51 protein-coding genes, 1 tRNA gene, 2 pseudogenes and 2 riboswitches (1 of these 56 only partly in view) are annotated in these 56,976 nt (G+C 59.3%); of the genes and pseudogenes, 26 read left to right on the plus strand and 28 right to left on the minus strand.

All coding sequences use genetic code 11. The features are described from left to right. Positions 1 to 98 precede the first annotated feature (98 nt). On the minus strand, positions 99 to 299 hold the full coding sequence (locus tag AC1RPZ_RS09785; protein ID WP_493136846.1) for a hypothetical protein: 201 nt from the start codon (positions 297 to 299) through the stop codon (positions 99 to 101). Between the two features lie 128 nt (positions 300 to 427). Next, complete coding sequence (locus AC1RPZ_RS09790; RefSeq protein WP_493136847.1) at positions 428 to 1,141, minus strand: SOS response-associated peptidase family protein; 714 nt, start codon at positions 1,139 to 1,141, stop codon at positions 428 to 430. A gap of 762 nt (positions 1,142 to 1,903) precedes the next feature. Here AC1RPZ_RS09790 and AC1RPZ_RS09795 point away from each other — a divergent pair. From AC1RPZ_RS09795 to AC1RPZ_RS09825, 7 genes and pseudogenes are all read left to right on the plus strand, one after another. Then, a complete protein-coding gene (locus tag AC1RPZ_RS09795) occupies positions 1,904 to 3,313 on the plus strand; it encodes a circularly permuted type 2 ATP-grasp protein (RefSeq protein WP_493136848.1) in 1,410 nt (469 codons plus the stop codon). Between the two features lie 3 nt (positions 3,314 to 3,316). After that, positions 3,317 to 4,267 carry an alpha-E domain-containing protein gene (locus tag AC1RPZ_RS09800; RefSeq protein WP_493136849.1) on the plus strand — a complete coding sequence of 317 codons (951 nt, stop codon included), beginning with the start codon at positions 3,317 to 3,319 and terminating at the stop codon, positions 4,265 to 4,267. After that, positions 4,264 to 5,061: a transglutaminase family protein gene (locus tag AC1RPZ_RS09805; protein WP_493136850.1), complete on the plus strand. Its 798-nt coding sequence runs from the start codon at positions 4,264 to 4,266 to the stop codon at positions 5,059 to 5,061. Before AC1RPZ_RS09800 ends, AC1RPZ_RS09805 begins: the two co-directional genes overlap by 4 nt. 88 nt (positions 5,062 to 5,149) lie before the next feature. Beyond that, positions 5,150 to 5,899, plus strand: coding sequence for a proteasome-type protease (locus AC1RPZ_RS09810; protein WP_493136851.1), 750 nt, complete (start codon positions 5,150 to 5,152; stop codon positions 5,897 to 5,899). Between the two features lie 278 nt (positions 5,900 to 6,177). After that, positions 6,178 to 7,071 (plus strand): ABC transporter substrate-binding protein, encoded by an 894-nt coding sequence (locus tag AC1RPZ_RS09815; RefSeq protein ID WP_493136852.1) that lies wholly within the window; start codon positions 6,178 to 6,180, stop codon positions 7,069 to 7,071. Between the two features lie 103 nt (positions 7,072 to 7,174). After that, the gene (locus AC1RPZ_RS09820) at positions 7,175 to 7,405 is read left to right on the plus strand and encodes an ATP-binding cassette domain-containing protein (protein ID WP_493137153.1); all 231 of its coding nucleotides are present in this window, start codon (positions 7,175 to 7,177) and stop codon (positions 7,403 to 7,405) included. Next, positions 7,362 to 7,484 (plus strand): annotated as a pseudogene (locus AC1RPZ_RS09825) (transposase domain-containing protein); the annotation flags it as partial. The gene AC1RPZ_RS09820 and the pseudogene AC1RPZ_RS09825, both read left to right, overlap by 44 nt. Before the next feature lie 451 nt (positions 7,485 to 7,935). Here the strand turns inward: AC1RPZ_RS09825 and AC1RPZ_RS09830 are convergent. The 4 genes from AC1RPZ_RS09830 to AC1RPZ_RS09845 form a co-directional block, all read right to left on the minus strand. Further along, entirely contained in the window at positions 7,936 to 8,280 is a 345-nt protein-coding gene (locus tag AC1RPZ_RS09830) for a hypothetical protein (protein ID WP_493136853.1), read from the minus strand. Beyond that, a complete protein-coding gene (locus tag AC1RPZ_RS09835) occupies positions 8,277 to 8,900 on the minus strand; it encodes a lysozyme family protein (protein ID WP_493136854.1) in 624 nt (207 codons plus the stop codon). Before AC1RPZ_RS09835 ends, AC1RPZ_RS09830 begins: the two co-directional genes overlap by 4 nt. 133 nt (positions 8,901 to 9,033) lie before the next feature. Next, complete coding sequence (locus AC1RPZ_RS09840; RefSeq protein WP_493136855.1) at positions 9,034 to 9,531, minus strand: PAAR domain-containing protein; 498 nt, start codon at positions 9,529 to 9,531, stop codon at positions 9,034 to 9,036. Between the two features lie 21 nt (positions 9,532 to 9,552). Further along, the gene (locus AC1RPZ_RS09845) at positions 9,553 to 10,008 is read right to left on the minus strand and encodes a hypothetical protein (protein ID WP_493136856.1); all 456 of its coding nucleotides are present in this window, start codon (positions 10,006 to 10,008) and stop codon (positions 9,553 to 9,555) included. Between the two features lie 468 nt (positions 10,009 to 10,476). On the opposite strand from AC1RPZ_RS09845, the gene AC1RPZ_RS09850 reads away from it, so the two are divergent. After that, positions 10,477 to 10,737 (plus strand): hypothetical protein, encoded by a 261-nt coding sequence (locus AC1RPZ_RS09850; protein ID WP_493136857.1) that lies wholly within the window; start codon positions 10,477 to 10,479, stop codon positions 10,735 to 10,737. 4 nt (positions 10,738 to 10,741) lie between these two features. Here the strand turns inward: AC1RPZ_RS09850 and AC1RPZ_RS09855 are convergent, their stop codons facing one another. The 3 genes from AC1RPZ_RS09855 to AC1RPZ_RS09865 form a co-directional block, all read right to left on the minus strand. After that, on the minus strand, positions 10,742 to 11,419 hold the full coding sequence (locus AC1RPZ_RS09855) for an SOS response-associated peptidase family protein (protein ID WP_493136858.1): 678 nt from the start codon (positions 11,417 to 11,419) through the stop codon (positions 10,742 to 10,744). A 28-nt stretch (positions 11,420 to 11,447) separates the two neighbouring features. Beyond that, positions 11,448 to 11,792 (minus strand): hypothetical protein, encoded by a 345-nt coding sequence (locus AC1RPZ_RS09860; RefSeq protein WP_493136859.1) that lies wholly within the window; start codon positions 11,790 to 11,792, stop codon positions 11,448 to 11,450. Between the two features lie 280 nt (positions 11,793 to 12,072). After that, a tRNA-Ser gene (locus tag AC1RPZ_RS09865) sits at positions 12,073 to 12,160 on the minus strand. Positions 12,161 to 12,284: 124 nt separating this feature from the next. On the opposite strand from AC1RPZ_RS09865, the gene AC1RPZ_RS09870 reads away from it, so the two are divergent. Then, entirely contained in the window at positions 12,285 to 12,956 is a 672-nt protein-coding gene (locus tag AC1RPZ_RS09870; protein WP_123425923.1) for a Bax inhibitor-1/YccA family protein, read from the plus strand. A 64-nt stretch (positions 12,957 to 13,020) separates the two neighbouring features. Here AC1RPZ_RS09870 and AC1RPZ_RS09875 read toward each other — a convergent pair whose 3' ends face one another. Together AC1RPZ_RS09875 and AC1RPZ_RS09880 are read right to left on the minus strand one after the other, a co-directional pair. After that, positions 13,021 to 13,350 (minus strand): YceK/YidQ family lipoprotein, encoded by a 330-nt coding sequence (locus tag AC1RPZ_RS09875; RefSeq protein WP_493136860.1) that lies wholly within the window; start codon positions 13,348 to 13,350, stop codon positions 13,021 to 13,023. 57 nt (positions 13,351 to 13,407) lie between these two features. Beyond that, the gene (locus tag AC1RPZ_RS09880) at positions 13,408 to 13,845 is read right to left on the minus strand and encodes an Lrp/AsnC family transcriptional regulator (RefSeq protein WP_019690796.1); all 438 of its coding nucleotides are present in this window, start codon (positions 13,843 to 13,845) and stop codon (positions 13,408 to 13,410) included. Positions 13,846 to 13,978: 133 nt separating this feature from the next. Here AC1RPZ_RS09880 and AC1RPZ_RS09885 point away from each other — a divergent pair, with 133 nt between their 5' ends. Then, positions 13,979 to 14,872, plus strand: coding sequence for a DMT family transporter (locus AC1RPZ_RS09885; RefSeq protein WP_493136861.1), 894 nt, complete (start codon positions 13,979 to 13,981; stop codon positions 14,870 to 14,872). Positions 14,873 to 14,909: 37 nt separating this feature from the next. Here AC1RPZ_RS09885 and AC1RPZ_RS09890 read toward each other — a convergent pair. Beyond that, positions 14,910 to 15,038: pseudogene (locus AC1RPZ_RS09890) on the minus strand (FUSC family protein); the annotation flags it as partial. 30 nt (positions 15,039 to 15,068) lie between these two features. After that, on the minus strand, positions 15,069 to 16,694 hold the full coding sequence (locus tag AC1RPZ_RS09895; RefSeq protein WP_493136862.1) for an NADP-dependent glyceraldehyde-3-phosphate dehydrogenase: 1,626 nt from the start codon (positions 16,692 to 16,694) through the stop codon (positions 15,069 to 15,071). A 307-nt stretch (positions 16,695 to 17,001) separates the two neighbouring features. Between AC1RPZ_RS09895 and AC1RPZ_RS09900 the strand changes: the two genes are divergently transcribed. The 9 genes from AC1RPZ_RS09900 (at position 17,002) to AC1RPZ_RS09940 (ending at position 26,130) form a co-directional block, all read left to right on the plus strand. Next, the gene (locus AC1RPZ_RS09900; RefSeq protein WP_493136863.1) at positions 17,002 to 17,889 is read left to right on the plus strand and encodes a Dyp-type peroxidase; all 888 of its coding nucleotides are present in this window, start codon (positions 17,002 to 17,004) and stop codon (positions 17,887 to 17,889) included. Positions 17,890 to 17,989: 100 nt separating this feature from the next. Then, a complete protein-coding gene (gene lexA / locus AC1RPZ_RS09905) occupies positions 17,990 to 18,607 on the plus strand; it encodes a transcriptional repressor LexA (protein ID WP_493136864.1) in 618 nt (205 codons plus the stop codon). Then, entirely contained in the window at positions 18,607 to 19,224 is a 618-nt protein-coding gene (gene imuA / locus AC1RPZ_RS09910) for a translesion DNA synthesis-associated protein ImuA (RefSeq protein ID WP_493136865.1), read from the plus strand. Before lexA ends, imuA begins: the two co-directional genes overlap by 1 nt. A gap of 7 nt (positions 19,225 to 19,231) precedes the next feature. Further along, a complete protein-coding gene (locus tag AC1RPZ_RS09915; protein WP_493136866.1) occupies positions 19,232 to 20,647 on the plus strand; it encodes a Y-family DNA polymerase in 1,416 nt (471 codons plus the stop codon). Next, positions 20,623 to 23,721 carry an error-prone DNA polymerase gene (locus AC1RPZ_RS09920; protein WP_493136867.1) on the plus strand — a complete coding sequence of 1,033 codons (3,099 nt, stop codon included), beginning with the start codon at positions 20,623 to 20,625 and terminating at the stop codon, positions 23,719 to 23,721. Before AC1RPZ_RS09915 ends, AC1RPZ_RS09920 begins: the two co-directional genes overlap by 25 nt. A gap of 198 nt (positions 23,722 to 23,919) precedes the next feature. Further along, on the plus strand, positions 23,920 to 24,600 hold the full coding sequence (locus AC1RPZ_RS09925; RefSeq protein ID WP_493136868.1) for a CsgG/HfaB family protein: 681 nt from the start codon (positions 23,920 to 23,922) through the stop codon (positions 24,598 to 24,600). Between the two features lie 30 nt (positions 24,601 to 24,630). Further along, positions 24,631 to 25,002 carry a DUF4810 domain-containing protein gene (locus AC1RPZ_RS09930; protein ID WP_493136869.1) on the plus strand — a complete coding sequence of 124 codons (372 nt, stop codon included), beginning with the start codon at positions 24,631 to 24,633 and terminating at the stop codon, positions 25,000 to 25,002. Then, positions 24,999 to 25,658: a DUF799 domain-containing protein gene (locus AC1RPZ_RS09935; protein ID WP_493136870.1), complete on the plus strand. Its 660-nt coding sequence runs from the start codon at positions 24,999 to 25,001 to the stop codon at positions 25,656 to 25,658. The genes AC1RPZ_RS09930 and AC1RPZ_RS09935 overlap by 4 nt, the downstream gene beginning before the upstream one ends. 232 nt (positions 25,659 to 25,890) lie before the next feature. Continuing rightward, positions 25,891 to 26,130, plus strand: coding sequence for an HP1242/YdcH family protein (locus AC1RPZ_RS09940; RefSeq protein WP_071555372.1), 240 nt, complete (start codon positions 25,891 to 25,893; stop codon positions 26,128 to 26,130). 78 nt (positions 26,131 to 26,208) lie between these two features. Here AC1RPZ_RS09940 and AC1RPZ_RS09945 read toward each other — a convergent pair whose 3' ends face one another. The 7 genes from AC1RPZ_RS09945 to AC1RPZ_RS09975 all read right to left on the minus strand — a co-directional run bounded on the left by AC1RPZ_RS09945 (position 26,209) and on the right by AC1RPZ_RS09975 (position 33,653). Continuing rightward, positions 26,209 to 27,363 carry a sterol desaturase/SRPBCC family protein gene (locus AC1RPZ_RS09945; protein WP_493136871.1) on the minus strand — a complete coding sequence of 385 codons (1,155 nt, stop codon included), beginning with the start codon at positions 27,361 to 27,363 and terminating at the stop codon, positions 26,209 to 26,211. Positions 27,364 to 27,475: 112 nt separating this feature from the next. Beyond that, entirely contained in the window at positions 27,476 to 28,339 is an 864-nt protein-coding gene (locus tag AC1RPZ_RS09950; protein WP_493136872.1) for a LysR family transcriptional regulator, read from the minus strand. A 459-nt stretch (positions 28,340 to 28,798) separates the two neighbouring features. After that, positions 28,799 to 29,257, minus strand: coding sequence for an REP-associated tyrosine transposase (locus AC1RPZ_RS09955; protein ID WP_493136873.1), 459 nt, complete (start codon positions 29,255 to 29,257; stop codon positions 28,799 to 28,801). A gap of 215 nt (positions 29,258 to 29,472) precedes the next feature. Beyond that, positions 29,473 to 29,844, minus strand: coding sequence for a DUF6124 family protein (locus AC1RPZ_RS09960; protein ID WP_493136874.1), 372 nt, complete (start codon positions 29,842 to 29,844; stop codon positions 29,473 to 29,475). A gap of 572 nt (positions 29,845 to 30,416) precedes the next feature. Then, on the minus strand, positions 30,417 to 32,264 hold the full coding sequence (locus tag AC1RPZ_RS09965; protein WP_493137154.1) for an amidohydrolase: 1,848 nt from the start codon (positions 32,262 to 32,264) through the stop codon (positions 30,417 to 30,419). Positions 32,265 to 32,577: 313 nt separating this feature from the next. Then, positions 32,578 to 32,892 carry an SCP2 sterol-binding domain-containing protein gene (locus AC1RPZ_RS09970; protein WP_019690779.1) on the minus strand — a complete coding sequence of 105 codons (315 nt, stop codon included), beginning with the start codon at positions 32,890 to 32,892 and terminating at the stop codon, positions 32,578 to 32,580. 50 nt (positions 32,893 to 32,942) lie between these two features. After that, the gene (locus AC1RPZ_RS09975) at positions 32,943 to 33,653 is read right to left on the minus strand and encodes a histidine phosphatase family protein (protein WP_493136875.1); all 711 of its coding nucleotides are present in this window, start codon (positions 33,651 to 33,653) and stop codon (positions 32,943 to 32,945) included. A 205-nt stretch (positions 33,654 to 33,858) separates the two neighbouring features. Here AC1RPZ_RS09975 and sohB point away from each other — a divergent pair, with 205 nt between their 5' ends. Next, a complete protein-coding gene (gene sohB, locus AC1RPZ_RS09980) occupies positions 33,859 to 34,881 on the plus strand; it encodes a protease SohB (RefSeq protein ID WP_493136876.1) in 1,023 nt (340 codons plus the stop codon). 212 nt (positions 34,882 to 35,093) lie between these two features. Next, positions 35,094 to 38,549, plus strand: coding sequence for a dermonecrotic toxin domain-containing protein (locus AC1RPZ_RS09985; protein ID WP_493136877.1), 3,456 nt, complete (start codon positions 35,094 to 35,096; stop codon positions 38,547 to 38,549). Between the two features lie 225 nt (positions 38,550 to 38,774). On the opposite strand, the gene AC1RPZ_RS09990 is transcribed toward AC1RPZ_RS09985, so the two are convergent. Beyond that, positions 38,775 to 39,269: a DUF934 domain-containing protein gene (locus AC1RPZ_RS09990; protein ID WP_493136878.1), complete on the minus strand. Its 495-nt coding sequence runs from the start codon at positions 39,267 to 39,269 to the stop codon at positions 38,775 to 38,777. Then, positions 39,253 to 40,911 (minus strand): nitrite/sulfite reductase, encoded by a 1,659-nt coding sequence (locus tag AC1RPZ_RS09995; RefSeq protein ID WP_493136879.1) that lies wholly within the window; start codon positions 40,909 to 40,911, stop codon positions 39,253 to 39,255. The genes AC1RPZ_RS09990 and AC1RPZ_RS09995 overlap by 17 nt, the downstream gene beginning before the upstream one ends. A gap of 520 nt (positions 40,912 to 41,431) precedes the next feature. On the opposite strand from AC1RPZ_RS09995, the gene AC1RPZ_RS10000 reads away from it, so the two are divergent. After that, positions 41,432 to 42,517, plus strand: coding sequence for an ABC transporter substrate-binding protein (locus tag AC1RPZ_RS10000; protein WP_493136880.1), 1,086 nt, complete (start codon positions 41,432 to 41,434; stop codon positions 42,515 to 42,517). 23 nt (positions 42,518 to 42,540) lie between these two features. On the opposite strand, the gene AC1RPZ_RS10005 is transcribed toward AC1RPZ_RS10000, so the two are convergent. Then, entirely contained in the window at positions 42,541 to 42,759 is a 219-nt protein-coding gene (locus AC1RPZ_RS10005; protein ID WP_493136881.1) for a DUF2970 domain-containing protein, read from the minus strand. A gap of 131 nt (positions 42,760 to 42,890) precedes the next feature. Continuing rightward, positions 42,891 to 46,601, minus strand: a complete 3,711-nt coding sequence (gene metH / locus AC1RPZ_RS10010) for a methionine synthase (RefSeq protein ID WP_493136882.1) — start codon at positions 46,599 to 46,601, stop codon at positions 42,891 to 42,893. A gap of 155 nt (positions 46,602 to 46,756) precedes the next feature. Between metH and AC1RPZ_RS10015 the strand changes: the two genes are divergently transcribed. Continuing rightward, positions 46,757 to 49,048: a fatty acid cis/trans isomerase gene (locus tag AC1RPZ_RS10015; protein ID WP_493136883.1), complete on the plus strand. Its 2,292-nt coding sequence runs from the start codon at positions 46,757 to 46,759 to the stop codon at positions 49,046 to 49,048. Between the two features lie 111 nt (positions 49,049 to 49,159). Further along, entirely contained in the window at positions 49,160 to 49,744 is a 585-nt protein-coding gene (gene nfuA / locus AC1RPZ_RS10020; RefSeq protein ID WP_007946504.1) for a Fe-S biogenesis protein NfuA, read from the plus strand. A 183-nt stretch (positions 49,745 to 49,927) separates the two neighbouring features. On the opposite strand, the gene cobM is transcribed toward nfuA, so the two are convergent. The 4 genes from cobM to AC1RPZ_RS10040 all read right to left on the minus strand — a co-directional run bounded on the left by cobM (position 49,928) and on the right by AC1RPZ_RS10040 (position 52,073). Further along, a complete protein-coding gene (cobM, locus tag AC1RPZ_RS10025; protein ID WP_493136884.1) occupies positions 49,928 to 50,674 on the minus strand; it encodes a precorrin-4 C(11)-methyltransferase in 747 nt (248 codons plus the stop codon). Between the two features lie 81 nt (positions 50,675 to 50,755). Further along, positions 50,756 to 51,169: a cobalamin biosynthesis protein gene (locus tag AC1RPZ_RS10030; protein WP_493136885.1), complete on the minus strand. Its 414-nt coding sequence runs from the start codon at positions 51,167 to 51,169 to the stop codon at positions 50,756 to 50,758. After that, positions 51,166 to 51,867 carry a CbtA family protein gene (locus AC1RPZ_RS10035; protein ID WP_493136886.1) on the minus strand — a complete coding sequence of 234 codons (702 nt, stop codon included), beginning with the start codon at positions 51,865 to 51,867 and terminating at the stop codon, positions 51,166 to 51,168. The genes AC1RPZ_RS10030 and AC1RPZ_RS10035 overlap by 4 nt, the downstream gene beginning before the upstream one ends. Before the next feature lie 11 nt (positions 51,868 to 51,878). Continuing rightward, a complete protein-coding gene (locus tag AC1RPZ_RS10040) occupies positions 51,879 to 52,073 on the minus strand; it encodes a CbtB domain-containing protein (protein ID WP_493136887.1) in 195 nt (64 codons plus the stop codon). A 99-nt stretch (positions 52,074 to 52,172) separates the two neighbouring features. Then, positions 52,173 to 52,398: riboswitch (cobalamin riboswitch) on the minus strand. Between the two features lie 187 nt (positions 52,399 to 52,585). Beyond that, positions 52,586 to 52,796: riboswitch (cobalamin riboswitch) on the plus strand. Between the two features lie 102 nt (positions 52,797 to 52,898). On the opposite strand from AC1RPZ_RS10040, the gene cobW reads away from it, so the two are divergent. After that, positions 52,899 to 53,951, plus strand: coding sequence for a cobalamin biosynthesis protein CobW (cobW, locus tag AC1RPZ_RS10045; RefSeq protein WP_493136888.1), 1,053 nt, complete (start codon positions 52,899 to 52,901; stop codon positions 53,949 to 53,951). Positions 53,952 to 53,954: 3 nt separating this feature from the next. Next, positions 53,955 to 56,976 carry the 5' portion of a cobaltochelatase subunit CobN gene (gene cobN / locus AC1RPZ_RS10050; protein ID WP_493136889.1) on the plus strand. The gene runs 752 nt beyond the window's last position, so only the first 3,022 of its 3,774 coding nucleotides appear in the window; its start codon is at positions 53,955 to 53,957; its stop codon lies off the right edge, out of view.

Raw genomic sequence — 56,976 nt, forward strand, 5'->3', positions numbered from 1 at the left:
GGCCAAGGACGGTAAAGATTTCAAAGACCCGTTTTCCAGTAGACCGTAAGGCTGCTCCGCTTAAGTGAACAGCATTACGCTTGTCGCGGGCTCTTTCGTCAGGAGTTATCGGTCGACTCAGGTTTGCGTCGATCCTTGCCGGCAGGATTGCCGGTGTTCAAAAGCCTTCTCTCCACCATTACATTTTCAAGTGCCTGGCGGGCTGAAGGTTCAAGCTGATCTTCTCTTTCTTTGAGCTCAAGCAGGATCGGGGTGGACCAAGTGCGGTAGGTCCGCTCGGCAATTCGAATCGGGTTCATTTTCGTCTCCCAGACCAAGTGCTCGCCAACAGCGCGGCGTGTTTCCATGTCGCGAAAATGCTAGTCGAGAAACCAGGTTGTCGCCAGCCGCAATCACTTGCAAATCGGTTCATGGCGTCGTCGCCCCATCACCCGTTGCGCTTGTGATCTGCGCTCATGATTTTGCCGATGGGTGTGATGAGCTCGGGTCTCTGGTTCCGCACATTACCGATAGCCATGTCGACCTTGAACCACTCGAAGATTTCAGCGGGCTCACCCTGATGCAACACCATCTGCTCAGCGCGTTCCTTTGGCATTGCCAGGTTGAGCCATTCTCGGGCCAACTCCGGCGACAGAACCACCGGTCGTCGATCATGTATATCGATCATTCCACCGATATTGTCTGCGGTGAAAATCACAAAACCATCGTCCTCCTTTGGTTCCCGGCCACCCGCAGGGTACTGACCGATAGCGGCGCAGAGAATGGGAGCTCGATCCCGGCGTCGAACGAGGTAGGGCTGTTTATTCGGGCCACCTTCATAGACCCACTCAAACCAGTTATCGATGGGCGCGATGGCGCGGTGTGGCCAGATCGCCCGGAAGAACGAACCATGTGCGACTTTTTCGACCCGGGTATTGATCGGTACAGAGTGGTCTTTCGACCAATTCGGTCGCCATCCCCAGCGCACCCGGTCAGCATGCAAGGTTTCGCCTTCGAGGTGAAAGAGAGCGACCTGAGTCGATGGCGCAACGTTGTACAGACCCAGAGGCTCGTCGCCCACTTTGTTTATCAGGGCATTGGGCATGCTCAGCGCCGCGACGAAGTCGTGGATGCCTCGGTACTGTGAAAGTCGTCCACACATTGGAAAGTCCTCCGGTGGAGATTTCAGCTTAGCCGAGTCAGTGCCGCAAGAGCGGATCTAAACGGGGCATTGCCGCCGATAGCCTGATCATGGGCAGCCTATGGCTGCGGCAACCTGATCTCTATTTTTGTCGTCGGCACGGCGTGTCCAGACGTCATCTAATGGTGCATTTTTATGAGCATTAATAGTGCGTTTATATTAATCGGTACGCCGCACTGGATGCTTTGTATTACAAGGGAAATAAAAATAGTGAGTAGAAATTTCCCGCCTATAGGGCATTAAACTCACTTGAGTTGCCAAATGCACCATTTTCGTCCGCTCCAGAGTTGTGCAAGTTACAAGTGGGAAAAACGTTTCAGCTGCCCCATCGATTTTTGACTCAAATATGAAACAAAGCGTCGCTCACGTGTCTTTTTAGGGGGTTTTTCCGTTTTTTATCAGCCGTAACAATACTTGGGCACAGCCCTTGCAAAAGTACTTTCAAACCACTGCAAGTGTGGTTTTTAACGAAGAAAGATAGGGGGGGACGTTATAAATTGGGCGCCAGAAATCAAGCCGCAAAGGCCAGACTTCTGGCGTCGGGACGCGTCAAGAGATTGCCGGAATCGTGAGGGATCCATTGCCGCATGAAACAGGAAGTTAACGACGCACACTGAGGTGCTTAACAGAAACAGTACTCACTAAAACAACGTAAGGCCTCATCTTATTTGAAATAGCAAAGTTATAAGAAAATGCCGTCTGTATCGCGGCAAGGAGTAGGGTATGTCCCGAGCTTTTTTTAACGAAATGTATGATGCGAGTGGTGGCTGCCGCCCACATTACCAGGAGTTCGCACGTTGGTTGGCGGACACACCTCTGGAGTTGCTGGATCAACGTCGTCGCGAAGCCGACCTGTTGTTCCACCGAGCCGGCATCACCTTCACCTTATACGGGGACGAGCAGGGCACTGAGCGGTTGATTCCGTTCGACATCATTCCACGCAGCATCAAGGCCAGCGAATGGCAAATGGTCGAGCGTGGCTGCATTCAGCGGGTCCAGGCCTTGAACATGTTCCTGGCCGATATCTACCACGGACAACGCATTCTCAAGGAAGGCATCATTCCTCCTGAGCAGGTCCTGGCCAACGAGGGTTATCAGATCGCCATGCAGGGGCTGAACCTGCACCGAGGCATCTATGCCCATATCGCCGGGGTCGATCTGGTCCGTGACGGCGATGGCAGTTACTACGTTCTGGAAGACAATCTACGTACCCCCAGCGGCGTCAGCTACATGCTCGAAGACCGCAAGATGATGATGCGTTTGTTCCCCGAACTCTTCGCCGCCCAGCGCGTGGCGCCCATCGATCACTACCCGAACCTGCTGCTGGACACCCTCAAGAGCTCCAGCCCGCTGGACAACCCCACAGCCGTGGTGCTGACCCCGGGCCGCTTCAACAGTGCCTACTTCGAACATGCCTTCCTGGCCCGTGAAATGGGCGTGGAACTGGTTGAAGGCGCCGATCTGTTTGTCCGCGATGATCATGTCTATATGCGCACCACCGCCGGCCCGAAACAGGTGGATGTCATTTATCGCCGCCTCGACGATGCGTATCTCGATCCGCTGTCGTTCAACCCGGACTCCATGCTCGGCGTGCCCGGCCTGATTGCCGCCTACCGCTCGGGCAATGTGGTGCTGGCGAACGCCGTGGGTACCGGAGTAGCAGACGACAAGTCAATTTACCCCTACGTCACTGACATGATCCGCTTCTACCTCGACGAGGAGCCGATCCTGAAAAACGTGCCAACCTGGCAATGTCGCAAACCAGAAGAGTTGTCCCATGTGCTGGCCAATCTTCCCGAATTGGTGGTCAAGGAAACGCAAGGTTCCGGCGGCTACGGCATGCTGGTTGGCCCGGCGGCCACCGCGGCGCAAATCGAGGATTTCCGTGCGCGCCTCAAGGCCCGCCCTGAAGCCTATATCGCCCAACCAACCCTGTGCCTGTCGACGTGCCCGACCTTTGTCGAAAATGGCATCGCCCCCCGCCACATTGACCTGCGCCCGTTTGTATTGTCGGGCAGCGAAACCCGTCTGGTGCCCGGTGGCCTGACTCGCGTGGCACTGCGCGAAGGCTCACTGGTGGTGAACTCGTCCCAGGGCGGCGGCACCAAAGACACCTGGGTAGTGGAGGACTAAGACATGCTTTCAAGAACCGCTTCGGACCTCTACTGGATGTCCCGTTACCTGGAGCGCGCCGAAAACCTGGCGCGCATGCTCGAAGTCAGTTACTCGCTGTCGTTGATGCCCCAGGCGGGGCGCACCGATGGCCGCGCCGAGCTGGCAATGTCGCTGCTGGCCGCCGGCACCCTCGATGACTACAACGAGCGTCACACCGAGCTCAACACCGAACGCATGTTGCACTTCTTTGCCCTGGATGAAACCAATCCCGGCAGTATCTATTGCTGCCTGCAGGCGGCGCGGGCTAACGCTCACGCGGTGCGCGGACGCATCACCGCCGACATGTGGGAGAACATCAACGCCACGTGGCTGGAGATGCGCAACATCGCCAGCAACGGTCTGGGTCACTACGGCATCAGCCGTTTCTGTGAGTGGGTCAAAGAGCGCTCGCACCTGTTCCGCGGGGCGACGTCGGGTACCATCATGCGCAACGATGCCTACTGCTTCATTCGCTTGGGCACCTTCCTCGAACGCGCCGATAACACCCTGCGCCTGCTGGATGCGCGCTACGAAATGTTCGGCGAAGAGTCGGAGGAGGTCAGTGATAACTCGGCCCGCGGCTACTACCAGTGGAGCGCCTTGCTACGGGCTTTGTCGTCCTTCGAAGCCTTCAACGAGATCTACCGCAATGCACCGGGGGCCGAGCAGGTCTCCGAGATGTTGTTGTTGCGCGCCGACGTGCCGCGCTCGCTGCACGCCTGCATCGAGGAACTGGACCATATCCTCGCCAGCCTGCCGGGCAGTAACGGGCGGGCGGCCCAGCGTTTGGCCGCTGAGTTGAATGCGCGGCTGCGCTACACCGGGATCGACGAGATTCTCGGCTTCGGTCTGCACCTCTGGCTGACTGATTTCATCTCCCAGGTTCGCCATCTCGGTCAGACCGTCCACGAATCCTATCTGGAGGTCGTATGAAACTGTCCATACGCCACGACACCACCTACAGCTACGCCGACGAAGTCTGCACCAGCATCCAGTTCCTGCGGTTGACGCCAAAGAACACCGAGCGCCAGCACATTCTGGAGTGGCATCTGGAACTGCCGCGCCTGGTGCGCAGCCAGCTCGACCCTTACGGCAACATCCTGCACGTCTTGACGATGGACGAGCCTCACGGCGCCCTGGTGCTGAGTGCCTACGGCCAGGTGGAGGTCGATCAGAGCCGGGAAGTGGAACACGACAATCAGTCGCCGTTACCGTTTCTGCGCACCAGTCACTTGACCACGGCCAATGAAGCCTTGATCAACTTCGCCGTGAAGCACTGCGGCGGTCGTCGCGACCGTGCAGCCTTGATCGACTTGATGAACGGGCTGGCTGAATACATGCCGTACAGCCCCGGCGTGACCGCAGTCGACAGCACCGCCGCCGAGGCGTTTGCCGGCCGTGCGGGCGTCTGCCAGGACCACACCCACGCGTTCCTGGCCTGCGCTCGCAGCCTGGGAATCCCGGCGCGGTACGTCTCCGGTTACCTGTGCACCGAGGATGAAAGCCATCTGGCCAGTCACGCCTGGGCCGAAGCCTGGCTCGATGATGGCTGGTACAGCTTCGATGTGACCAATCGGTTGGCCCGGCCCGAGCGCCATCTGAAACTGGCGGTGGGCCTGGACTACCTCGACGCCTGTCCGGTACGCGGCATGCGTCGTGGCGGCGGGGCCGAGTCGATGCTGGCGCGGGTTCAGGTGAACTCGATGTTCCAGGTCCAGCACCCGTAACCCTCGCTCGCAGCAGCAGTAGTAGTCAGCGGCCGTACCGTCATGAAGCGGGCACGGCCGTTTCTCCCAAACTCACGAGTTAACACGCATGACTTATTGCGTCGCCATGCACCTGGCCGACGGGCTGGTGTTCATCTCCGACTCACGGACCAATGCCGGTATCGACCAGATTTCAACGTTCCGTAAGTTGTTTATTTTTAGCATGCCGGGCGAACGGCTGATTGTGTTGCAAACTGCCGGCAACCTGGCCACCTCGCAATCGGTGGTCAATTTGCTCAAGCAGCGTTCCACGGGGGATGAGCCGCATTTGTTGAGTGTCCGCACCCTTTATGACGCCACCGTGTTGGTGGCTGAAACCATTCGCGAAGTCGTTGCTCGGGATCGCACCAAGTTGGCGGGCAAGACCGACCTGAGCTGTTCGTTTCTGGTCGGTGGGCAGATCGCCGGCGGCCCCATGGACGTGTACAGCATCTACCCGCAAGGCAACTTTATTCAGGCGACAGAGGACACGCCTTTCCTGCAATTGGGTGAAAGCAAGTACGGCCGGCCGATACTCGATCGCAACCTGACGTATCGCACGTCACTCGAGGAGGGGCTGCGCTGCGGGCTGATCTCGTTCGACTCGACCATGCGCAGCAACCTGTCGGTGGGCATGCCGCTGGATCTGCTGGTGTTCCGCAAAGACAGTTTTGCCCGTGCGAAAAGTTATCGCATCACGGCTGACGACCCTTACTTCATTTGTATCCGTACACAGTGGGCCGCCGGGCTGCATGACATGCTCGCCGCACTGCCTGAACCGCCGGCTGCCTACATGACGTTGGCAACCAACAAGAACTAGCTCCGTACCTCTTTTACAGGCACCGCCCGGTTTCAAGGGCGGCTTGCTTGCTGCTGAGTTCAGCGCTCTTGTTGACGAAAGCTGGAATTGGGCGCCCATGTGATGCGCGGATACCCGGTCTTTGACGGCAAATACGCGCGAGATTGTTCTTGATTCGCAAACACTGAAGTCGCTGAGAATGGAATTGTTGGGGTAGATCAGGTTGACTTGATGCTGGTGTCCTCGACGCCGGAAACCACCAACCCGGTCTCGGACCAATGCGAAATCAACGAGGTGCCGTGCATCTCCACCGTCGCACCGTCGCACCGTGGCAGCCGTGGTTCGTCACTCGTGGCGGTAAACCGGATCAAGGTTTCGAGTGGACCTACCATTTCTTCTGGGGCCTGGAAGACGTGATCGGCACCTACACTTCGATGTGGGGCTCGATGCAGACCAACAAAGTGGTCGGTGGCTTGTTTCCGAACGACGGTGATGGCAATGCCTGGGGCGATCCGAGGCTCGGCTTCCCGCCGGTGCTGGCGCAAAAAGGTTTCAAACTGGTCGATCCCGGCCGCTTCCAAAGCCTGACAGATGACTTCTGCGCACAGATAGCCGCGTTCAAAAAGGCTGAGGCCGAGATCGTCACCGGCGTGGTGATTCCGCCCGACCTGACCACCTTCTGGACCCAGGCCCGGCAGCAAGGCTTCAAGCCCAAAGCGGTCTCGGTGGGCAAGGCATTGCTGTTCCCGACGGCGGTGGAAGCGCTGGGCAAGGCCGGGCACAACCTGTCGACCGAAATCTGGTGGAGCCCGACGCACCCGTTCAATTCGTCGTTGACCGGCGACAGTGCAGGCCAGTTGGCCAAAGGTTTTACCCAGGCCTCCGGCAAGCAGTGGACTAAACCGTTGGGTTTCGTTCATGCCCTGTTCGAGTTGGCGGTAGACATCCTCAAGCGCACTGAAAAAGTCGGCAATTCGCACGCGGTCCGTGATGCGCTGCTCAACACCGATCTGAACACCATCGTCGGCCCGATCAACTGGAACCACGGCCCGGTGAAGAACGTCGCCAAGACTCCGTTGGTCAGCGGTCAATGGCGCCTGGGCAACGATGGCAAGTACGACCTGGTGATCACCAGCAACGCCACCGCGCCGCAGATTCCACTGGGTGGCGAGATGCAAGCCATGACCTATTGATTGTTCCGCAGTTCCAGACTGACGCAGGTGCACCATGCAACAACCACTTCTTGTCATGCACGACGTGCACAAAAGCTACGGCTCGGTGAAGGTCACGGACGGCATGAGCCTGTCCCTGAAATCGGGTGAGGCCTTGGGCATCATCGGCCCCAACGGCGCAGGCAAAAGCACGCTGTTCAGCCTGATCGCCGACGGCGTGGCGGCGGACAGCGGCAGCATCCATTTCGAGGGCCGCAACGTCACCCGAGAACCGGTGTTCAAGCGCTGCCAGCAAGGCATCGGCCGCTCCCATCAGAGGCCAAGAGCCCTATGCGTGGCTGCGCCACGCACTTGAGCGCCTGCCACAAGCCTCGAGCGTAGAAGACTTCGAGGCCTTGCTGCCGTGGAACTGCACGCCGCAAATTCCAAGATAGCCGTAGATCCCCACCTTTAAAATATGGGGTTCATGGAGCGCTTACATCGTTTGTCGCCTGCGAGCCATCCGCAAACGCTGCGCTGGTGCCAATGCAATAGAGGGCGATGAACGCGAGGATCGAAACCTTCATTTAACCGTCCCTCCAGCCGACTTGTAGCTCGCCAAAAACTCTGAATACTCGATATACGGTTGCGGCGGATAATGGTTCGCCTTTAACCGCTGACTCTCCTGTCAGATTGCACAACGCGGTAGTCCCCGACAGAAACGGCCTACTGATACAATCACCGCCGCTCGCTCACACCTTCAGATTTACCACCGTGCTGGATGATGACAGTTCTCTGGTGTGAGCGAGCCAACAGCTTATTTTTTTCAGGCTGAATTACAGACCAACTTCACCCCTGGCAAGGTCCGAAGAATAGCTGGCTGATGTTGGTGTAACTATCCCCTCCCTAATACTTCTCAGGGCACTTGAAATCCCAAGCATCAATTATCAGATCTTTTACTTCTTCGCCAGTGGTAGTAATGCCTAGGCACTCCTTGTTTTTATTGTAATTGAACTCGCAATATTGCACCCCTTGGGTGCATCTTTCGACTTCATTAATGCCCATATTTTTAAGTATTACTGCAGTGCCAATCGGCTGCATTTCATTCGGTAAACTTGGCTTCCAGCCATGTTTAATCAATGCTTTTCGTGCACTTAAGAATGACATTCCTTTTTTAATCGGTACATCTGTTGCGTTCGCAAAAATACTAACGCAACAAAGCAAAATGCATGCAATGTGGTGTGGTTTCATTTTATAGTTCCGCCAAATCCCTTGTAAGTGGTTACGACATCGTCATACGGCATATACGGTTGACCGGATGGATGTCCTTTCAGTGGGCGATTAGCCAGGCCTGGGCCCATTGGTAAAGATTCCCATTGTCCAGATGCTTTGTGTATCGCATCTTTAATATCACCATTTACGATTGAATCAATTGCATGCACAGATCGGAGAATTTCGACCGCAGTCAAGTCCTGCGTATGCGGTGTGAAGTCAGATAAGCCCATTGCTGCAATACACTGTAACTTCCATGTATTTATCGTAATTTGATACCTGCCTGATGCCGTAGTTGATCCGCCGTAACCTGCCCCCGGATGGGTGGACTCATCAGTAAAAGTCCATTTTCCAGTTTTAAAACCCGGTACCCAGCCATAACCAAATTTTGCGTGGTAGTTACCACCTTCGGATTCGGCAATGGTATCCAAAAATGCCTTCACGTTCTTATTCTTCAAATACTCCTCATTCTCGGCTCGTCTTATCTGTTGCTTGGCGTCCAGCGATACAGTTTTTGGGGTGGAGTCTTTGACGGGCGTCACCGTTCTTGTGGCTCTGGGAGACATTTTTCTGCCATTCTTGCTAAGCACTTCAGCCATGATGAAAGTCACCAGTATAGATTTTGACGCTCTCTGTCTGCCCCTCTGGGAAAACAGAAATAATGAAATTTGTTCTTTGATCTGGGGAGGGTTATGTGCAGTCGGTTGTATGAAGAGCATCCGCTGCCATGCCTTAGTCCTCGAGAAACAGTTTGATTGTTTCGGGCAGGTGCGAACTCACTACATGGGTATACCCCATCGAATCACTTACACCGTGTTCCATGCTGCCGTCAGCGCGCTGGATGGCGTAATCAAGATTGGGTAGAGGCTCGCCCGAGTCTTGGTCAACCAGTCTGAACTTGTCGCTGAAGTGCACTGGCATCGGCAGCAGGCCGCTGAAGGGGGCTGGTACGAAGGTGTCGCCAATAATGACCGTGCCGGATCCACCCATAACCACATTGCCGTGGCTACCGGTACTGTCTTGAGTAGCGGCATTCAACCCATTGATGAAAACCGTAGCGCTGACGGCACCGGTGATCGAGCTACCGCATGCGGATTTATCGGTCATTCGAGCGGCAGCAAGGCCATCGAAGTTCACATTGGGAGAGCCGCTGACAATAGGATTTGTGCCATGCCCCGGAAGCGGGCAATTGGTGGGGTCTGTTACTCGGGCAGCCGGTTTGCCACTCATGGGAAGTTCCTTTTCAAGGTTTCAAATGGGGTAATAGTGGTCGATGGGTGAGTCGGAAAAGCGCCAGCACTCATCCCTCGGGTTGAACAGTGCTCGGTGGTTTTCGCGCAGGGGACGGCAGGCCAACAACGTCTGCCAGGCGATTTCGACGCAGTTGTCCATGGCCTGAGTGGAATAGTCATCAAGCTGGTTGAGCCAGGCGTTGTAATTGGGCATACCAACGCTGCGGTAGGCACTGAGCAATATCTCGGCGACTTCTTCACCCCAATGGATAAAGCGCCCCGGACTCCAGGGGCCTGTCTGGGCATAAATAAACCAGCCCAAGCTTGGCAAGTCACCATCTGCAAGTCGTAACGTGTCGCGTTGCGAGGAAAAACCACAGGTGATGTGGACGGTCAGCCAACCCTGGTGTTGCTGGATAAATCCAGTGGGGTCGAATTGTGCCAGTGGTACGACACGATAGCCTGAGTCGGGCATTGACCTGGCAACCAACTCAGCGTCCAGCCTTGAAACGAAGGCCCGAATCGCCTTGCCTTCGCCGATGCCGCGCAAAGAATTTCAACCGGCGTGCTCGCAGGCGCGTCGCTGAATCCAACGATGCGAACCAGTCCATAAAGGCGTACGAGGTATTCAGGCCGCAGGGATGATGCGAGGTATCGAGCGTGCAGGCGCAGGGGATAGTCACGTCCATGGGGAAGAGCGCATCAAATGTTACCGTCCATGTAAATTTGCATCGCGAAGAATGCCCCAGGCAGAAGTTGCGTACAACAACATTTATAATGTTTAGGTTGACAGCTGATTGTATGGGCGATGCCACACTTTGGCGTTCGAGTTTGGCACGGAGCGTCTGGCGTAGTTGACCCATTCGCGAGGCGAGTTCATTCGTAGTGGTGCGGGGAGGTGTGATTGTGTGCGGTCGGCGGGTCGGCGGGGGAGGGCCTCAATATGAAAGCTCTTAGTGTAGTCGCATCAATACTGGCGCTTGCCGGTTGCGCCAATCATCCGCTTGATTGCGCGATCGGTATCATTGCCTGGGATGACTGCTTGCCCGGTACAAAAGGGTATGAGGTTCGCCAGCAAAGTTTAAAAAATCTGTCGGCCGCCAAAGCGGAGAAGAGCGCTACAGATGACGCCGTTTGCCAATCGTATGGTGCCAAGCCGGGGAGTGACGCCTACGTGAATTGCAGGGTTCAGCGGGACAAATAGCAATTCAGATCGGTTTGATCAGGCTCGCGCCTTGGTTGTGCACATTGCCAATGGCTGCGCTGACCTTGAACCATTCGAAGGCCTCGGACGGCTCTCCCTGTTGAATCATCATATGCTCGGCGCGCTCCTTGGGTGTGGCCGGGTCGAGCCATTCCCGTGCCACCTCTGGCGCCAGTGTTACCGGGCGTTGATCGTGGATGTCCACCATGCCGCCTGCCGAATCGGCAGTGATGATCACGAAACCGTCATACTCGCTGGGTGCGTGGTCGCCGGTCGGAAACTGGCCGATAGCAGCGCAAAGGATCGGTGAGCCGTCCCGATGCCGGATCAAATAGGGCTGTTTCTTTGGCCCGCCCTCATCGACCCACTCAAACCAATTGTTGATGGGCGTGATGGCGCGGTGTGGCCAGATCGCCCGGTAGAATGGGCTATGCGCTACCTTTTCAACTCTGCCGTTCGGTTTCGCTGGCTGATCGGTTGCCCAATGCGGTCGCCAGCACCACCTGACCAGGTCGGCGCGCAGCGTGTCGCCCTCTTGGTGAAAGAGGGCGACCCTTGTTGTGGGGGCGACGTTGTACTGTTCGAGCGGCTGGTCGCCGACGGTGTTGACCAGAGCATTGGGCATGCTCAGCACCGCCACGAAGTCGTGGATACCCCTGTACTGCGAAAGTCGTCCGCACATGGCTGAATCCTCAAGCTCAACCCTGAGTTTAGACGATCGTTATCGGGCGCTCTATGAGGCCGTCCAACATACCGCGAAGCTGGTCAGCCTCGCGCTTGTGGGCTCTCGATGAGATGTCGAGGTCGTACTGTTGCTTTCGAACAGTAGCCAGCTGTCCGGACCTTTCCCGGAGATTTTTCATTGCTTCATCACGCTGCTCGGAGACTTCTGCGTGCATCTGTACCAGGCCGTAGATGTCCTCACGGGCTTTGCGCAGTTGCAGGGTCAGCTCCTGGACTTCATTTTCCAGTATGCGGTTGTAGTGGGCGACGGTTTCCAGTTCGGTCAGGCATCCAAGCCAGTCGCTGGTGTCTTCGATGTCGAGGGGATCCACGGTAGGCGCCGTTACTGTGTACTGTTTGAATATGCAGTAATTGAGGCGTGATGGTCGGGCGAGGGTGGGGCGACAAGCTGTAGGGTTTTGGGTAGTTAGTGTTCGGTCGGCAGGACGCCGGAGGGAGGGCGAGGAAATCTGGAATGATTTTGAAGGTTTCAGAGAGGGGAGTTGCGGAAATGGCCAAAAAGATGCGGAAACGACCAGCGCACGATCGCAAGAAAAGCCAAACCCCAGAAACGAAAAAGCCCTGAATAATCAGGGCTCTAACGTACAAATATGGCGGAGGCGATGGGATTCGAACTCATGGACCTGTTACAGTCGACGGTTTTCAAGACCGTTGCCTTAAACCACTCGGCCACACCTCCGTATTGCGTTGCGGGCGCCATAATACCTGAATGAAACACACTGTCAAACTCTCTGCATAGCTTGTTACAGAGCGTCTGTTATGATCTTTGCGACTGAACGTTTCAAACCTACAGGAGTGTCGCCATGCGCGAACAGGATTACGCAGTTAATAACAGCGTGCAGGCTGAGCAGCTAGAGGTTAGCCGCGTCCTGCGCAACACTTATGGCTTACTCGCCCTCACGCTCGCGTTCAGCGGTGTGATGGCGTTCGTCGCTCAGCAGATGCGTGTCGGCTACCCGAATGTGTTTGTGGTGCTGATCGGCTTCTACGGGCTTTTTTTCCTGACCAACAAGCTCCGTGACTCGGCCTGGGGCCTGGTGTCGGCGTTTGCCCTGACCGGTTTCATGGGGTTCCTGCTGGGCCCGATTCTCAACCGTTATCTGGGCATGCAAGGCGGCGCTGAAGTGGTCAGCTCGGCCTTTGCGATGACCGCACTGGTATTCGGTGGTCTGTCGGCCTATGTGCTGATCACCCGCAAGGACATGAGCTTCCTCGGTGGTTTCATCACCGCGGGTTTCTTCGTCCTGCTGGGCGCGACGCTGGCGGGCATGTTCTTCAAGATCAGCGGTCTGCAGCTGGCGATCAGCGCGGGCTTCGTGCTGTTTTCTTCGGTCTGCATTCTGTTCCAGACCAGCGCCATCATTCATGGCGGCGAGCGTAACTACATCATGGCGACCATCAGCCTGTATGTATCGATCTACAACCTGTTCATCAGTTTGTTGCAGCTGTTCGGCATCATGAGCCGCGATGACTGATCGCCAGCCTTGAGCAAAAAACCCGCTACGGCGGGTTTTTTGTTGTCTGGCATTCGGGCAGGGATCACTCGGTGATGATAATGCTGCCGTCGGCCTGTTGCCGGTAAATAGTGTAGGGCAACAACATAGTATCGAGAGCACCGGAAATGAGGGCGTCGATCAGGACAATGGGCGTGGCGTTTTTGTGGTCCTGCTCATCGACGCCTGAATGCAGGGGAGCATTCAGTGTGCAGAAATCGTAGGTAACGCCGCTGTAGATACGAGGGATGGCGCCGCAGTAGCTTTTCTGTTCCTTGAGGCTCTTTATGGCCGCATCGTCATGGCGCACTACCGTCTGGATGGTGCCGCACCCGGCGAGCATCAGCACCGCCAATAACATTGCCTGAGCTTTCATACCGTCAATCCTTCGCCGGAAAACCCTCAATCTACGCTGTTCGTAACAAAATGGTACTCACGCCATCGGCGGTAAGCGACGTTTCACCGGGGTCTTCTTGACGATCGCGGTATTGGTTTCTGCATAGCTGTTGAGGCGGTCGAGCAGGGTGTCCAGTTGTTCCATCGAGCGCACGTGCAGCCGCGCGATAAAGCAGTCATCGCCAGTGACCTTGTCGCACTCGGTGAACTCGGGAATGGCCTGGATCTGCCGTTCGACATTTTGCAACTGGCCGGGCAACGGGCGGATTCGGACGATGGCCTGCAGTTGATAACCGAAGCATTTGGGATCGATGTCGACGGTGTAGCCCTTGAGCACGCCACGTTCTTCGAGCCGGCGCAGGCGCTCGGCGACGCTGGGCGATGACAGGCCGCTGATCTGCGCCAGGGCCTTGAGTGAGCGTCGGGAGTCTTCCATGAGGGCTGCGATCAGCAGTTGGTCAATGTCGTCAGTCATACAAACCCTCATTAGGCAAATACTTGAATCTGCCTTGATAAAAAAGGTGAAGTGGCAGTTTAGCCTGCATTTGACTCTGGAGTAGCGCGACGGTGGATTGGCATACTTTGCGCTCATATCGAGGAGTCTGATCATGGATACAACACTGCGCCGCGGTTCGTTGGAAATGACTGCCGCCATGCTTATTTCCGGGACCATCGGATGGTTCGTACTAGTCTCCGGCCAGCCCGTACTGGACGTAGTGTTCTGGCGCTGTGTGTTCGGCGCTGCGACCTTGTTGCTGATTTGCGCCGTATTCGGTTTTCTGCGCCCGGGCATTCTGACCCGCACCACATTCCTGCTGGCAGTGCTCAGCGGGGGCGCGATTGTCGGTAACTGGGTGCTGTTGTTTGCCTCCTATTCCCGGGCCTCGATTGCTATTGGTACGGCGGTCTACAACGTGCAACCGTTCATGCTGGTCGGTCTGGCGGCGCTGTTTCTTGGCGAGAAAATCACTGCGCAAAAGCTGTTCTGGCTCGGCGTTTCGTTTCTCGGGATGCTGGCGATTGTCAGTGCTTATGGCGAGCAGGGAGCGGGGGGCGGTGAATACCTGCTGGGGATCGGTCTGGCGTTGGGCGCCGCACTGCTTTATGCCTTTGCCGCGCTGATGATCAAACGTTTGACGGGCACACCGCCGCACTTGATCGCGCTGATTCAGGTCTGCACTGGCGTGCTGTTGCTGGCGCCTTGGGCGAATTTTTCTGCGTTGCCGCAACAACCCAGTGCCTGGGCCAGCTTGCTGACCCTGGGCATCGTGCACACCGGCGTGATGTATGTGCTGCTGTACGGCGCGATTCAGAAGCTGCCGACCGCAATGACCGGCGCACTGTCGTTCATCTACCCGATTGCGGCGATTTTCGTCGACTGGTTCGCCTTCGGCCATCGTCTGGAAATGTTGCAATGGGTGGGTGTGATCGCGATTCTGCTGGCCGCCGCCGGTATGCAACAAGGCTGGGGCAACGGAGTCCGTAAAGTCGCGACGCAGTGACCGACGCTCAGATTTTCCAGCGGGGTGCGGTCTTCACCAACAGCCCCAGCGACACCCGCACGGCGTGGATCAGTTTCGCGTTGCGATAGCGCCGGTACGGGTCCAGTAGCGGACGCAGCAGTCGGCGCAGCAACGGTGGCAGTCGGGATGATCGAAGGGCTGTCATCGGGTTTGCAGGGTGCCCTTAGTGCGCGTTTTAGAAAATATAGTCGGTGGTCAGGAAACTCGACTCCCGTCCACGGATGATGTCGCTGATCAGTTCCTTATTACTCTCCTGGAACTTGGTCGCTACCAGCGTACGGATCGAAAATGTCCGCAACGCATCGTGCACCGACAGCGTGCCTTCGGCCGAATTCTTGCGCCCGTTGAACGGGAAGGTATCCGGGCCGCGCTGGCACTGGGCGTTGATGTTGATCCGTCCGACCTGGTTGGCGAAGGTATCTACCAACCGCCCAACCTCGGCGGGATTGGTGCCGAACAGGCTCAATTGCTGACCGAAGTCCGACTCAAGGACGTAGTCGATCACCGTGTTCAGGTCACGATAAGGGACGATAGGCACCACCGGGCCGAACTGCTCCTCTTGATAGACGCGCATGTCGGTGGTCACCGGGTACAGCACCGCCGGATAGAAGAACGAACCGCGTGCCTGACCACCATTCTCGTTCACTACCTTGGCGCCTTTCCTCACGGCATCGTCCACCAGTCCGTGCAAGTAGTCGACTTTGCCTGACTCCGGCAGCGGGGTCAGCGATACGCCGCTTTCCCATGGCATGCCGGGTTTGAGAGAGGCCAGTTTGAGGTTGAATTTCTCGATGAAACTGTCGACCACCTGCTCGTGGACAAAGAGGATCTTCAGCGCAGTGCAGCGCTGGCCATTGAACGACAGCGAACCGGTGACGGCTTCGTTGACCGCGTTGTCCAGATCCACCTCGGGCAGCACGATGCCGGGGTTCTTCGCGTCCAGCCCTAAAGCGGCGCGCAAACGGTGGGGTTTTGGGTGAAGCTTCTTCAGGTCGCTGGCGGCCTTGTTGGTGCCGATGAAGGCGAAGATGTCGATCTTGCCGCTGGCCATCAGCGCGCTGACGGTCTCGCGACCACTGCCGTAGATCACGTTGATCACCCCGGCCGGGAAGCTGTCGCGGAACGCTTCCAGCAGCGGGCGAATCAGCAGGACGCCGAGCTTGGCCGGTTTGAACACCACGGTGTTGCCCATGATCAGCGCCGGAATCAGCGTGGTGAAGGTCTCGTTCAACGGGTAGTTGTAAGGCCCCATGCACAGGGCGACGCCCAGTGGTACGCGGCGGATCTGGCCGAGCGTGTCCTGTTCCAGTTCAAAACGGCTGGAGCGACGGTCAAGTTCCTTGAGGGCATTGATGGTGTCGACGATGTAATCGCAGGTGCGGTCGAACTCTTTTTCCGAGTCCTTGAGGTTCTTGCCGATCTCCCACATCAGCAGCTTGACCACTGCCTCGCGTTGTTCGCGCATGCGGGCGAGGAAGGTTTCGACATGCTGAATTCGCTCGGCCACACGCATCGTTGGCCAGTTGCCCTGACCACGGTCATAGGCGCGGACGGCGGCGTCGAGGGCGGTCAGCGCGGTGTCGGCATCCAGCAGCGGGGTGCTGCCGAGAATGACTTGTTCATCGGCGTTTTCACTGGCCAGGTAGACCGGGCTGCGAACCACTGCCAAGGGGCCGCTCCAGATCTTCAGAACGCCATCGACAAGGTATTCGCGTTGTTCGGTTTGCCCCTCGAGGCGGTATTTCTCCGGGATGTCGCGGGCGGTCGGGAACAGGTTGCCAAGGATGTTTTCTGTGCTCATGTCGCTACCCCGTCTGGATTGGGTGATGCGGATAAGGTTTTTATCGCCAGACACTGCCGCGAGGTCAAGGCCTGTCAGCAGTGGACGGTTAATGGCTACAAATCATTCTTGTTGCTGCCTTGGGCTCGGCGTGAGATGCGCGCCCTCATCAGCATAGCTGAATCGTTTTATCAGATTGCTTCGGCAGCTGCTACGGGGATTTGAGCTACAGCAGCGCAGTTTCCTGTCTGCGCCGGTCTTGTACCTTTCAGCACGCACAAACCGCCATGTGCCGGTTAAACTTCGTACCTTTCTAGAAGGAGTTCTCATGAATTACTACCAGCCGGGCATCCTTGCCACCCCCGTTCCGCTTCAGGCGCGTCATCTGTTTTTCGCTCTCGAATCCGCCGAGGCTCTGCCGGCTGCGCTCGAGAACCTGATGAAACTGGTGGACGGCAAGTCGGCGGTGGTCGGTTTTGGCAAGTCGCTGGTGAATGCTCTGGGCGCGAAAGTAGCGGGGCTGCGACCGTTCCCGGCGATGATCGGCGTTGGCGTCGATAACCCTTCGACCCAGCACGCGCTGTGGTGCTGGCTGCACGGTGAGGATCGCGGCGAGCTGCTCAACCGCAGCCGCGCCCTGGAGGTCGCGCTGGCTCCAGCGCTGCGCCTGGTGCAGATGAACGAAGCCTTCCGTCACATGAGCGGCCACGACCTGAGCGGCTACGAAGACGGCACCGAAAACCCCCACGACGAAGCTGCTGTTGCTGCCGCGCTGGTGGCTGAGGGTGAGGACGGTCTGGTGGGTGGCAGTTTCGCCGCGATCCAGCAATGGCAGCATGACCTCAACGGTTTTAATGCGATGCCGTCCCATGAGCAGGACAACATCATTGGCCGTCGCAAGAGCGACAACGAAGAACTCGACGACGCGCCGGTCTCCGCTCACGTCAAACGCACCGCCCAGGAAAGCTTCACGCCCGAAGCCTTTATCGTGCGCCGTTCGATGCCGTGGATCGAAGGCGATCGTGCCGGCTTGATGTTCCTGGCCTTCGGACATTCCTTCAACGCCTTCGAAGCCCAACTGCGCCGCATGAGTGGCCTGGAAGACGGCATCGTTGACGGTCTGTACCGTATGAGCCGGCCGATCACCGGTGGCTACTACTGGTGCCCGCCGCTCAACGATGGTCAGCTGGATTTGCGCGTACTGAACATCGGCTAGACGGCACTCAGGTCAGACGCTGCTCACCGCAACGTCAGCCCGTCCTGAGCTGAGCGTCACGACTGGTGGTTCTTGTCAGGAAAAGCCGGGAGGAGTACAAATGTACTCCATGACGACTTTGACTCCCCGCCGTACTGCCATCCTGACCTTCATCCGCGACCGTATCGCGCAGCAAGGTCAGCCGCCGAGCCTCGCTGAAATCAGCGAGGCGTTCGGTTTTGCCTCGCGCAGCGTGGCGCGCAAGCATGTGGTGGCGCTGACCGAGGCCGGCTTCATCGAGGTCAATCCGCATCAGGCCCGTGGTATTCGCTTGCTCAATCAGCCGCGCCGTCCTGAACTGCTGGACATCCCGGTACTCGGGCGGGTGGCGGCAGGGACGCCGATGGGCGTCGATGCCGAGGTTCACAGCCGCTTGTGGCTGGATCCGTCGATGTTCTCGCGCACGCCCGACTACCTGCTGCGGGTTCAGGGCGACTCGATGATCGGCGACGGCATCCTCGACGGTGATCTGGTGGGTGTGCATCGCAGTGCCGAGGTGCAGAACGGCCAGATCGTCGTCGCGCGGCTTGAGGGTGAAGTCACCATCAAACGCTTTGAGCGGGCAGGGGACTGCGTGCGGTTGCTGCCGCGCAACCCGGCTTACAGCCCCATTGTGGTCACCGCCGATCAGGACCTGGCGATTGAAGGGGTGTTTTGTGGTCTGGTGAGGCAAGGGTGATGGGCGCCGTCGTTGCGCTGGATACGCTGTTCAATGGCGGCCAGGTCTGGAAAGGCCGGCCCGCGCCACCCAGCGTCAGCCCGCAGCCGACCGGGCATGGGTTGCTGGACGCCGCTTTACCTACGGGCGGCTGGCCGGAAGCGGCGCTGAGCGAAATCCTTATCGCCGGGCAGGGCGTGGGCGAGTTGCAACTGGTATGGCCGGCCCTGGCCCGACTGACGACCGCCGGTGAGCGAGTGGTGCTGGTAGCGCCACCGTATGTGCCGTATCCCCAGGCCTGGCAGAACGCCGGGGTGGATTTGCGACAGTTGTCGATCATCCAGGCCAGTGACCGCGAGGCACTGTGGGCGGCGGAACAATGCCTGCGTTCGGGCAGTTGCGGGGCGGTGCTGTGCTGGCCGCAACAGGCGGATGACCGCGCCTTGCGCCGCTTGCAGGTGGCGGCGGAAACCGGGCAGACCCTGGCGTTTGCCTATCGCTCGATCAAGGATGCCATCAACCCTTCGCCGGCGGCCCTGCGCATCGCCATCGATTCCCGACCGGCGCAGTTAAGGGTGCTCAAGTGCCGTGGCGGGCTGGCCCGTTCGGCACCGATTGCCTTCGCCACGGGGCAGTGAGGTTGGCATGCGCTGGGTCTGTATCCTTTTCCCGCAGTTGGCGCTGGACGCGGTGTTGCGTCAGCGCAGCGATCCTGACGAACCGCTGGCGCTGCTGAGCGGGCCGGCGCAGCGTCGGGTGTTGCAAGCGGTCAATGCGCCAGCGCGAGCATTGGGGTTGCGCCCGGGCCAGTCGATGACCGCCGCCCAGGCCTTGAGCAAGGCTTTTGCCTGCGCTGACTATGACGTGAGCGAAATCGAGCATTGGCAACAGTTTCTCGCCGCCTGGGCCTACCGCTTCAGCTCTCAGGTCAGCGTGCATTACCCGCGCGCCGTGCTGTTTGAAATCGAGTCGAGCCTGGGGCTGTTCGGGCCCTGGCCGCAGTTCGAGGCGCGGTTGCGCGCAGAACTTACGGCGCTGGGTTTTCGCCATCGTCTGGTCGCGGCGCCCAATCCGCTGGCCGCACGGGTCCTGGCCAATGCCTACGACGGTCTGGCGGTACCGGACAATGACGCGTTGCGACAATTGCTCGGGCAGATGCCCATCGAGCGGATCGGGCTTGAGCAAACGGTTGCCACTGCACTGTCGCGGATGGGCTTGCGCACCTTGAGCCAGGTTCAGGCACTGCCGCGTCAAACCCTGGCCCGGCGCTTCGAGGCGCAAGTGCTCAAGCACCTCGATACCCTGTTGGGTGAACGGCCGCTGGCCCTGGGGTTTTATCTGCCGCCGGACCGTTTCGATGTGCGGATCGAGCTGAATTTCGATGTGCAATCCCATCAGGCATTGCTGTTCCCCTTACGCCGGCTGACCGGTGATCTTTCGGCGTTTCTGTGTGGCCGGGACAGCGGTGTGCAGCGCTTTGACCTGCACCTGGAACACGCCGGGTTGCCGGACACGCTGATCAAGGTCGGCCTGCTGAGCGCCGAGCGCGACCCGGCGATGCTCTTCGAACTGGCCCGGGGTCGGCTGGAACAGGTGCAGGTCGAGGCGCCGGTGCGCGGTTTTCGTCTGTCGGCGCAGGACTTGCCGAGCTTCGTCCCGCAACGCCGGGAGTTGTTCGACGAACGCCCGCAACAGTCCTTGCCCTGGGAACAACTGCGCGAGCGCTTGCGTGCACGGCTGGGGGACGAGGCGGTGCAGGGCCTGGGTTTTCAGGCCGATCACCGACCGGAGTGTGCATGGCAGCCGAATGCGCAGACTCAGGCCTGCCCGGCGTTGCCTGATGTGCAACGTCCCGGCTGGTTGCTGACCGAGCCGCTGCCCGTGCATGAAGGCACGGCGCGGATCCTCATGGGGCCGGAGCGCATCGAGTCCGGTTGGTGGGATGGCGCTGATGTGCGCCGCGATTACTACCTGATCGAAACCCGTTCCGGTCAGCAGGCCTGGGCCTATCGTGCGGTGGGTGAGGCCGGACCGCTGTGGCTGCAAGGCTGGTTCGCATGAGCGCCGACTACGCCGAACTGCACTGCCTGTCGAACTTCAGTTTCCAGCGCGGCGCATCGAGTGCCCACGAGCTGTTCGAACGGGCCAAGCGTCAGGGGTATCAGGCCCTGGCGATCACCGACGAGTGCACCCTGGCCGGTATTGTCCGTGCCTGGCAAGCGGCCAAGGCGCTGGAATTGCGGCTGATCATCGGCAGTGAAGTGCGCATCGAAAACGGTCCGAAACTGGTGCTGCTGGTGGAAAACCTTGAGGGTTATCAGGCGCTGTGCCGGCTGATCACCCACGCGCGGCGGCGCACGGAAAAGGGCCAGTACCGGGTGCTGCGCGAAGACTTCAGCGAGCCATTGCCCGGACTGTTGGCACTGTGGGTGCCGGATACGGTCGACGCGCTGGAGCAGGGCAGTTGGCTAAAAGGTGTCTTTGGCGAGCGGCTGTGGCTGGCAGTCGAGTTGCATTGCGGGCAGAACGACGCCCGCCGTCTGGCCGACTTACAGGCCTTGGCTGCCCGCTTGCAGATTCCGGCGGTGGCCAGCGGCGATGTGCACATGCATGCCCGCGGCCGCCGCGCGTTGCAGGACACCATGACGGCGATTCGTCTGCATGTGCGGGTCGCCGACGCCGGGCAGCGCTTGCATCCCAATGGCGAACGGCATTTGCGCAGCCTTGAGGCGTTGCGCGAGTTGTATCCACCGTCGTTGCTCGAAGAAACGCGGGTCATTGCCCGGCGTTGTACCTTCGATCTCGGTCAGTTGCGCTACCAATACCCGCGTGAGCTGGTGCCGCAAGGGCAGACGCCGACCTCCTGGCTACGCCGGTTGACCGAACAGGGCCTGTGCCGGCGCTGGCCTGAGGGGCCGGACAGCACGGTCATGGCGCTGATCGAAAAGGAACTGCAGCTGATCGCCGAGCTCGGTTACGAGAGCTATTTTCTCACCGTCGAAGACATCGTCAGCTTCGCCCGTCGCCAGCACATTTTGTGTCAGGGGCGCGGTTCGGCCGCCAACTCGGCGGTGTGTTACGCCTTGGGCATCACCGAAATCGACCCGAGCCGGACGAGCATGCTGTTCGAGCGGTTCCTCTCCAGAGAGCGCAACGAACCGCCGGACATTGACGTCGATTTCGAGCATGAGCGCCGCGAAGAAGTCTTGCAGTACGTGTTCCAGCGCTATGGCCGGACCCGGGCCGCGCTGACGGCGGTGGTCAGCACTTACCACGGTGCCGGCGCGATTCGCGACGTGGCCAAGGCCCTTGGTTTGCCGCCGGATCAGGTCAACGCCTTGGCTGATTGCTGCGGTCATTGGAGCGACGATGTGCCGCCACTGGAGCGTTTGCGCGAAGGTGGCTTCGACCCGGACAGCCCGGTGTTGCGTCGAGTATTGAGCCTGACCCGGCAGCTGATCGGTTTCCCCCGGCACCTGTCCCAGCATCCGGGCGGTTTCGTGATTTCCGAGCAGCCGCTGGACAGCCTGGTGCCAGTGGAAAATGCGGCCATGGCCGAGCGCACGATCATTCAGTGGGACAAGGACGATCTGGACATGGTCGGCCTGCTCAAGGTCGACATTCTCGCCCTCGGCATGCTCAGCGCTATTCGTCGCTGTTTCGACTTGCTGCGCCACCATCGCGGTCGGGACCTGAGCCTGGCCAACATCCCGTCCGAGGACCGGCAAACCTACGAGATGATCAGCCGCGCCGACACTATTGGAGTATTTCAGATCGAGTCACGGGCGCAGATGTCGATGTTGCCACGGCTCAAACCCCAAAACTTCTATGACCTGGTGATCGAAGTGGCCATCGTCCGTCCCGGGCCGATCCAGGGCGGGATGGTGCACCCGTACCTGCGGCGACGTAACAAGGAAGAACCTGAAACCTATCCCTCGGTACAGCTGGAAGCCGTGCTCAAACGCACGCTCGGTGTGCCGTTGTTTCAGGAACAGGTCATGCAGATTGCGATTGTGGCCGCCGACTACAGTCCCGGCGAGGCCGATCAGTTGCGCCGTTCCATAGCGGCCTGGAAACGCCATGGTGGTCTTGAACCGCACCAGAAGCGCCTTCGCGAAGGCATGCTGAAAAACGGTTACACGGAGGAATTCGCCGCGCAGATCTTCGAGCAGATCAAGGGTTTTGGCAGCTACGGTTTTCCCGAATCCCACGCCGCCAGTTTTGCCTTGCTGACCTACGCCAGTTGCTGGCTGAAATGCCATGAGCCGGCGGCGTTTGCCTGTGCGCTGATCAACAGTTGGCCGATGGGTTTCTATAGCCCGGACCAGATTCTCCAGGACGCTCGCCGGCATCATTTGCAGATCCGCCCGGTGGACGTGGCCGCCAGTGACTGGGATTGCAGCCTGGAGCCGATTGACGGCGAACAACCGGCGATTCGCTTGGGGTTGCGCATGATCAAGGGCTTTCGCGAGGACGATGCTCGCCGTATCGAAGCGGCGCGCTTACGGGGCACATTCATCGACATTGCCGACCTGGGCGAGCGCGCCCGACTCGATGCTCGTGCACAAGAACAACTGGCCGACGCCGGAGCCCTGCGCAGGCTGGCCGGTGATCGCCATCGCGCACGCTGGGAAGTGGCCGGGGTGCAGAAGCAACTGGGATTGTTCGCCGGGTTGCCGAGCGAGGAAGAGCCTGGCGTGGTGTTACCCAAACCGACCGTGAGCGAGGACCTGCAAGCTGACTACAGCAGCGTCGGTACGACCCTCGGCCCACATCCGCTGGCATTGTTGCGCGAGGCGTTGCGTGCCCGGCGTTGCCGCAGTTCACGGGAGCTGCTTGAAGTCGAACATGGGCGCAACGTCAGCGTCGCCGGTCTGGTCACCGGCCGCCAACGCCCGGGCACCGCCAGTGGCGTGACCTTCGTGACCCTTGAAGACGAGTTCGGTAACATCAACGTCGTGGTCTGGCGCGACCTCGCCGAGCGCCAACGCAAAGCACTGATTGGCTCGCAACTGCTCAAGATCGACGGCCGCTGGGAAAAAGTCGGCGAAGTGCGGCACCTGATTGCCGGACGCTTGAGCGACCTGAGCCCGCTGCTCAACGGCATCAGCGTGCACAGTCGGGATTTTCACTAGTTGCCATGATCACTCAAGAAACTGACGCCAAAAAAATATAAACGCTGTCTTCAGTAGTGGCACTTTGGCATAATGCCGCCCGCCGACGTTCTGCACGTCGATTGCCGATTCGAATCCCCATCGCTTTTTCGCCACCACAACCCGCAGTGGTTGGGCACGGCCGTGCCGGGATAAACCGTTTTTCAGAAGGAATGCACAATGAGAATGATCTCTCGAATGGTGGTATCAGGGGCGGCGATTGCCGTATTGGGCGCGATGGCCGGGTGTGCGACCGAAAGCTCCCGGGCATTGCCGGTAGAAAAAGTCGAAAGCGCCAGCCATGTCTTTGCCGGTGTTCGAGTGCCCATGGCAGTCGGCAAGTTCGACAACCGTTCGAGCTACATGCGCGGGATTTTCTCCGACGGCGTGGATCGCCTCGGCGGTCAGGCCAAGACCATCCTGATCACTCACTTGCAGCAGACCAATCGCTTCAGTGTGCTGGACCGCGACAACATGGGCGAGATCCAGCAGGAAGCGTCGATCAAGGGCCAGTCCCAGCGCCTCAAGGGTGCGGACTTTGTGGTGACCGGCGACGTCACCGAGTTCGGCCGCAAAGAGACCGGTGATCACCAGCTGTTCGGCATTCTTGGTCGTGGCAAGACCCAGGTGGCGTACGCCAAGGTCAACTTGAACATCGTCAACATCAGCACTTCGGAAGTCGTCTATTCGACTCAGGGCGCGGGTGAATACGCCTTGTCCAACCGTGAAGTCATCGGCTTCGGCGGTACCGCTGCCTACGATTCGACCCTCAATGGCAAGGTGCTCGACCTGGCCATGCGCGAGGCGATCAATCGTCTGGTGGACGGCATGAATTCCGGTGCATGGAAACCGGGCAACTGATCAAGGTCGATGACAAGGAGCGGTACAAGCATGTTCAAGCGTTATAAGTCGCGGGCGTTGATGACGTCGATGTTGCTGGTGAGTGGCCTGCTGGCCGGATGCAGCAGCCCGAAAACCCTTTACCAGTGGGAAGGCTACCAGCCACAGGTGTATGAGTATTTCAAAGGTGAAGAGCCCAAGGAAGCTCAGGCCGAAGCGCTGGAGCGCGACCTGCAAAAGATCAAGTCCACCGGCAAGACGCCGCCGCCTGGCTACCACGCCCACCTGGGCCTGTTGTACCTGAGCCTGGGCAAGGACGATCAGATGGTGCAGCAGTTCAGAACCGAGAAGACCCTGTTTCCCGAGTCGACGCCGTACATGGACTTCCTGCTTAAAAACGCCAAGACCGGAGACACCCAATGATCGCGCGCTCATTGAAACTGATGGCCGGCCTGCTGGCCCTGGCAGTCCTCGGCGGTTGCGTCAGCCCCAAGACCGTGGACTACTCGGCTTACAAGCAAAGCCGTCCCAAAACCATTCTGGTACTGCCGCCGCTGAACAATTCGCCGGACGTCAAGGCGTCCTACAGCATGCTCTCGCAGGTTACGTATCCGCTGGCTGAAGCCGGTTACTACGTGCTGCCGATCACGCTGGTCGACGAGACGTTCCACCAGAACGGTCTGACTACGCCGGCGGACATCCACCAGGCCCCGGCCAACAAACTGCGCGAGATCTTCGGTGCCGATGCCGCGCTCTACATTACCGTGACTGATTACGGCACTCGCTACATGGTGATCTCCAGCGCAACCGTGGTGACCGCCAGTGCAAAACTGGTGGACCTCAAGACGGGCACCACCCTGTGGACCGGCACGGCCAGTGCGTCGAGCGAAGAGGGCAACAACAACAGTGGAGGCGGTTTGCTGGGTGTGCTGATCACCGCAGCGGTCAAGCAGATCATCAACAGTTCCACCGACGCCGGTCACCCGATTGCCGGTGTCACCAGTGCACGACTGTTGTCGGCGGGGCATCCCGCGGGGTTGCTGTACGGGCCGCGTTCGCCGAAGTACGGTACCGACTGATTTACCCTGTTCAGGTTGCCATGTGCTGGCAACCTGAATGAGCTTTACAGCAATGAAACCATCAGCAGCGGCCATATCGACATTTTGTTGGCAGTGACGATAACGGCATGTCCGACTAACGAGCACCGCTGGTCCGATTGATAGTCGACAGCAACCGCCGAGCGAGGCCATTCTGATAACTGGCGAGCGCGCGCAAAGGCGTTCGCCACCGATCAACAAACGGAGGTGTTCCATGCCGGTGAATCATGACCTGTATCAGGACCTGAGCTGCTCAAAGGAAGTCATTCAGCAAAAGCGTGCCAATGATCCCCACCTGAACGCGCTGCTGGATAAATATTCGGAAATCGACAACCGGGTCCTGAAGGCTGAAGCCCAGGCTCTGGCAGATGACGAAGTGAGGAAGCTCAAGGAGAAGCGCCTTTCGATCAAAGACGAAATATCCCGGAGTTTGAACGGTTCTGCCAGAACGTGACCAACGTACGGGGGCGCAGTGTCGCCCCCTGTTCGGCAGCCTGCTTGCAAGCGCAGATTCGACGTGGTGTGTTGCTCATCAGGCGACTGCTCCTGTCTGGGCCGGGATCGTCCGTTGCGCCATGTCGCGCAGGGCCAGCATCGAAGCTGCCGATTCGTGTTCGATACGCCGCTTGAGCAACAGTTGATTGGCCAGGCGCATCAGCAGTCCACTGAAGCGGTATTCCAGGGTGCGAACGAAGCGCGTCCCGTCACCCTCGCTGTCACATTCATACGTCAGCAGTAACTCCAGACCGTGATCACCCTGAGCACGAGCGCTCCAGCGGCGACCCGGCAGGTACTCGTTGACCTCCCAGCTCAAGTGCCCGGCCCGCCCGCCGGCATGAATGTCTTCTTCAAAACGTGACCCCGCGTGCAGCGGCCCTGGCGGACCGTCGACTTTCAGCGATGAAGGGTGCCACTCTGGCCAACGCATCGCGGCGCTGGCGTAGGCGAGCACGGCGATCGGGTCGCGTGCGATGTCGATCTGGTGCTGCAGGCGGGTCATGGGCGCTCGCCTCGTTTGAAGGTGCGAATGATCGGGTTCGGCTTCCCAATACAGCGTGCCGAACAGGTAGTCCATCAGCGGCAAAACGATATTGAAGTTGCGCTCCTGCATCAGCTCGCGACGGTGATGCAGTGCGTGCAGACGGCGCATCTGGCGAATCCATGGCAGGCGGGTGACGGGATTGCTCGGCGGCAGATGTTCGCAGGCGTGAAACACCTCGTAAGTCAGGTAGCCGAGGATCATGCAACCGGCGAACAGCCCGGCGACGTTGCCATTGAGGTGTTTGAGCAGCCACCAGGCGGGCAGGGTGACCACCAGGCTGTGCAGCACGATCAGCCACGCCGGAAACAGAATCACCCGCCAGTCGCGAACCGTGTCGTAGGTCATGTAGCCAGGGGCGAAAAAGCTGTGGTGATCGCCGGCGTGCCGGGCATAGAACAGCCGCGCAAAGGGCTTTTTGTGATGGCCCAGATGCCGGTGCACGACGTAGACCGCGAAATTGAAAAACAACAGCGTCAGCGGTACCGCCAGCCATTCCAGTGGTTGCACCTGATGCACGGTGCTCCAGAACAGCGCGATGCCCAGCACACCGAAGGCCAGTACAAAACCGCCGTGCAGCCACGGGTTGTAGAACCGATGAATATCGGCCCGGTAGCGGGCACGAAACGCCTGGGTGGTTTGCCTCACCGCGATCACCTGTTGTCGTTGTTATAAAAGCAAGACTAGTCGCGGCGAAATTATCTGGCCAATGGATGTCGGGAATGGGCGGGTATTCACGCCGAACGGGTGTGGATGTTGCTCAGATCAGCGGATCCCAGCGCTGGGACCAGTCGCTGTCGGTCTTGACCAGTTCCCGTAACAACTCGAATGCCTGTTGCAGCACCGCCGAGTCGCGATCCCGCGAGTACACCAGATAGGTCGGGTAGCTGAATTCCGGGGCTTTGGGCACCCGTTCCAGCACGCCGCTGTCGAGGTAGGTCTGAACCACCCGCGTGCGGAAATAACCGGCGCCACCGTTTTGCAGGATGTATTGCAGCGCCAGGGGGCCGAGGTTGAAGCTCAACGCGGCTTTGGCCTTGTCCGGCAGTGCCGCGTCGTGCTGGCGGCGAAACTCCTGGCCCCAGTCGATGTAGACGTAGGGCTCGGGCCTCGACGGCAGGCGCACCTGGATGAGTTTTTCCTCCAGCAGTTGCTCCACTTGCAGCCGAGGCCAGTACTCGGGTTGGAACACCAGTGCGGCATCCAGCACGCCCAATTCCAACTGACGCAACAGGTTTTCACCGTCGCGGATTTCCATGCGCAAGGCATGGCTGGGGATCTTCTCGCGCAGTTCACGGGCCCAGCTGAGCATCAACGGGTTGCACAAACTGACCTCGCCGCCGATGTGCAGCACATTGCGGTAGCCTTCCGGCAACGGCAGATCCCGGCGCGCCGCTTCCCACGTTTGCACCAACTGATTGGCGTACACCACGAAGGCTTCGCCGTCCGCGGTCAGGCGAGCACCGGCGCGGTTGCGCACGAACAGGGTGCTGGCGAGCTGGCTTTCGAGCTTCTGCACCCGCGCGGTGATCGCGGTCTGGGTGACGTGGAGTTTTTCGGCGGCGGCCGCAAGACTGCCGCAGCGAATGATTTCCAGGAAGGTACGGGCGAGATCGATGTCCATAAGCAGTCGCTGACGTAAAGAGCCCAGCAGTGTAGAGCAAGCGCAACGCTGAACTCGAGCTGAATGAGCGCGCGCGACGTGCATGGCTATTTCCGTAGCAGCAGACTGCGCGAGCTGATACGAAGACAGTGTGGGTCAATCGCCCGGCGCGTTTCCCTGAGGATGCGCGGCCGGAGGCTCCCATTGAACCGTCCCTGGCCTTTGATGGAAGCGCAAGGGTAGAGGCTGTGTTACGAGGGTTACCTGATCGAGATCAATCTTGTGTCTGCAAAGCTTTCATTTCCCCGTAGGAGCTGCCGAAGGCTGCGATCTTGGCGGCGATGGTGCATCGACACGATCAAGGTCAAAAGATCGCAGGCTGCGCCAGCTCCTACGCCGATCGCGTACACCCGGGATTTATGGATATACGTCGATCCCCGTAGGAGCTGCCGAAGGCTGCGATCTTTTGATCTTTGCACTTCAAAGCCACATCGCGTCCCACAATGGATAATCCCCCAGCCGCCTGGCCAACCCGGCACGTAACGGGTTCATCACGATGTAACGTGCTGCCTCTTTTACGTTTTCGTCTTTGCGTAATGCCCGGTCGTGATAACCGCGTTGCCAAAGGCGCTCACTGCACCTGTGCATGAGATTGATCGAGCGACTGCTGCGTGATTTCACACGGCACATCAGCTCGGCCAAGCTGCCGTGCTCTAGCTGTACTAACCAATGGAAGTGATCCGGCATCACCACCCACGCCATTGATATAACCTGATGCCGTTCTTCAGCCTCTCGAAACTCATTGACCAGCAGTCGCCCTGTGCGCCAATCGGCAAAAACCGGTTGGCGCTGATGCACGACTGCCGTCAGCAAATAAATACGACCTGATTCAGAAAACCGCGCCTTGCGCAGGCGACATCCGTTGGCAGCGATAGGCAATCCTTTGCCCTCCAGAAAAATGCTTGTCTGATCACGCTAGTTCGTTCGGACGTCCTGGATCAGGCAAAGCATTGTCGGGATGTTTCCGAGAAAGCCCAAAAGATCGCGTACACCCGGGACTTATGGATATACATCGATCCCCGTAGGAGCTGCCGCAGGCTGCGATCTTTTGATCTTGAAAAACAACGTCAAAAGATCGCAGGCTGCGCCAGCTCCTACGCGGGATCAGGCGGATCAAGGTGATCCAGTGCGCGATTCACTGCCAACTCGGCCAGGGAAATCATCTGCTGAATCGCCAGTGCGGTATTGCGCTTGGGGCCTTCGAGCTCAAACGCCAGATCGCTGGTCATGACGTTGGCCGAGGCGAGGGTTTCGCAGGCATGGGCCAGCAGGGTTTCACTGTCGACGTCGGGGGCGATGACGAAAATGCAGCCGGGACGTCGGTCGGCTAACAATGCCTTGGTCTCGGGTAGCACCAGGTAGTGATCGAGCGCGCGGTGCGCGGCGGCGTGGAGTTCTTTTGAGTCGAGGGAGGCGTAGGGGGAAACCGGGTCGGTTTCGGGGGGATTGGGAGTGGCTTTGAACATGGTGAACCTCGCTTTGACATTGTGAGTTACCACCGTCTGCCGCCAAGCAGATTGGGTGGCGGGTTACACAAGTTTGGCGGACCGGCTCAAAGCGTAAAAATGCCGGCATCCCCGAAGGGATCCTTGGGCAACCCGCCATGACACAGGAGAGCAGGCACCCAAAAGTGCCGTCAATCATGTTGTGGGGCGTTGTTGCACGCATTCAAAACCGGGCCGCCAAGCCCGTGCCGCTGAATGGTCAGCGACACGGAAACGATAGAGGCGAGACCCAAAGCGCACAAGCCGGCGGATTCTGGCGCAGGTGTAGGCCGTGACGCAAGGCGCTGTAGCCTCTGATGGGCACTGCGTAGGCAAGCTTAAACGCCCGTAGCAGCTGCCGAGCCCGCGAGGCTGCGTTCGGCCGCGAAGCGGTCGTAAAATCATGCAACACGTTCATTCAGGTAAACCGCGTACACAGGGTTTGCGAGGACTGCGTCCTCGAACGCAGCCTCGCGAGCTCGACAGCTGCTACGGGTATGGGCGCGGCTCTACAACAAGCCCGCCATTGGCCGGCTCCCTGCCAAGCCTGTCGGTCAAAACGCAAAACACGAACAACCAAACGCGCCCCAGAACCCTTGGAAGTCGCTGACCGGCGCGTTCGACAAGCGCGCTCGTTCATGGCTGTGGGCATGCACCGCGCAGGCGCCCACGCATTGATGCGTTTGGGCGGTGAGCGGCGCCAGGGGTTTCCAGTGCCCCGGCACATTCGCCACCGGTGACCAGTCGGGCATTACCGGTAAACGCGGCGGGTCGAGTTTGTCGAATTCGAGGCTGCCGTACACCACCTTGCCGTTGACTACGGTCAACACCGATTCAATCCATTTGATCGCATCGTCGTCGACGCTGAAGTAGTCGGCAGACAACGCCACCAGATCGGCCAGTTGCCCGACCTTGATCTGGCCCTTTGTGCCTTGCTCGGAGGAGAACCAGGCGCTGCCATGGGTGTAGAGTTCCAGCGCCGTGTCGCGGTTCAGGCCTTGCGGGTACAGCTCCAAACCGCCGACGGTGCGGCCGCTGACCAGCCAGTAGAGCGACGTCCACGGGTTGTAGCTGGAAACCCGTGTGGCATCGGTGCCGGCTCCGACCGGGATGCCTTCGGCAAGCATGCGCTGGATCGGCGGGGTGTGCTCGGCGGCCTTGGCACCGTAACGGTCGACAAAGTACTCGCCCTGAAAAGCCATGCGATCCTGGATTGCAATGCCGCCGCCCAGTGCACGAACCCGCTCGATGTTCTGCGGGGTGATGGTTTCGGCGTGATCGAAGAACCACGGCAGCCCGTCGAACGGGATATCGCGGTTAACCTTTTCGAACACGTCGAGCATCCGCGTGATCGATTCGTTGTAGGTGGCGTGCAAGCGAAATGGCCAGCGCTGCTCCACCAGATGCCGGACCACAGGCTCCAGTTCCTGCTCCATGGTCTGCGGCAGATCGGGGCGCGGTTCGAGGAAGTCTTCAAAGTCGGCTGCGGAGAACACCAGCATTTCGCCAGCGCCGTTGTGCCGCAAAAAATCGTCACCCTGGCCGTAGTGCGAGGTGTTGGTCCAGTTCTTGAAGTCGGTCAGCTCTTCCTTGGGTTTTTGGGTGAACAGGTTGTAGGCGATGCGTACGCTGAGTTGCTGGTCTTTCGCCAACTGCTGGATGACCTGATAGTCGTCCGGGTAGTTCTGATAGCCGCCACCGGCGTCAATGGCGCTGGTGACGCCGAGGCGATTGAGTTCGCGCATGAACTGCCGAGTCGAGTTGACCTGATACTCCAACGGCAGCTTCGGCCCCTTGGCCAGGGTCGAGTACAGAATCATCGCGTTCGGCCGGGCGATCAGCATGCCGGTGGGATCGCCATTGGCATCGCGCTGGATTTCACCGCCTGGCGGGTTCGGCGTATTGCGGTCGTAGCCGACCACTTTCAGCGCCGCGCGGTTGAGCAGGGCGCGGTCATACAGGTGCAGGACGAACACTGGCGTGTCAGGTGCGGCTTTGTTCAGTTCTTCAATCGTCGGCAGGCGTTTTTCGGCGAACTGGAACTCGGTCCAGCCACCGACCACGCGTACCCATTGCGGTGCCGGCGTGCGATCGGCCTGATCCTTGAGCAGACGCAGAGCGTCGACCAAGGACGGCACGCCTTCCCAGCGCAGTTCGAGGTTGTAGTTCAGGCCACCACGGATCAGGTGCAGGTGCGAGTCGTTGAGACCGGGGATCACCGTGCGTTTTTGCAGGTCGATGACTTGGGTGCTGGCGCCACGCAGGGGCATGACGTGCGCATCATCGCCGACGGCAATAAACCGTCCATCCTTGATGGCGACCGCACTGGCCTGGGGCTTATCCCGGTCAACCGTGTGCAAGCGACCGTTGAACAAGATGAGATCGGCTGGGGAGTTGGTCATGCTGCTGCTCTCCGCAAATAGAGGACTGGTCCAGGCACTGACGGTGCCTGCCGAAAGGCCTTGCAGTACGCGGCGGTGGTTGAAGCGGTCGTAGCAGTCAGGTGGACTCATGGCGTCATTCGTTCTCCGCAGGTGTTCGGTCGAGCAAGCGGCCGTATGCGTGAGCCGTACGGCCAGCAAAGAATATAGACGGCAAAATCGGGGGAGGCGTCGTTGTGCGGGGAAATTTACGACCGGCTGAAACGACGAATCCCGCCATAAAGGCGGGATTCGTCTGCAGCCAAAGGGGCTCCCGAGGTCGGGAGCCGCCGTCTTAGCTTGGGAACAGCTCGGACAGTTTCATGGCCAGCATCATGTCGCCTTCAGCGCGCAGTTTGCCGCCCATGAACGCTTGCATGCCGTCGGTCGAACCGTCGACGATGCCTTCCAGGGTTTCGCCGTCCATGACCAGAGTCACTTGAGCGTCCGGGTTTTCGCCTTCTTTCAGCTCGCACGTGCTGTCTTTGACGATCAGCGAGAAGTTCTTGGTGTCGTCGATGCGGAAACCGAAAACCAGGTCCAGACCGGCAGCAGCGGCTGGGTTGAACTTGGCTTTCATGGCTTGTACGGCGTCAGCTACGGAGGTCATGGTTCGATCCTTTTATGAGGTGTTACAACAAGGGTCACAGTGATCCGGACTCAACGGAAAGTGATGAGTTCCGGGGCCTTCAGCAGTTGTAAATGTGCATGACTGTTGAAGGAAGCCAGCGCCACCTCGCGACCACGGAACTTCAGTTGGTTGAGCGAGGTGTTAACGATTTGCCAATTCAGTTCAAAGGCCTGTCTGGCCGGCATTTGAGTAATCAGGTGAAGCAGGGCAGTGATGGTCCCGCCGGAGGTGAACACGGCGATTTTCTGGGTGTTGTCGGCTTGTTCGAGAATACGCTGCAAACCTGCCTGGACCCGCTCGACGAAGCCGAGCCAGCTTTCGAGGCCCGGTGGGTCGTACGTACCCGCCAGCCAGCGCTCGATGATCAAGGCAAAGATTCGCTGAAACTCGCCGCGATTCTGCGCGGCATTGCGCAGAATGTGCAGGGCTTCGGGCTCTTCGGGCAACAGGTCCGGAAGCAGTGCGCGGATCACCGCGTCAGCGTCGAACTCGTTGAAGGCCGAATCGATTTCCAGGGGCGGCACCGGCAGGCCGACAGCGCCGAATTGCGCCAGAGCGCTGTTGGCGGTGTGTTGCTGGCGACGCAGGTCGCCCGACAGGCAGCGGTCGAAACTCAATCCCAGTTCAGCCAGGTGGCTGCCGAGTACTTCTGCCTGACGAATACCGGTTGGCGACAGCACGTCGTAGTCGTCTGCACCGAAGGAGGCCTGGCCATGTCGAATCAAATAGATGCTGCCCACGTCCGCGTCATCCCGGTACGTTGAAGGTTTTGCGAGGTTATGAGGATGCCGGTGAGCTGTCAATGAAAAAACATACGCTTGTTTGAAATGCTCGTTAGAGGGCCGTTACAGAAGGTTTCATGACTGGTCGCAACGCGGCCGCATGGGTATGCTGAAGGTATACGCGTCTGCGTGTTCAGCGGCGCACTGTCGTTAAGGAGTCAATGTGGAGTTTTTTGCCGAGTACGCAAGTTTCCTGGCTAAAACCGTTACCCTGGTGATCGCCATTCTGGTGGTCCTGGCCAGTTTTGCGGCGTTGCGCAGCAAGGGTCGGCGCAAGTCTGCGGGCCAGTTGCAGGTCAACAAACTGAATGATTTCTACAAAGGGCTGCGTGAGCGTCTGGAGCAGTCGCTGCTCGACAAGGATCAGCTCAAGGCCGTGCGTAAGTCCGAAGCCAAGGCCGAGAAAAAACAGAAGAAAAAACCGGAAGCCAAACCTCGGGTGTTCGTGCTGGATTTCGACGGCGACATCAAGGCTTCGGCGACTGAAAGCCTGCGCCACGAAATCACTGCACTCCTGTCCCTGGCCACGCCAAAGGATGAAGTTGTACTGCGTCTGGAAAGCGGTGGCGGCATGGTTCACAGCTACGGTCTGGCTTCCTCGCAACTGGCGCGCATTCGTCAGGCCGGTGTGCCATTGACCGTGTGTATCGACAAGGTCGCGGCCAGCGGCGGTTACATGATGGCGTGCATCGGTGAGAAGATCATCAGCGCGCCGTTTGCCATTCTGGGTTCGATCGGGGTGGTGGCGCAGTTACCTAACGTCAATCGTTTGCTGAAAAAGCACGACATCGACTTCGAAGTCCTGACGGCCGGCGAGTACAAACGCACGCTGACGGTGTTTGGCGAAAACACCGAAAAAGGCCGGGAGAAGTTCCAGGAAGACCTGGATGTGACTCACGAGCTGTTCAAGAACTTCGTCTCGCGCTACCGCCCACAGTTGGCCATCAACGAAGTGGCCACCGGTGAAATCTGGTTGGGTGTCGCAGCGCTGGAAAAACGCTTGGTCGATGAACTGAAAACCAGCGACGAATACCTCGCTGAACGCGCCAAAGGCGCAGAGCTGTTTCACCTGCATTATTCTGAACGCAAGAGCCTGCAAGAACGCGTCGGCCTGGCGGCCAGCGGTTCGATTGATCGCGTCCTGTTGACGTGGTGGAGCCGTCTCACCCAACAGCGCTTCTGGTAAGGCGCACGGGGCTCGCCAGTGCGGGCCCGTTATCGCGGCGTCGAGTGCAATGCTCGGCGCTGTACAGGCTCGTGTCGCTGGCGTTTACCCTCTGCATTTCAGGTCTTTTGAGGCTGTCGCGTTTTCCCGCCGGATTGAAGACATTTCCTGCTTTTGTTGCGGCAGGCACCGCCTAAGCTCTCAACTCCCAAGTCAACTGCAAAGGATTGCAAATGATGGCGCTAGAGAGTCAACGCCACCCGGTCACTGGCCGGTTACCTGCTCAGAACAAACAGTCACTGTCGAGCCTTGCACTGGATGCCGTATTGCCTTCGACCCCGACTCAATATGCCGCGAAGTTGATCGAGGAGCGTTGGGGGGCAGCGCCATTGGCCGCTCGACTGGTCGATCTCAATTACAGTTTTTATGGCTACCCCGCGCAACAGGGCGTGCAGCAAGGCCGAGTCAGCAAGTCGCAAAGCCTGGTGCAGGCCTTGTTGTCCAACTACCAGACTGTGGGCGCGGGTCGTTTCGGGGAAACGGCATTCGGCCTGTATACGCCTCCTGCCGTGGGCCCGGAAGTCCGAATCGTCGAGATCGATCAGTCGATCAACCCTGACGGTGGGTTCCACGATTATGAGGGCATTTACCGTCAAACAACTCCTCAGGTCTACGGCCCGAGCACTCAGCTAACGCTTCAGCCTGCTGAATTCAAGAAGTGGGTCTGGGAGCTGGAGCTCAAGGACAAATACACTGCTTATGTGCACGCTGCCTGGCCCTCCGATGAGGTCTGTCTTGCACCGCAAGGCTATCCATTGCGCACCTCGGTAAAGACCGCGTTTGTCATGGCGGCTTATTTGCAAAGTCAGGAAAACAGCCTGACCCAGGACGGACTCGCATTGGCGCTGTTGGCTGCCGGGTTCGATGCGCAGCAAACGTGGGAGCAACTGACGGTAGAGCAATTGCAGGCCTGGGCGATGGTCGAGGCTTCAATAGAGGCAGCGCGTCTGGTCATTTACCGTTATGTATCGAGCGATATCTGGAGTTTTCGGAATAAAGACAGTGAACGGATCCTGCTTTATATCCCGGGAAACGCTTCACCTTTCCACGAGTTTGCGGACCACAAGGCGTTGTGCAAATGGGTTGCCGACGTGGGTAAGGACGCTTCCAGAAAGCAGGCGCTGATGGTGCACTTTTCCGATGACGACCAGCAGGACGGCACGTTCCACGCAGGAGTGTCGACCGCGTTGGACGGCATGGCGATTTACCCCCGGCAACACCATCTGAAGAAAGACCATGGTTTTTTCAACGATGATGGTTACTGGGATCCTGCCGATTACGTTCACTTCGAGGTGCCGGCACTCCCAGCCGACCCCTTCGCCCAGTGGGTGTTGGCGATGAAGCAAGCAGCCCAGGCAAGTATCGAAACCATTCGTGACGATGCTCAGGTCAACCGAGACGATTTGAGCGCGGTGGTCGAGCCCGTTGTGCAATGGATCAACACATTTGGCCCTTTGGCGTTGTTCGTTCCTGGGGGCGAAGGTTTGTTGGCGTTGGCCGGACTGATCGATGCCGGTTATGGGTTGGCTCAGGCGGTTGACGGCAAGACTCCAGATGAGCGCTCGGCAGGTGTCACACGCACCGTATTCGGTTTGCTTAATGCCTTGCCACTGGTCGCGGAGGGGGCAGCCATCAAGGCCGAAGAACATTCCGTCGGCATCGGGTCTGAGCCCGGTCCTGCACCAGCGGTTGTGGAGGAGCCCTTGCCCGGCGAGTCCTCGTTCGTGGCCGGAGATGTTGTGCCTCCAGCCCCTGGCGCTGAACGGGTGCAGTTGATGCGAGGTATCGGGCCGAGTGTCCAATCATTCAGCGATGAGGTGCTGGCCCAGATAGGTCATGTCAGCCCGGTGGACGATGACGTATTGCGTCTGATGCACACGGGGCAGCGGCCACCGTCACCGGTGCTGGCGGATACCATCAGTCGTTTCACTATCGATCAGGATTTGCAACGTGCCATTGACGCGTTACCCGAAGGTTCGGCGCAGGCCGAGCAGCTAAAGAGCACACGAATCGAACAGTTCAAGCAGCGTTACGACGCACTTCAGTATTCGGATAACGAGTGGGTCAGGTTGTTTCAGCATCAATACCCGGGTTTGCCGAAAAGTGCGGTGGAGCAAATGCTCGACAGATCGGGAGTGGACATTGCTGCGCCCCACACACTGGCTGACGCCAAGCGAGTGCTGGGGCAGTTGAGTGGCAAGGCGCAACAGTATGAGCAACATGTACGCCTGTGCCGCGCCTATGAGGGGCTTTATCTGAAGTCGGTCGAAAATGCCGACAGTGATGTGCTCGTTTTGCATACACTGGAACGACTGCCGGGCTGGTCGCTCAAGACTCGAATTGAGGTGCTCGACGGGCTGGTTGGTACGGCTGAGTTTGACCAGGCGCTTCTCGATCTTCTGCCGCAAGAGCAACGCTCGGCCCTCGGTTTGCGTCCAGGCCATGAATGGCGGGACTTGCAGCTCAAAATTCGGGAGAACGCACTGCCGCGCTCCGAATTGATGCTCGGGCTGCACAGGATGGACTCCGGGCTGACCTTTCACCGTCTCGGGTTGTCAGGTGGTGGATTCCCGAACACTGCGCAGTCCGGTGAGCTATCCACAGAGATGATGAGGCTTCAAGTCAAAGAGATTTATCCTGCTTTCACGGCTGAGCAAGCGGATGAGTTTCTGTTGAATGCGGGAGCCCGGGCTCAGGCTGATCTCTATCGGTTGAGGTTGCAGGCCGAGCAATTGCGTATCGATATCACCGAGTGGATTGAAGACATAACCGACGATATCGAAGACATTGACATCGAGTTTCTGCTCGCGGGTGATGAGGACGCCGAGGGATTGAGTGATGTCGAGATCGAGGAGGAGAACGAAGCGCGCATAGAAGAGTGGATGGAGCTTGAACGCGAGACCCGATATGAGCTAGCCGAGGAACTGATCGCCATTTGGCAAAGACGCAGTGGGCCAGACAGCAGGGTCTATCGCAATGGTCAGCTGATTGGCTTTCACCTGGACATGGACTTTGAGCAGATGCACTACCTCCCGCAGCTCAACGTCAAGTTGAACGACGTGGTGTCTCTCACCATGCCGAATTTCAAGTTAACGCAGCGCGGTAGCCTTAACGGATTCCTTGAGTGTTTTCCCAACCTGCGCACGTTGAATATGCAGGGCGTCGATTTACGGCTCTTTGATCAGAATGGCATTGAGATTGGTCGATTGCCGCCCGCTATCGCTGATATGCGTCAGCTTGAGAAGCTTAATCTGAAAGCGACCCGGCTGGTTCTGACAGAGGAAACCAGAGGCCAGCTCGCCGAGCTTACCCGACTTCAGGAGCTCGATCTAAGCGAAAACCCGCTCGGTCTCTCGCCGACAGTGATTAAGATGACGGGTCTACGTCAACTCAAGCTGCGGGGATCGGGTCTCAGGACTTGCCCGATTTTTACCCTCGATCATTCTGGCCTGGAGCGCTTGGATCTGCGTGATAACCAGATTACCCGAATACCTGAAGCGGTTCGAAAGCAGTCGGTGCTTCAAAACAATGTCTTGTTATCAGGGAATCCATTAACGGACGCAGACAGTTTGCAGTGGGTCGTGACTCATCACGCACAGACCGGGATCAATCTATGGATGGTGCCGTAGGCGGAGAGTTTTGCTCAGCCAGAGTGTGACTGATCGGGCTGCCTCCAGACTGGCTGAGGGTATCTTCTTGCAAAAGAGGGCGGGGATCGTTTCTTCGGAGCTTCGGAGCTTCGGAGCTTTGGAGTTACATTGCCCCGCATGGGTGTCCCTGAGCGTAGGCCAAAACAATCTGAAACCGGTTTGAGTCCCGGTTTCAGATTCTGGTGTCACACGTTACGTGTTCGTTTAGCGACGACGGAACAGCGGCAGCGGTTCGTCGGTGGCGGCCTGATAGGTCACCGAGAAGTCCTTGAGGCTTTCAAGTGCTTCGTACGGGTCTTTATCGGCGCGCAATGCATAAGCGTCGAAACCGCAGCGGTGCAGGTAGAACAACTGGTCGCGCAGCACATCGCCAATCGCTCGCAGTTCGCCCTTGTAGCCGTAACGGTCACGCAGCAGGCGGGCGTTGGAGTAGTTACGCCCGTCGGTGAAGGCCGGGAAGTTCAGGGCAATGACCTGAAAGTGCGCGACGTCATCACCGATTTCTTCGGCTTCTTCATCGGCATCCAGCCACACGCCCAGACCGCCATCGCGGGCCTTGAGGGCGTGAGCGTGATCGCGCCACAGAGCCAGCGGCACGATCAGGTCGTCGCAGTTGGAGATGCCATCGAGGGTCGAGTCCTTGGGCATCAAGTGCCAGGTTTCGTCGATGACTTCGTTGTTCTTAATGATTCGCTGCATAGACGCGTTCCTTGAAGAGGTCGATGCCGATACGTTGGTAGGTGTCGATGAAGCGCTCGTCTTCGGTACGTTGTTCCACGTACACATCGATCAGCTTCGAGATCACATCGGGCATGTCGTTCTGGGCGAAAGACGGGCCGAGGATTTTGCCCAGGCTGGCGTCGCGGCTGGCGCTGCCGCCGAGGGACACCTGGTAGAACTCTTCACCTTTCTTGTCCACCCCGAGGATGCCGATGTGGCCGACGTGGTGGTGACCACAGGCGTTCATGCAGCCGGAGATGTTCAGGTCCAGTTCGCCGATGTCGAACAGGTAGTCCAGGTCGTCGAAGCGGCGCTGGATGGCTTCGGCGATCGGGATCGACTTGGCGTTGGCCAGGGAGCAGAAGTCGCCGCCCGGGCAGCAGATGATGTCGGTCAGCAGGCCGATATTCGGTGTAGCGAAACCTTGTTCGCGGAGTTCACCCCACATGGCGAACAATTGGCTCTGCTCGACGTCAGCCAGAATGATGTTCTGCTCGTGGGAGGTGCGCAGTTGGCCAAAACTGTAGCGGTCGGCCAGATCGGCAACGCCATCGAGTTGCTTGTCGGTCAGGTCGCCCGGCGCAACGCCGGTTGGCTTGAGCGACAGGGTCACGGCCACATAACCCGGCTTCTTGTGAGCCAGGGTGTTGCGGGTGCGCCAGCGAGCGAAGCCCGGGTGTTGCTTGTCGAGTTCGGCCAGTTCTGCCGTCTGATCGTTCAGGCCTTTGTAGTCCGGATCGACGAAGTGCTTGGCGACGCGATGAACTTCGGCCTCGGTCAGAGTGGTCTGGCCACCGCGAAGGTGTTCCATTTCCGCGTCGACTTTTTGCGCGAAGACTTCAGGCGTCAGGGCCTTGACCAGAATCTTGATCCGCGCCTTGTACTTGTTGTCGCGACGGCCATAGCGGTTGTACACACGCAGGATGGCGTCGAGGTAGCTCAACAGGTCTTGCCACGGCAGGAATTCATTGATGAATGCGCCGACGACCGGTGTACGACCGAGGCCGCCACCGACCAGCACGCGGAAACCCAGCTCGCCAGCAGCGTTGTGCACGGGCTCAAGGCCGATGTCATGCACTTCGATGGCTGCGCGGTCCGACGTCGAACCGTTGATGGCGATCTTGAACTTGCGCGGCAGGTAGGCGAATTCCGGATGGAAGGTCGTCCACTGACGGACGATTTCGCACCACGGACGCGGATCGATCAATTCGTCGGCAGCGACACCGGCGAACTGATCGGTGGTGACGTTGCGCAGGCAGTTGCCGCTGGTCTGGATCGCGTGCATCTGCACGGTCGCAAGCGTAGCCAGGATGTCCGGAATGTCTTCCAGCGCCGGCCAGTTGAACTGTACGTTCTGCCGGGTACTGATGTGGGCGTAGCCTTTGTCGTAGTCGCGGGCGATCCTGGCCATCATTCGCGCCTGGCGCGAAGTCAGTTGGCCATAAGGCACGGCAACCCGCAGCATCGGGGCGAAGCGCTGGATGTAAAGGCCATTTTGCAGGCGCAGGGGGCGGAATTCTTCTTCGCTCAGCTCGCCTGCCAGATAGCGTCGGGTCTGATCACGGAACTGCTTGACGCGGTCCTCGATGATCCGCTGATCGTACTCGTCGTATACGTACATATAGGTCCTGTTCTCAGGCTTGGGCCAATCAGGAACAGCTGCGCTTTTCGCTCGCTTGATTCCGGTACTGCCTTGGCAATTCTGCGCGCACGGCCGCGCACTCCCCACGGAGCCGAGGCAAGATACCAGTTTGCGTTTATGCGCAAAAGTGATGTTTGAGTATATATAAAGAACCAAATCGACTAATGAGATTGGTTATTGTCTTACCCACATTTGTGGTGCGGGCAATCCTCGACTTTACTGTGCTCGAGTCTTTATGCAATCACCGATAAAACCGACAAGAGGCGATGCAATGAGCAACCCAACCAAAGCACGGAAAAGCGATAGCAGTGTCGACGCATGGGCCATTCTGTTCTTGATCATCCTGGTAGTGAGCACTGCAGTGTTCTGGGTCAGCCATCAATAGGTAAGCGTGACCGGGCCCTGTTCCGAAGATTGTCGGACAAAACGCTAATTAATCGCGAATTGCCAGCATTTCGCCGGCTATAATGCGCGCTAATTTCCGGGGCTCGGATACTCAATGCTCAAGTTTTTCTGTGGGGTGTTACTGACGATTTGCACGGTCTATGGATCGGGCGCTCAAGCGGCGTCGGTGCTGTTCCTGAGCCCCGGAACTTCTGCAGAAACCTTTTGGCTCAGTTATTCGCAATTCATGCAGGCCGCCGCCCGGGATCTGGGCATGGACCTGCAGATACAGTATTCCGAGCGCGTGCCTGAAACCACGATCAAACAGGCTCGTGAAGCCCTGCAAGGGCCAAATCGGCCGGACTATCTGGTGTTCGCCAACGAGCAATATGTTGCGCCGGAAATTTTGCGGCTGTCCGAGGGCAGCGGCGTGAAGCTGTTTATCGTCAATAGCGCGCTAAACGCCGATCAACTGGCGTTGCTAGGCAACCGCGAGGAGAAGTACCCCAATTGGCTCGGTAGCCTGGTGCCCAACGATGAGGAGGGCGGTTACCTGATGCTCAAGGAGTTGATCCGCCTGCATCCCCCCGTTGCCCCAGGCCAGAAACTTGAGTTGCTGGCGTTTGCCGGTTTGAAAATCACGCCGGCCTCGCAGTTGCGTGAAAAGGGTCTGATGCGGGCGTTGCGCGAGCACCCTGAGGTGCATTTGCGGCAGCTGGTGTACGGCGCCTGGAGCCGTCAGCGCGTCCATGAGCAGGCGACGTTGCTGTTCAAGCGCTATCCGAAGACGTCGCTGATCTGGGCGGCCAACGATGAAATGGCATTCGGGGCGATGCAGGCTTATCAAGAGGCGGGTGGCAAGCCGGGCAAAGGCGCGCTGTTCAGCGCCGTCAATACCTCTCCGGCAGCCTTGCAGGCGCTGCTTGACGGTCGTCTCAGCGTATTACTGGGCGGGCATTTCAGTCTGGGCGGTTGGGCGCTGGTGGAGTTGCATGACTATGATCAGGGCGTCCACGTCGATCGATATGGTGGACGTGACCGACAAGTCCCGCTGTTGCAGTTGATTGACCGGGCGCAGGCCAGGCGATTGTTGGCCATCGGTGCCACGCAGAACTACGGCGTGAACTTCCGCAGCCTTTCTGCCAAGGATCGTCCGCTGAGTTATCGCTATCCGTTCAGCCTGCAAGCACTGATGCACTGATGCACTGATGCACTGACGTCAGGCTAAACCCCAGCCAGATGCAGGACCAGTTTTACGATACCAAACAGCGTCAGCGCAAAGACTGCCGTGAACAGAATGCCGAGCACCACAAAATGGCTGGGCTTGCCGTGTGTGAAGTCGCGGGCACGGTTCTTCCCGCTCTGCACGCCGAATGCCGCCGCCACCACGCTGTGCAGCATTTGCCAGAAGCTGGGTGGTTTATTGTTGTCTGGATCGTCCATAAATCCCTCGTCACCGGTGTGTGTCACCAGAGCATAGACAATCGGGGCCAAAAAAGATCGCAGCCTGCGGCAGCTCCTACGGGTGTACACATGACCGTGTAGGAGCTGCCGCAGGCTGCGATCTTTTGATCTTAGTTGTCGTAACCCAGGTTCGGCGCCAACCAGCGTTCGCTCACACTCAACTCCTGGCCTTTACGCGCGGTGTAGCTCTGCACCTGATCCTTGTCGACTTTGCCCACGGCAAAGTACTGCGCCTGCGGATGGGCGAAGTACCAACCGCTGACGGCGGCCGCCGGGAACATCGCGTAGTGCTCGGTGAGGAACACCCCGCTGCGACCGGCGTGCATTTCGCTGGCCTCAGGATCCAGCAGCGCGAACAGCGTGCCTTTCTCGGTGTGGTCCGGGCAGGCCGGGTAGCCGGGGGCAGGGCGGATGCCGGTGTATTGCTCTTTGATCAGCGCCTCGTTGTCGAGGGTCTCGTCCTTGGCATAACCCCAGTAGTTCTTACGAACCTGCTGGTGCAGCCACTCGGCACAGGCCTCGGCCAGACGGTCGGCCAGCGCCTTGACCATGATCGAGTTGTAGTCGTCGCCAGCGTCCTGATAGGCCTTGGCGACTTCTTCGGCGCCGATCCCGGCGGTGGTGATAAAACCGCCGACATAGTCGGTAATGCCGCTGTCTTTCGGTGCGACGAAGTCGGCCAGGGAGAAGTTCGGCTTGCCGTCGGTCTTGATGATCTGCTGGCGCAGGTGATGCAAGCGGGCCAACGGCTTGCCGTCGTCGCCATAGACTTCCAGGTCGTCGTCGTGCACCTGATTGGCCGGCCAGAAACCAAACACCGCACGGGCGCTGATGAGCTTCTCGTCGATCAGTTTGGCGAGCATTTCCTGAGCGTCGGCGTACAGCGCGGTGGCGGCTTCACCGACCACTTCGTCCTGGAGGATGCGCGGGAACTTCCCGGCCAGGTCCCAGGAGATGAAGAACGGCGTCCAGTCGATGTACTCGGCCAGCACCTTCAAATCGATGTTGTCCAGCACCTTGGCGCCAGTGAAAGTCGGCTTGACCGGCGCATAGCTGCTCCAGTCGAACTGCGGCTTCTTGGCGATCGCCGCCGGGTAGCTCAAGCGCTCGGTGCGGGCACTGCGGTTAGCCGTACGCTCGCGGACTTCGATGTATTCTTCGCGGGTTCTTTCGACGAAACCGGCCTTCAATTCCTTGGACAGCAACTGGGTCGCCACGCCGACTGCGCGCGAAGCGTCGGTGACGTAGACCACCGCGTCGTTGCTGTACTTGGGTTCGATTTTCACCGCCGTGTGAGCCTTGGAGGTGGTCGCGCCACCGATCATCAGCGGCAGATGGAAATCCTGGCGCTGCATTTCGCGGGCCACGTGGACCATCTCGTCCAGCGAAGGCGTGATCAAACCGGACAGGCCGATGATGTCGCACTTCTGCTCTTTGGCCACTTGCAGGATTTTTTCTGCCGGGACCATCACGCCGAGGTCGACGATGTCGTAGCCGTTACAGCCGAGCACCACGCCAACGATGTTCTTGCCGATGTCGTGCACGTCGCCCTTGACCGTGGCCATCAGGATCTTGCCCTTGGCTTCCGGTTTGTCGCCTTTTTCCAGTTCGATGAACGGGATCAGGTGCGCAACTGCCTGCTTCATCACGCGGGCGGATTTCACCACCTGCGGCAGGAACATCTTGCCGGCGCCAAACAGGTCGCCAACGATGTTCATGCCGGACATCAGCGGGCCTTCGATGACCTCGATCGGGCGGGCGAAGGACTGCCGGGATTCTTCGGTGTCTTCCACAATGTGCGTAGTGATGCCTTTGACCAGCGCGTGCTCCAGACGCTTGTTGACGTCCCAGCTGCGCCACTCTTCGGTCTCGGCTTCCTTGACGCTGCCATCGCCTTTGTACTTGTCGGCGATAGCGAGGAGGGCGTCGGTGCCGTTCGGGGTGCGGTTGAGCACCACGTCTTCGACCGCATCGCGCAATTCAGCCGGGATCTGGTCGTAGATCTCCAGCTGGCCGGCGTTGACGATACCCATGGTCAGGCCGTTGCGGATCGCATACAGCAGGAACACCGAGTGGATCGCTTCACGCACCGGGTTGTTGCCACGGAACGAGAACGACACGTTGGACACGCCACCCGAAGTCAGCGCGTAGGGCAGTTCGTCACGGATATAGGCGCAGGCGTTGATGAAGTCGACTGCGTAGTTGTTGTGCTCTTCGATGCCGGTGGCGACGGCGAAGATGTTCGGGTCGAAGATGATGTCTTCTGGCGGGAAGTCGACTTCGTTGACCAGAATGTCATAGGAGCGTTTGCAGATTTCTTTCTTGCGCGCTTCGGTGTCGGCCTGGCCGGCTTCGTCGAAGGCCATCACCACCACGGCAGCGCCATAGCGCTTGCACAGTCTGGCGTGGTGAATGAACTGCTCGACGCCTTCCTTCATGCTGATGGAGTTGACGATGCCCTTGCCCTGGATGCACTTGAGGCCGGCTTCGATGACTTCCCATTTCGACGAGTCGATCATGATCGGCACGCGGGAGATGTCCGGCTCGCCGGCGATCAGATTGAGGAAGGTCACCATGGCCTTCTTCGAATCGAGCATGCCCTCGTCCATGTTGATGTCGATCACCTGTGCGCCGGCTTCGACCTGTTGCAGGGCGACTTCCAGGGCTTCGGTGTAGTTGTCTTCACGGATCAGCCGGGCGAACTTGGCGGAGCCGGTGATGTTGGTCCGCTCGCCGACGTTGACGAACAACGAGCTGCGATCGATGGTGAACGGCTCCAGGCCCGACAGGCGGCACGCCTTGGGGATGTCCGGAATCTGCCTCGGCGCATAGCCGGCGACCGCTTTGGCGATGGCTTCGATGTGCCCTGGCGTGGTACCGCAGCAGCCGCCGACGATGTTCAGGAAACCGCTTTGGGCGAACTCTTCGATGACCTTGGCGGTTTCCACCGGCAGCTCATCGTATTCACCGAATTCGTTCGGCAGGCCAGCGTTCGGGTGCGCCGAAACGTAGGTGCCGGCCTTGTTCGACAGTTCTTCCAGGTACGGACGCAGCTCGCGGGCGCCGAGGGCGCAGTTCAGTCCGACGGAAATCGGCTTGGCGTGGGCGATGGAGTTCCAGAAGGCTTCCGTGGTCTGGCCGGACAGGGTGCGGCCGGAGGCATCGGTGATGGTCCCGGAAATCATGATCGGCAGCTCGAAACCGACTTCCTCGAACACGCCCTGCACGGCGAAGATCGCGGCTTTGGCGTTCAGGGTGTCGAAAATGGTTTCGATCAGGATCAGGTCGGCGCCACCTTCGATCAGGCCTTTGGTGGCCTCGGTGTAGTTTTCCACCAGTTCATCGAAGGTCACGTTGCGGTAGCCAGGATTGTTCACGTCCGGCGACAGCGAGCAGGTGCGGCTGGTCGGGCCCAGGACACCGGCGACAAAACGTGGTTTGTCCGGGGTTTCGAGGGTCTTGGCGTCCGCCACCTTGCGTGCAAGGCGTGCGCCTTCTACGTTTAACTCATACGCCAGGCCCTGCATGCCATAGTCGGCCTGAGATACCTGAGTGGCGTTGAAGGTGTTGGTTTCCAGAATGTCGGCGCCGGCATCCAGGTATTGCTTCTCGATCGCCCCGATCACGTCCGGGCGGCTCAGTACCAGCAAGTCGTTATTACCCTTGACGTCGCTTGGCCAGTCGGCAAAGCGTTTGCCACGGTAGTCCTGCTCCTCGAGCTTGAAGCTCTGGATCATTGTGCCCATGCCGCCATCGAGAATCAGGATGCGCTCTTTGAGGGCTTGCTTGAGGACGTGTAGGCGAGCACTGCGATCGGACATTAGGACTACCTGGTAAGGCCGTTACGAAGGGCCAGCATCATAGCAAACCTGTGCGCTTTTAGAGTATGAGCTGCTTTTGCATGAATATCACTCATGTTGGTGACCGGACCAGACCGGTAGAATCGCGACGTTTTTTCATGATCGGGACCAGGGATATGTCGTATCGCGTTTTCATCAGCCTCTTTGTGCTGCTTATAAACAGTGCCGCCACAGCACAAGGCACGGCGCCGACGATCTCCTATACCCGCGACATTCAGCCGATCTTCACTGAAAAATGCGTGGCCTGCCATGCCTGTAATGACGCCGCCTGTCAGCTCAACCTGGGCAGTGGCGAGGGGGCGGCGCGTGGCGCGAACAAGATCCCGGTCTACGCCGGTGATCGCAGCCAGGCGTCGGAGCCGACACGGCTGTTCTATGACGCTTTTGGCAAAGCGGCCTGGCAACGCAAGGACTTCTACTCGGTACTCGATGCCCAGGGCAGTCAGGCTGCGCTGATGGCGCGCATGCTGGAGCTGGGACACAGAACCCCGCTGCAACCCAATGCCAAGCTGCCGGAAGAGATTGTGCTTGGGCTCAATCGCGAGAACATGTGCCCGATGCCAGGGGAGTTCGAGACCTATGCCAGCGCCCATCCGAAAGAAGGGATGCCGCTGGCGGTGACCGGGCTGACCGATCAGCAGTACCAGACGCTGCAACGCTGGCTGGCCTCTGGTGCGCCAATCGACCAGCAGGGCCTGGTCCCCAGCGCCAGGGAAGCCTTGCAGGTGGTGCAGTGGGAAAACCTGCTCAACGCACCGGGTGCCCGTGAAAGTCTGGTAGCACGCTGGTTATTCGAGCACTGGTTTCTCGCTCATCTCTACTTCAAGGACGGCGAGCCGGGGCACTTCTTCCAGTGGGTGCGTTCGCGCACACCGACGGGCCAGCCAATCGACCTGATCAACAGCCGCCGCCCGAACGACGATCCGGGCACCGAGGTGTATTACCGCTTGTGGCCGGTGCAAGGGGTGATCGTGCACAAGACGCACATCACCTATCCGCTGAGCCCGGCGAAAATGGCCCGGATCAAAACCCTGTTCTACAACGGCAACTGGCAGGTCCACGCCTTGCCGGGTTATGGCCCGGAACGTCGTGCCAACCCGTTCGAAACTTTCCAGGCGATTCCGGCCCAGGCGCGTTATCAGTTCATGCTCGATAACGCCGAGTACTTCGTGCGCACTTTTATCCGCGGCCCGGTCTGTCGCGGGCAGATCGCCACCGATGTGATCCGCGACAACTTCTGGGCGTTCTTCCAGGCGCCGGAGCACGACCTGTACATCACCGACCCGAGTTATCGCGGCAAGGCCACGCCGTTGCTGGCCATGCCCGGTCAGAATGACGATGTCGGCAGTGTGTTGAGCCTGTGGCATGCCTACCGCGACAAGCGTAACGAGTACGAAGCCTTGCGTCGTGACACCTACGCCGATGCGCCAGCGCCGAGTTGGTCGACCTTGTGGGCCGGTAATGACAACGCCTTGCTGAGCATCTTTCGGCATTTTGACAGTGCTTCAGTGAACAAGGGGCTGATCGGTGAAGTGCCGCAGACCATGTGGTTGTTCGACTTTCCGTTGCTGGAGCGCACCTATTATCAGCTGGCGGTCAACTTCGACGTGTTCGGCAACGTTTCCCATCAGGCGCAGACCCGACTGTATTTCGACTTGATCCGTAACGGCGCCGAGCAGAATTTCCTGCGCCTGATGCCGGCCGATTCACGCGATGGGTATCTGGACGACTGGTACCAGAGCAGCGGCAAAATCAAAATGTGGCTGGATTACGAAAGCATCGACAATGACAAACCGACCGCGTTGAAGCTCGACGAAAAAGACCCGAAACGCGACTTCGCCCAGCAATTACTGATGCGTTACGGTGAGCTGAACGCCAGGCCTGATCCGATCAACCGTTGCGACGACGCCTATTGCTCACGGCCCAATATCGATCCGGCCTTGCAGAATGCCGAGCAGGCGTTGAGCCGCCTGACCGCACGCCCGGCGGCCGGGCTCAAGGTGATCGATCAGTTGCCGGAAGCGACGATGCTGCGCATCGAAAGTCGCAGCGGCAAGCGTGAGGTTTACAGCCTGCTGCGCAACCGTGCCCACAGCAACGTGGCGTTCCTGCTCGGCGAGGCACTGCGCTATCAGCCGGGGCTGGACACGGTGACCATTTATCCCGGCGTGATCAGCAGCTACCCGAACTTCATGTTCAACATCCCGGCTGAACAAGTGCCGGCGTTTGTCGCTGAGATGGAGAATGCCAAGGATGCCCAGGGTTTCGAGAAAATCGTCGAGCGCTGGGGCATTCGCCGCAGTCATCCGCAGTTCTGGCAGTATTTCCATGATTTAAGCCGCTACATCCGCGAAACCGATCCGGTGGAAGAGGGCGTACTGGACATGAATCGCTACGAAAACCTGTGATCGACTGGCCGATCGCCCTTGCGGTGACCGGATCTTTCCCGACAAAAATACTGGGACTTTGTCCGGCGCGATGATTGGCGTAAACTGCGCCCAAGCCTGCGAGGAATTTCCATGACCGCCATTACCATTACCGACGCCGCCCACGATTATCTGGCTGATCTGCTTTCCAAGCAGAACACCCCGGGGATCGGCATTCGGGTCTTTATCACCCAGCCTGGCACTCAATACGCCGAAACCTGCATTGCCTATTGCAAGCCGGGCGAAGAAAAACCTGAAGACACAGCGCTGGGGCTCAAAAGCTTCACCGCTTACATCGACTCGTTCAGCGAAGCGTTCCTGGACGATGCCGTGGTCGACTACGCCACTGACCGCATGGGCGGCCAGCTGACCATCAAGGCGCCAAACGCCAAAGTACCGATGGTCAACGCCGACAGCCCGGTCAACGAGCGCATCAACTATTACCTGCAAACCGAAATCAACCCGGGGCTGGCCAGCCACGGCGGTCAGGTCAGCCTGATCGATGTGGTTGAAGACGGCATCGCCGTGTTGAAGTTCGGTGGCGGTTGCCAGGGCTGCGGCCAGGCTGACGTGACCTTGAAGGAAGGTATCGAGCGCACACTGCTCGAGCGTATTCCCGAGCTCAAGGGTGTACGTGATGTGACCGACCACACGCAGAAAGAAAACGCCTACTACTAAGGTGTTCGCTGCGAAATGAAAAAACGGCGCCCCGTGAGCGCCGTTTTTTATGGGTGTAATTCGCTGGCGCCATCGTCGGATCGCCGCCCGGAGCAAGCTCGCTCCCACCTTGATTCTGGTCGTACACAAGTCCTGTGCTCACTGAAGATCTACTGTGGGAGCGAGCTTGCTCGCGAAGAGGACCTAAGAACGATACAAATGCGCATGCCCTGCGCGATACAGCGATGACTCGCTAAAGGCGTCACTACCCAACACCCGTCCCACCAGAATCAGCGCCGTACGCCGAAATCCCTTGGCCTGAACCTTCTCGGCGATATCTGTCAGCGTCCCCAGCACCCAATCCTGATCCGGCCAGCTGGCCCGGTGAACCACCGCAATCGGGCAGTCCGCGCCGTAATGCGGCAGCAGTTCAGCGACAATTTTCTCCAGGTGATTGACCCCCAGATGAATCGCCATGGTCGCGCCATGCTGGGCCAGGCTACTGAACGCTTCGCCCGGCGGCATCGCGGTTTTGTCGGCGTAGCGGGTGAGGATGACGCTTTGTGAGATGTCCGGCAGCGTCAACTCGGCGCCCAACAGCGCCGCGCAGGCCGCCGTGGCGGTGACGCCGGGGATGATTTCAAACGGGATGTCGAGCTCGCGCAGGTAACGAATCTGCTCACCGATCGCCCCATACAGGCTCGGATCGCCAGAATGCACCCGCGCCACATCCTGGCCTTTGTCGTGGGCGACTTTGATCAGCTCGATGATCTGTTCCAGATGCAATTCGGCGCTGTTGACCACCTGTTCAGCCTGATGGCCTTCCAGTACGGCTGCAGGCACCAGCGAGCCGGCGTAAATGATTACCGGGCAGCTGCGGATCAGCCGCTGGCCCTTGACGGTAATCAGTTCCGGGTCGCCGGGACCTGCGCCAATGAAGTAGACGGTCATGGCCGGCTCCTGTGAAAAATGGTCAAGGCAAGGCTTGAGATGAAGATTGCTCATGATCGAAGGCGGGGATTGTCGGGGATTTTACGCAGCGCCGGCCAATGCAAACGTCGCCTGGGCATATTTTTGTCGCGGGATCAGCAATTTTGCCGGCGCCTGGGCCAGTTGTTCGGCGAGGGCCAGTGCCGCACTTTCGGCAACGCCATAGCAACCGGTGCGCTCGAAGGCGATCTGCGAGTGATGGCTGAGTTGTGGTTGATAGCCGGCCAGTTGTTCACTGCTGAAACACATCAACGGCAGCGCCAGTTGCGCCGCCAACTCGATCAGGCCGGGCTCATCACGTTTCAGGTCGATACTGGCCAGGGCCCGGACCGCTTGAAGGTCAATCTGATGCATCTGCAAGGCCTGGTCGAGCAACGCGCGCAGCGTGCTGGCCGGGCAGCCGCGCTGGCAGCCCAGGCCAATCACCAGGGTCGGCGCTGCGCCCGTTTCACTCATGCGTGGTATTGACCTGCGCTTTTGCGGCGGAACAACCACGCGCTGATCAGGCCCAGGGCCAGCCAGAACGCAACGTTGGTCAACTGCGAAGCGATTTTGAACTGCGCTTCGAGGGCTTCTGGGGCCAGCATCGAATGCACTTCAGGTTGTGGCGCGCCGATGATGTGCGGTACGGCCAGAATGGCGACACCGAGCACCTTCAGCAGCCAGTGCCGGGCGAACACGAGCAGGGCGATACCCACGGCGGTGGACGCTGCCGTGCTGATCCACCAGATCTGCCGTTGTGCCAGATCAGCGGCGGCAGTCCCCGGCAGTTCCGGCGGCAGGCCCAGGGTCGGTGCCAGAACGAAGGTTGCATAACCGGCCAGCCCCCAGAGCAGGCCCTGAGAGGTGCGGCTCGGTGCGCGCAGGGTGTAGAGACCGGCGAGCATCAGCGCAAAACCGACGGCCACCACCAGGTTACCGCCGGTGGTCGACAGCACGCGCTGCCAGCCGTCTTCCGGCTCCCAGGCCTCTGCATCATGGGTGTGGCCCGCCATAGCGCCTTCGGCATGTTCATGGACTTCAGCCGCCGGGGCTTTTTCGTAGGTTTCCGCCTGAAGAATCAGCGGCGCGACCCAAAAGCTTTGCAACAGGGTCAGCAGCAGGGCGGCCAGCAAGCCGGTGAAACCTGCGGTTTGCGCTATACGCTTGATCATGTCAGCAGGTCTCAATGGCACGGGAAGGCAGAGCTGTGACGGGTATCGTGGGCGGCGTTGTGCACCGCGTCGATGTGCGAGAAGCCGGCGAAATACACAAGGCTTGCGCCCAGAATCGATGCGCCGATAGCGGCAACGAGGCGTTGGCTCAGGGTGGACGTGGTGCTGGCGGTGGCGTGGCGAGTGTTGCTGATAATGATCGACATGGCGCTTCCCTCTGGTCAGTCAGGGGTGAATCGAGCGCATGAAAACCCCTGCGAGCCAGGCACGCAGAGGCTAAAACAGCGCCCGCCCACCGCGGGTTTGTTATTGATGTGTTGCGGGCCGGTCTCCGGGCTCACGAGGGGCTGGCATTCGCCGAACCTGCAAGAGTCACCTTCCCATGCCGAACTGTTGGCACAGTGGATCTGACTCTTCGCTCGCTTACCGTTGCGGGGGCAGCACCGGACTGACATGGCTTTTGAGTAAAGCACATGATTCACCGATTTCCCGTTTCACCCTGTGAAGGGCACCCGTAACAAGGCGTGTAGGAGAGCATGGGCCGGGGATACGCGTCAATTGGCAAGCGTTCTCAACGCGATACCGAGGCGCCGCCCATCGCGAGCAAGCTCGCTCCCACAGTTGATCGCGTTCCAATGTGGGAGCGAGCTTGCTCGCAATGGCGTCATCACAGCCGCTACACCACTCAGGTGAACATTGACCCGCCCCGATGCGATGCGTAGCCTTGCGCTTTCGAGGTTCTTTGGCGCGTGCGCCGAAGCTAAGACGGGAACGCGGTCAATGCCGCGGCTGCCCCCGCAACTGTGAACGGTGCTGTTTCTGCCATGCCACTGCTGGCTCTACCCAGAGCTGCGGGAAGGTGCAGAAGCCGCCAGTCGAAAGACCGGCCCACCGTCAGCCAGGAGACCTGCCTCGACACAGATTCTCACTTTCAACCGGGCGGGGTGATCCGGTGGCGAACTCTTCAGGCATGCGCGTGCGCGTTGCCGGTTGTCGTCCCGTATGCCCGCCACCTTGCCAAAGGGCATCCGATGAAAACACTGGCCAAACTTCCTGTCACCATCGTTACCGGCTTCCTCGGTTCGGGCAAAACCACCTTGCTGCGGCACATGCTCGATAATGCCCAGGGCCGGCGCATCGCGGTGATCGTCAACGAGTTCGGCGAGCTGGGCATCGATGGCGAAATCCTCAAGCAATGCTCCATCGGTTGCACTGAAGAGGAAGCCAATGGCCGCGTTTATGAGCTGGCCAACGGCTGCCTGTGCTGCACGGTTCAGGAAGAGTTCTTCCCGGTCATGCGTGAACTGGTCGCCCGTCGCGCTGACCTCGATCACATCCTCATCGAAACCTCCGGCCTGGCCCTGCCGAAACCGTTGGTTCAAGCCTTCCAGTGGCCGGAAATCCGCAGCGCCTGCACTGTGGACGCAGTGATCACCGTGGTCGACAGCCCGGCCGTGGCCGCCGGCACCTTCGCCGCGTTCCCGGACCAGGTCGACGCCCAGCGCAAACTCGACCCGAACCTGGACCACGAATCGCCACTGCACGAACTGTTCGCCGACCAACTGGCCAGCGCTGACCTGGTCATCCTCAACAAAGCCGACCTGATCAGCCCGGCGGATCTGGCCAAAGTGCGCCTGGAAGTCGCAGAAGAACTGCCGCCAGCGGTGAAAATCATCGAAGCCAGCAGCGGTCGTCTGCCGCTGGACGTGTTGATCGGCCTGGGTGCCGGCTCTGAAGAACACATCGACAGCCGTCACAGCCATCACGATCACCACCACGACGGTGACGACCACGACGCTTTCGACTCGATCTCTATTGAACTGCCGCAAGCCGACGAAAGCCTGTTACTCGACGCCCTGACCCAATTGGTGGTCCAGCACGGCATCCTGCGGGTCAAGGGTTTCGCCGCGATCCCGAACAAGCCGATGCGCTTGCTGATCCAGGGCGTGGGCACACGTTTCGACAAGCATTTCGACCGTCAATGGGCCGCAGACGAAACGCGCAGCACACGTCTGGTGCTGATCGGCCAGCAACTGGACGCGACCTTGCTCGAAGCGCAATTGCGCGCCGCGCTCAGCGTTTAATCCATGCACCTGCTCAGGACCCAGCCCGGCGGTTTCGTCTCGGATGACAACATTGCCGACCTTGGCCAAACCCCCGCCGAGCTGGTGATTCTGTGCAGCGGCGACTCCAGCCTGGCGCTGCTCGCCGAAGCGGCGCAGCAGTTGCCCGAGGACTACCCGAGCCTGCGCCTGGCCAACCCGATGCAGGTGCAGAATCACGCCTCGGTCGATTTGTATGTCGACGAAGTGCTGCGCCACGCCAAGGTGATTCTGATCTCGCTGCACGGCGGGATCGCTTATTGGCGCTACGGTATCGAACGTCTGGTGGAGTTGTCGCAACGCGGCGTCCAGTTGATTTTGGTGCCGGGCGATGACCGTCCCGACCCGGAACTCAGCGACCTGAGCACCGTGCCTGTCGAAGACCGCGAACGGCTTTGGCATTTCCTGCGTCAGGGCGGCATGGGCAATGCGCTGGATTTGTATCGCTGTCTGGCCAGTCGTTGGTTGGGGCGCGATTACCGCTGGTCTGAACCGCAGACCTTGCCGCGTACCGCGATCTACCACCCAGACAAAAGCCACGCGACCCTGAGCGATTGGCAAGCCGACTGGCAGGTTGATCAACCGGTGGCGGCGGTGCTGTTTTACCGCTCGCATTTGCAGGCGGCGAATACTGCCTTCATCGATGTTTTCTGCCAGCGCTTGCAGGCTGCGGGGTTGAACCCGTTGCCGATTGCGCTGGCCAGCTTGAAAGAACCCGGCTGCCTGACGGTGGTCGAGGATTGGCTGGATGAAGTGCAGGCCTCGGTGATCCTGAACACCACCGGTTTTGCTCAATCCAGCCCCGAAGCACCGCACCTGCGGCCATTCCGGCGCAATATTCCGGTGATCCAGGCGATCTGCGCCCAGGACAACGAACCCGGTTGGCGCGCCAGCGAGCAAGGGCTTGGTCCACGGGATCTGGCGATGCACATTGCCTTGCCGGAACTCGATGGGCGGATCATCAGCCGACCGATCAGCTTCAAGGACCTGGCCTGGCGCAGTGAGCGTAGTCAGTCCGACGTGGTCTGCTATCGACCGCAGCCCGAGCGCATGGACTTTGTCGCTGAACTGGCGCGGCGCTGGGTCGAACTGGCGCGGGTGGCGAATACTGAAAAACGTGTTGCGCTGATCCTCGCCAACTACCCGACCCGCGATGGACGGATTGGCAACGGCGTTGGCCTCGACACGCCGGCAGCGGCGTTGAATATCCTGCGGGCGCTGCATGCCGAAGGTTATCCATTGCCCGCCGATTTACCGGAAAGCGGCACCGCGCTGATTCAGCAGTTGCTCGGCGGGGTCAGCAATGACCTGGAGAGCATCGACCTGCGCCCGTGCCAGCAAAGCCTGGCGCTGGACGACTATTTCTCGCTGTTCAACGCGTTGCCCGAAGCCAACCGCGCGGCGGTGCTGGAGCGCTGGGGAACACCCGAGAACGACCCGATGTTCCGTGGCGGACGCATGATGGTTGCCGGCTTGCGGTTTGGCCTGACCTTTGTCGGCATTCAGCCGGCGCGCGGTTATCAGGTCGATCCGAGCGCGGTCTACCACGATCCGGACCTGGTGCCGCCCCACGGGTATCTGGCGTTCTACTTCTGGTTGCGTCAGGCGTACGGCGCCCACGCGGTGATTCACGTCGGTAAGCACGGCAACCTCGAATGGTTGCCGGGCAAGGGCGTTGGCCTGTCTGAAAGCTGTTGGCCCGATGCGTTGCTCGGGCCGCTGCCGAATATTTATCCGTTCATCGTCAACGACCCGGGAGAGGGCGCGCAGGCCAAACGTCGGACTCAGGCGGTGATCATCGATCACCTGATGCCGCCACTGACCCGCGCCGAAACCTACGGCCCGTTGCGCAATCTGGAACTGCTGGCCGACGAGTATTACGAAGCGCAATTGCTTGATCCTCGGCGTGCTCGCGAGTTGCAGCGTGACATTCTCAATCTGGTGCGCGAAACCCATATCGACCGCGAGTTGCAGCTGGACGAGAAGCTCGACAGCGACGCGGATGCGGCGATCTGGTTGCCGCGTCTGGACACCTACTTGTGCGACTTGAAAGAGTCGCAGATCCGCGACGGCCTGCATGTGTTCGGCGAATCGCCGAGCGGTCGGCTGCGCATCGATACCTTGCTGGCGTTGCTGCGCATTCCGCGTGGCGACGGTCGCGGTGCGCAATCGAGTCTGTTGCGGGCCTTGGCCAAGGCGTTCGCGCTGGGCTTTGATCCGCTGGATTGTGTGTTGTCCGATCCTTGGTCTGGGCCGAGGCCGGCTGAGCTGCTAACCCTCAGCGATGAGGCGTGGCGCACCGCTGGCGATACTCGCGAACGCCTTGAACTGTTCGCGGCGCAGTTGATCGAGCAGGCGCTGAGCACCGATATCGAGCGGTTGAGTCAACCCGGTTGGAGTGATGTCAGTGCGATCATCGACAGCTTGCGTGATGTGGTCGCGCCGCGACTGGACGCCTGTGGCCCGGCAGAAATGCGCGGTTTGCTGGATGCGCTCAGCGGCCGGTTTGTCCCGGCAGGTCCCAGCGGGGCGCCGAGTCGCGGGCGCCTCGACGTGCTGCCCACCGGACGCAACTTTTTCTCGGTGGACGTGCGCAACCTGCCGACCACCACCGCCTGGCGCATTGGTTTCCAGTCGGCGAACCTGATTCTTGAGCGGCATCTTCAGGATCACGGCGATCATTTGCGTCAGCTCGGGTTGTCGGTCTGGGGCACGGCGACCATGCGCACTGGCGGTGACGATATCGCCCAGGCCATGGCGCTGATGGGCGTGCGTCCGGTCTGGGCGACGGGCAGTCAGCGGGTCGACGACTTCGAAATCCTGCCGCTGAGTCTGCTCGACCGGCCGCGCGTGGACGTGACCTTGCGCGTCTCCGGGTTCTTCCGCGATGCCTTCGCCAATCTGATTCGACTGTTCGATGCGGCTGTGCAAGCGGTTGCCGCGTTGGACGAGCCGGACGATATGAACCCCTTGGCGGCCAAGGTTCGCGCTGAACGTGAAGCGCTGA

The sequence above is a fragment of the Pseudomonas sp. GW822-FHT02D10 genome, assembly GCF_058802345.1.

Bases quoted from the DNA above. Each gene is read 5' to 3' on its own strand.
- lexA (WP_493136864.1), top strand. From the start codon at position 17,990: ATGTACTCCATGACGACTTTGACTCCCCGCCGTACTGCCATCCTGACC.
- AC1RPZ_RS09805 (WP_493136850.1), top strand. From the start codon at position 4,264: ATGAAACTGTCCATACGCCACGACACCACCTACAGCTACGCCGACGAA.
- AC1RPZ_RS09870 (WP_123425923.1), top strand. From the start codon at position 12,285: ATGCGCGAACAGGATTACGCAGTTAATAACAGCGTGCAGGCTGAGCAG.
- AC1RPZ_RS10035 (WP_493136886.1), bottom strand. From the start codon at position 51,867: ATGATCAAGCGTATAGCGCAAACCGCAGGTTTCACCGGCTTGCTGGCC.
- AC1RPZ_RS09880 (WP_019690796.1), bottom strand. From the start codon at position 13,845: ATGACTGACGACATTGACCAACTGCTGATCGCAGCCCTCATGGAAGAC.
- AC1RPZ_RS09850 (WP_493136857.1), top strand. From the start codon at position 10,477: ATGAAAGCTCTTAGTGTAGTCGCATCAATACTGGCGCTTGCCGGTTGC.
- AC1RPZ_RS09800 (WP_493136849.1), top strand. From the start codon at position 3,317: ATGCTTTCAAGAACCGCTTCGGACCTCTACTGGATGTCCCGTTACCTG.
- AC1RPZ_RS09845 (WP_493136856.1), bottom strand. From the start codon at position 10,008: ATGCCCGACTCAGGCTATCGTGTCGTACCACTGGCACAATTCGACCCC.
- AC1RPZ_RS10015 (WP_493136883.1), top strand. From the start codon at position 46,757: ATGTCGTATCGCGTTTTCATCAGCCTCTTTGTGCTGCTTATAAACAGT.
- AC1RPZ_RS09915 (WP_493136866.1), top strand. From the start codon at position 19,232: ATGCGCTGGGTCTGTATCCTTTTCCCGCAGTTGGCGCTGGACGCGGTG.
- AC1RPZ_RS09840 (WP_493136855.1), bottom strand. From the start codon at position 9,531: ATGAGTGGCAAACCGGCTGCCCGAGTAACAGACCCCACCAATTGCCCG.
- AC1RPZ_RS09985 (WP_493136877.1), top strand. From the start codon at position 35,094: ATGATGGCGCTAGAGAGTCAACGCCACCCGGTCACTGGCCGGTTACCT.
- AC1RPZ_RS09935 (WP_493136870.1), top strand. From the start codon at position 24,999: ATGATCGCGCGCTCATTGAAACTGATGGCCGGCCTGCTGGCCCTGGCA.
- AC1RPZ_RS09995 (WP_493136879.1), bottom strand. From the start codon at position 40,911: ATGTACGTATACGACGAGTACGATCAGCGGATCATCGAGGACCGCGTC.
- AC1RPZ_RS09810 (WP_493136851.1), top strand. From the start codon at position 5,150: ATGACTTATTGCGTCGCCATGCACCTGGCCGACGGGCTGGTGTTCATC.
- AC1RPZ_RS09790 (WP_493136847.1), bottom strand. From the start codon at position 1,141: ATGTGTGGACGACTTTCACAGTACCGAGGCATCCACGACTTCGTCGCG.
- AC1RPZ_RS09930 (WP_493136869.1), top strand. From the start codon at position 24,631: ATGTTCAAGCGTTATAAGTCGCGGGCGTTGATGACGTCGATGTTGCTG.
- AC1RPZ_RS09785 (WP_493136846.1), bottom strand. From the start codon at position 299: ATGAACCCGATTCGAATTGCCGAGCGGACCTACCGCACTTGGTCCACC.
- AC1RPZ_RS09940 (WP_071555372.1), top strand. From the start codon at position 25,891: ATGCCGGTGAATCATGACCTGTATCAGGACCTGAGCTGCTCAAAGGAA.
- AC1RPZ_RS10040 (WP_493136887.1), bottom strand. From the start codon at position 52,073: ATGTCGATCATTATCAGCAACACTCGCCACGCCACCGCCAGCACCACG.
- AC1RPZ_RS09820 (WP_493137153.1), top strand. From the start codon at position 7,175: ATGAGCCTGTCCCTGAAATCGGGTGAGGCCTTGGGCATCATCGGCCCC.
- cobM (WP_493136884.1), bottom strand. From the start codon at position 50,674: ATGACCGTCTACTTCATTGGCGCAGGTCCCGGCGACCCGGAACTGATT.
- AC1RPZ_RS09830 (WP_493136853.1), bottom strand. From the start codon at position 8,280: ATGAAACCACACCACATTGCATGCATTTTGCTTTGTTGCGTTAGTATT.
- AC1RPZ_RS09960 (WP_493136874.1), bottom strand. From the start codon at position 29,844: ATGTTCAAAGCCACTCCCAATCCCCCCGAAACCGACCCGGTTTCCCCC.
- AC1RPZ_RS10005 (WP_493136881.1), bottom strand. From the start codon at position 42,759: ATGGACGATCCAGACAACAATAAACCACCCAGCTTCTGGCAAATGCTG.
- imuA (WP_493136865.1), top strand. From the start codon at position 18,607: ATGGGCGCCGTCGTTGCGCTGGATACGCTGTTCAATGGCGGCCAGGTC.
- AC1RPZ_RS10030 (WP_493136885.1), bottom strand. From the start codon at position 51,169: ATGAGTGAAACGGGCGCAGCGCCGACCCTGGTGATTGGCCTGGGCTGC.
- AC1RPZ_RS09965 (WP_493137154.1), bottom strand. From the start codon at position 32,264: ATGACCAACTCCCCAGCCGATCTCATCTTGTTCAACGGTCGCTTGCAC.
- AC1RPZ_RS09875 (WP_493136860.1), bottom strand. From the start codon at position 13,350: ATGAAAGCTCAGGCAATGTTATTGGCGGTGCTGATGCTCGCCGGGTGC.
- AC1RPZ_RS09855 (WP_493136858.1), bottom strand. From the start codon at position 11,419: ATGTGCGGACGACTTTCGCAGTACAGGGGTATCCACGACTTCGTGGCG.
- AC1RPZ_RS09990 (WP_493136878.1), bottom strand. From the start codon at position 39,269: ATGCAGCGAATCATTAAGAACAACGAAGTCATCGACGAAACCTGGCAC.
- AC1RPZ_RS10000 (WP_493136880.1), top strand. From the start codon at position 41,432: ATGCTCAAGTTTTTCTGTGGGGTGTTACTGACGATTTGCACGGTCTAT.
- AC1RPZ_RS09950 (WP_493136872.1), bottom strand. From the start codon at position 28,339: ATGGACATCGATCTCGCCCGTACCTTCCTGGAAATCATTCGCTGCGGC.
- AC1RPZ_RS09885 (WP_493136861.1), top strand. From the start codon at position 13,979: ATGGATACAACACTGCGCCGCGGTTCGTTGGAAATGACTGCCGCCATG.
- nfuA (WP_007946504.1), top strand. From the start codon at position 49,160: ATGACCGCCATTACCATTACCGACGCCGCCCACGATTATCTGGCTGAT.
- AC1RPZ_RS09900 (WP_493136863.1), top strand. From the start codon at position 17,002: ATGAATTACTACCAGCCGGGCATCCTTGCCACCCCCGTTCCGCTTCAG.
- AC1RPZ_RS09795 (WP_493136848.1), top strand. From the start codon at position 1,904: ATGTCCCGAGCTTTTTTTAACGAAATGTATGATGCGAGTGGTGGCTGC.
- cobW (WP_493136888.1), top strand. From the start codon at position 52,899: ATGAAAACACTGGCCAAACTTCCTGTCACCATCGTTACCGGCTTCCTC.
- AC1RPZ_RS09970 (WP_019690779.1), bottom strand. From the start codon at position 32,892: ATGACCTCCGTAGCTGACGCCGTACAAGCCATGAAAGCCAAGTTCAAC.
- AC1RPZ_RS09925 (WP_493136868.1), top strand. From the start codon at position 23,920: ATGAGAATGATCTCTCGAATGGTGGTATCAGGGGCGGCGATTGCCGTA.
- AC1RPZ_RS09835 (WP_493136854.1), bottom strand. From the start codon at position 8,900: ATGGCTGAAGTGCTTAGCAAGAATGGCAGAAAAATGTCTCCCAGAGCC.
- metH (WP_493136882.1), bottom strand. From the start codon at position 46,601: ATGTCCGATCGCAGTGCTCGCCTACACGTCCTCAAGCAAGCCCTCAAA.
- AC1RPZ_RS09895 (WP_493136862.1), bottom strand. From the start codon at position 16,694: ATGAGCACAGAAAACATCCTTGGCAACCTGTTCCCGACCGCCCGCGAC.